The 56,389-nt window shown below is 67.9% G+C and carries 51 protein-coding genes and 1 tRNA gene (2 of these 52 running past the window's edge); 29 read left to right on the top strand and 23 right to left on the bottom strand.

Annotated elements, in window-relative coordinates:
• Positions 1-1,176: the 3' portion of an MFS transporter gene (locus E3T34_RS09005; protein WP_134342769.1), read on the top strand. It extends 114 nt beyond the left edge of the window; the window shows 1,176 of its 1,290 coding nt (coding positions 115-1,290); its start codon lies beyond the left edge, outside the window; it ends in the stop codon at positions 1,174-1,176.
• Positions 1,177-1,446: 270 nt separating this feature from the next.
• Here the strand turns inward: E3T34_RS09005 and arsA are convergent, their stop codons facing one another.
• Together arsA and arsD are read right to left on the bottom strand one after the other, a co-directional pair.
• On the bottom strand, positions 1,447-3,255 hold the full coding sequence (gene arsA, locus E3T34_RS09000) for an arsenical pump-driving ATPase (RefSeq protein ID WP_134342782.1): 1,809 nt from the start codon (positions 3,253-3,255) through the stop codon (positions 1,447-1,449).
• Positions 3,256-3,272: 17 nt separating this feature from the next.
• The gene (arsD, locus tag E3T34_RS08995) at positions 3,273-3,737 is read right to left on the bottom strand and encodes an arsenite efflux transporter metallochaperone ArsD (RefSeq protein ID WP_134342768.1); all 465 of its coding nucleotides are present in this window, start codon (positions 3,735-3,737) and stop codon (positions 3,273-3,275) included.
• A 191-nt stretch (positions 3,738-3,928) separates the two neighbouring features.
• On the opposite strand from arsD, the gene E3T34_RS08990 reads away from it, so the two are divergent.
• The gene (locus E3T34_RS08990) at positions 3,929-4,411 is read left to right on the top strand and encodes a heme-degrading domain-containing protein (RefSeq protein WP_134342767.1); all 483 of its coding nucleotides are present in this window, start codon (positions 3,929-3,931) and stop codon (positions 4,409-4,411) included.
• Between the two features lie 154 nt (positions 4,412-4,565).
• Complete coding sequence (locus E3T34_RS08985) at positions 4,566-5,570, top strand: acyl-CoA thioesterase (protein WP_241977374.1); 1,005 nt, start codon at positions 4,566-4,568, stop codon at positions 5,568-5,570.
• 133 nt (positions 5,571-5,703) lie between these two features.
• Here E3T34_RS08985 and E3T34_RS15835 read toward each other — a convergent pair whose 3' ends face one another.
• Positions 5,704-5,871 (bottom strand): hypothetical protein, encoded by a 168-nt coding sequence (locus tag E3T34_RS15835; protein WP_158250245.1) that lies wholly within the window; start codon positions 5,869-5,871, stop codon positions 5,704-5,706.
• Between the two features lie 370 nt (positions 5,872-6,241).
• On the opposite strand from E3T34_RS15835, the gene E3T34_RS08980 reads away from it, so the two are divergent.
• Complete coding sequence (locus E3T34_RS08980) at positions 6,242-8,899, top strand: excinuclease ABC subunit UvrA (RefSeq protein ID WP_166785870.1); 2,658 nt, start codon at positions 6,242-6,244, stop codon at positions 8,897-8,899.
• Between the two features lie 58 nt (positions 8,900-8,957).
• On the top strand, positions 8,958-10,244 hold the full coding sequence (locus E3T34_RS08975) for an ATP-binding protein (protein ID WP_104100586.1): 1,287 nt from the start codon (positions 8,958-8,960) through the stop codon (positions 10,242-10,244).
• Positions 10,245-10,287: 43 nt separating this feature from the next.
• Here the strand turns inward: E3T34_RS08975 and E3T34_RS08970 are convergent, their stop codons facing one another.
• Entirely contained in the window at positions 10,288-10,983 is a 696-nt protein-coding gene (locus E3T34_RS08970; RefSeq protein WP_158250247.1) for a FadR/GntR family transcriptional regulator, read from the bottom strand.
• 211 nt (positions 10,984-11,194) lie between these two features.
• On the opposite strand from E3T34_RS08970, the gene E3T34_RS08965 reads away from it, so the two are divergent.
• From E3T34_RS08965 to E3T34_RS08930, 8 genes are all read left to right on the top strand, one after another.
• A complete protein-coding gene (locus E3T34_RS08965; protein ID WP_241977373.1) occupies positions 11,195-12,598 on the top strand; it encodes a GntP family permease in 1,404 nt (467 codons plus the stop codon).
• A 1-nt stretch (position 12,599) separates the two neighbouring features.
• The gene (locus E3T34_RS08960) at positions 12,600-13,184 is read left to right on the top strand and encodes a gluconokinase (RefSeq protein ID WP_104100588.1); all 585 of its coding nucleotides are present in this window, start codon (positions 12,600-12,602) and stop codon (positions 13,182-13,184) included.
• A 79-nt stretch (positions 13,185-13,263) separates the two neighbouring features.
• The gene (locus tag E3T34_RS08955) at positions 13,264-13,539 is read left to right on the top strand and encodes a hypothetical protein (RefSeq protein ID WP_104100589.1); all 276 of its coding nucleotides are present in this window, start codon (positions 13,264-13,266) and stop codon (positions 13,537-13,539) included.
• A 334-nt stretch (positions 13,540-13,873) separates the two neighbouring features.
• Positions 13,874-14,263 carry a hypothetical protein gene (locus E3T34_RS08950; RefSeq protein ID WP_134342766.1) on the top strand — a complete coding sequence of 130 codons (390 nt, stop codon included), beginning with the start codon at positions 13,874-13,876 and terminating at the stop codon, positions 14,261-14,263.
• Between the two features lie 95 nt (positions 14,264-14,358).
• Entirely contained in the window at positions 14,359-14,952 is a 594-nt protein-coding gene (locus tag E3T34_RS08945) for a DUF305 domain-containing protein (RefSeq protein ID WP_134342765.1), read from the top strand.
• Positions 14,953-14,955: 3 nt separating this feature from the next.
• Positions 14,956-15,918, top strand: a complete 963-nt coding sequence (locus E3T34_RS08940) for a F510_1955 family glycosylhydrolase (protein WP_134342764.1) — start codon at positions 14,956-14,958, stop codon at positions 15,916-15,918.
• A gap of 107 nt (positions 15,919-16,025) precedes the next feature.
• Positions 16,026-17,255 carry an aminotransferase class V-fold PLP-dependent enzyme gene (locus E3T34_RS08935; protein WP_166785869.1) on the top strand — a complete coding sequence of 410 codons (1,230 nt, stop codon included), beginning with the start codon at positions 16,026-16,028 and terminating at the stop codon, positions 17,253-17,255.
• Positions 17,256-17,291: 36 nt separating this feature from the next.
• A complete protein-coding gene (locus tag E3T34_RS08930) occupies positions 17,292-18,317 on the top strand; it encodes a hypothetical protein (protein WP_233191368.1) in 1,026 nt (341 codons plus the stop codon).
• A gap of 20 nt (positions 18,318-18,337) precedes the next feature.
• Here the strand turns inward: E3T34_RS08930 and E3T34_RS08925 are convergent, their stop codons facing one another.
• The 10 genes from E3T34_RS08925 to E3T34_RS08885 form a co-directional block, all read right to left on the bottom strand.
• Entirely contained in the window at positions 18,338-18,787 is a 450-nt protein-coding gene (locus E3T34_RS08925) for a DUF2269 family protein (RefSeq protein ID WP_134342762.1), read from the bottom strand.
• Positions 18,788-18,860: 73 nt separating this feature from the next.
• Entirely contained in the window at positions 18,861-19,508 is a 648-nt protein-coding gene (locus E3T34_RS08920) for a hypothetical protein (protein ID WP_134342761.1), read from the bottom strand.
• Positions 19,509-19,618: 110 nt separating this feature from the next.
• Complete coding sequence (locus tag E3T34_RS08915) at positions 19,619-20,809, bottom strand: ferrochelatase (protein ID WP_241977372.1); 1,191 nt, start codon at positions 20,807-20,809, stop codon at positions 19,619-19,621.
• Between the two features lie 22 nt (positions 20,810-20,831).
• On the bottom strand, positions 20,832-22,019 hold the full coding sequence (locus E3T34_RS08910; protein ID WP_104100598.1) for a TIGR04053 family radical SAM/SPASM domain-containing protein: 1,188 nt from the start codon (positions 22,017-22,019) through the stop codon (positions 20,832-20,834).
• A complete protein-coding gene (hemG, locus tag E3T34_RS08905; protein WP_104100599.1) occupies positions 22,016-23,446 on the bottom strand; it encodes a protoporphyrinogen oxidase in 1,431 nt (476 codons plus the stop codon). The genes E3T34_RS08910 and hemG overlap by 4 nt, the downstream gene beginning before the upstream one ends.
• Positions 23,447-23,638: 192 nt before the next feature.
• A complete protein-coding gene (locus E3T34_RS08900) occupies positions 23,639-25,054 on the bottom strand; it encodes an aminotransferase class V-fold PLP-dependent enzyme (protein WP_104100600.1) in 1,416 nt (471 codons plus the stop codon).
• Between the two features lie 467 nt (positions 25,055-25,521).
• Positions 25,522-25,752: a hypothetical protein gene (locus E3T34_RS08895; RefSeq protein ID WP_134342759.1), complete on the bottom strand. Its 231-nt coding sequence runs from the start codon at positions 25,750-25,752 to the stop codon at positions 25,522-25,524.
• A gap of 12 nt (positions 25,753-25,764) precedes the next feature.
• Positions 25,765-26,004 (bottom strand): hypothetical protein, encoded by a 240-nt coding sequence (locus tag E3T34_RS08890; protein ID WP_104100602.1) that lies wholly within the window; start codon positions 26,002-26,004, stop codon positions 25,765-25,767.
• 71 nt (positions 26,005-26,075) lie between these two features.
• Positions 26,076-26,231 carry a hypothetical protein gene (locus E3T34_RS15830; RefSeq protein WP_158250249.1) on the bottom strand — a complete coding sequence of 52 codons (156 nt, stop codon included), beginning with the start codon at positions 26,229-26,231 and terminating at the stop codon, positions 26,076-26,078.
• A gap of 185 nt (positions 26,232-26,416) precedes the next feature.
• On the bottom strand, positions 26,417-27,445 hold the full coding sequence (locus tag E3T34_RS08885; RefSeq protein ID WP_104100603.1) for an NYN domain-containing protein: 1,029 nt from the start codon (positions 27,443-27,445) through the stop codon (positions 26,417-26,419).
• Positions 27,446-27,602: 157 nt separating this feature from the next.
• On the opposite strand from E3T34_RS08885, the gene E3T34_RS08880 reads away from it, so the two are divergent.
• Both E3T34_RS08880 and ppsA read left to right on the top strand, forming a co-directional pair.
• Positions 27,603-28,421, top strand: a complete 819-nt coding sequence (locus E3T34_RS08880; protein WP_104100604.1) for a pyruvate, water dikinase regulatory protein — start codon at positions 27,603-27,605, stop codon at positions 28,419-28,421.
• A 162-nt stretch (positions 28,422-28,583) separates the two neighbouring features.
• Positions 28,584-31,022: a phosphoenolpyruvate synthase gene (gene ppsA, locus E3T34_RS08875; RefSeq protein ID WP_104100605.1), complete on the top strand. Its 2,439-nt coding sequence runs from the start codon at positions 28,584-28,586 to the stop codon at positions 31,020-31,022.
• A gap of 235 nt (positions 31,023-31,257) precedes the next feature.
• Here ppsA and E3T34_RS08870 read toward each other — a convergent pair whose 3' ends face one another.
• The 3 genes from E3T34_RS08870 to E3T34_RS08860 form a co-directional block, all read right to left on the bottom strand.
• Positions 31,258-32,022 (bottom strand): TIGR03943 family protein, encoded by a 765-nt coding sequence (locus E3T34_RS08870; protein WP_134342758.1) that lies wholly within the window; start codon positions 32,020-32,022, stop codon positions 31,258-31,260.
• Complete coding sequence (locus tag E3T34_RS08865) at positions 32,012-33,034, bottom strand: permease (protein WP_134342757.1); 1,023 nt, start codon at positions 33,032-33,034, stop codon at positions 32,012-32,014. The genes E3T34_RS08870 and E3T34_RS08865 overlap by 11 nt, the downstream gene beginning before the upstream one ends.
• Before the next feature lie 81 nt (positions 33,035-33,115).
• Positions 33,116-34,579, bottom strand: coding sequence for a hypothetical protein (locus E3T34_RS08860; RefSeq protein ID WP_134342756.1), 1,464 nt, complete (start codon positions 34,577-34,579; stop codon positions 33,116-33,118).
• A 273-nt stretch (positions 34,580-34,852) separates the two neighbouring features.
• Here E3T34_RS08860 and E3T34_RS08855 point away from each other — a divergent pair, with 273 nt between their 5' ends.
• Entirely contained in the window at positions 34,853-35,632 is a 780-nt protein-coding gene (locus tag E3T34_RS08855; RefSeq protein ID WP_166785868.1) for an HAD family phosphatase, read from the top strand.
• Entirely contained in the window at positions 35,629-38,136 is a 2,508-nt protein-coding gene (locus E3T34_RS08850; protein ID WP_134342755.1) for a glycoside hydrolase family 65 protein, read from the top strand. Before E3T34_RS08855 ends, E3T34_RS08850 begins: the two co-directional genes overlap by 4 nt.
• Positions 38,137-38,215: 79 nt before the next feature.
• On the opposite strand, the gene E3T34_RS08845 is transcribed toward E3T34_RS08850, so the two are convergent.
• A complete protein-coding gene (locus E3T34_RS08845; RefSeq protein WP_134342754.1) occupies positions 38,216-39,010 on the bottom strand; it encodes an SGNH/GDSL hydrolase family protein in 795 nt (264 codons plus the stop codon).
• 259 nt (positions 39,011-39,269) lie between these two features.
• Positions 39,270-40,745 (bottom strand): hydroxymethylglutaryl-CoA synthase family protein, encoded by a 1,476-nt coding sequence (locus tag E3T34_RS08840; protein WP_104100612.1) that lies wholly within the window; start codon positions 40,743-40,745, stop codon positions 39,270-39,272.
• A 189-nt stretch (positions 40,746-40,934) separates the two neighbouring features.
• Here E3T34_RS08840 and mvaD point away from each other — a divergent pair, with 189 nt between their 5' ends.
• From mvaD to E3T34_RS16155, 3 genes are read left to right on the top strand one after another with little or no spacing between them, the layout of a single operon-like run.
• Positions 40,935-41,945, top strand: coding sequence for a diphosphomevalonate decarboxylase (gene mvaD / locus E3T34_RS08835; protein ID WP_241973086.1), 1,011 nt, complete (start codon positions 40,935-40,937; stop codon positions 41,943-41,945).
• A 2-nt stretch (positions 41,946-41,947) separates the two neighbouring features.
• Positions 41,948-43,015, top strand: a complete 1,068-nt coding sequence (locus E3T34_RS08830; RefSeq protein WP_134342753.1) for a mevalonate kinase — start codon at positions 41,948-41,950, stop codon at positions 43,013-43,015.
• Positions 43,012-45,387: a hydroxymethylglutaryl-CoA reductase, degradative gene (locus tag E3T34_RS16155; protein WP_198412276.1), complete on the top strand. Its 2,376-nt coding sequence runs from the start codon at positions 43,012-43,014 to the stop codon at positions 45,385-45,387. Before E3T34_RS08830 ends, E3T34_RS16155 begins: the two co-directional genes overlap by 4 nt.
• A 261-nt stretch (positions 45,388-45,648) precedes the next feature.
• Here E3T34_RS16155 and E3T34_RS08820 read toward each other — a convergent pair whose 3' ends face one another.
• Positions 45,649-45,930, bottom strand: coding sequence for a helix-turn-helix transcriptional regulator (locus E3T34_RS08820; RefSeq protein ID WP_134342752.1), 282 nt, complete (start codon positions 45,928-45,930; stop codon positions 45,649-45,651).
• 199 nt (positions 45,931-46,129) lie between these two features.
• Between E3T34_RS08820 and E3T34_RS08815 the strand changes: the two genes are divergently transcribed.
• Both E3T34_RS08815 and E3T34_RS08810 read left to right on the top strand, forming a co-directional pair.
• Positions 46,130-46,888, top strand: a complete 759-nt coding sequence (locus E3T34_RS08815; protein ID WP_134342751.1) for a DUF222 domain-containing protein — start codon at positions 46,130-46,132, stop codon at positions 46,886-46,888.
• The gene (locus E3T34_RS08810; protein WP_134342750.1) at positions 46,857-47,354 is read left to right on the top strand and encodes a hypothetical protein; all 498 of its coding nucleotides are present in this window, start codon (positions 46,857-46,859) and stop codon (positions 47,352-47,354) included. The genes E3T34_RS08815 and E3T34_RS08810 overlap by 32 nt, the downstream gene beginning before the upstream one ends.
• 114 nt (positions 47,355-47,468) lie before the next feature.
• Here the strand turns inward: E3T34_RS08810 and E3T34_RS16950 are convergent, their stop codons facing one another.
• A complete protein-coding gene (locus tag E3T34_RS16950; protein ID WP_370248069.1) occupies positions 47,469-47,822 on the bottom strand; it encodes a hypothetical protein in 354 nt (117 codons plus the stop codon).
• A gap of 134 nt (positions 47,823-47,956) precedes the next feature.
• Between E3T34_RS16950 and E3T34_RS15825 the strand changes: the two genes are divergently transcribed.
• Entirely contained in the window at positions 47,957-48,316 is a 360-nt protein-coding gene (locus tag E3T34_RS15825; protein WP_166785863.1) for a cytidine deaminase, read from the top strand.
• A gap of 126 nt (positions 48,317-48,442) precedes the next feature.
• On the opposite strand, the gene E3T34_RS08800 is transcribed toward E3T34_RS15825, so the two are convergent.
• Positions 48,443-48,949, bottom strand: coding sequence for a DUF4395 domain-containing protein (locus E3T34_RS08800; protein ID WP_166785867.1), 507 nt, complete (start codon positions 48,947-48,949; stop codon positions 48,443-48,445).
• A gap of 680 nt (positions 48,950-49,629) precedes the next feature.
• A tRNA-Leu gene (locus tag E3T34_RS08795) sits at positions 49,630-49,713 on the bottom strand.
• Positions 49,714-49,952: 239 nt separating this feature from the next.
• Between E3T34_RS08795 and E3T34_RS08790 the strand changes: the two genes are divergently transcribed.
• The 6 genes in view from E3T34_RS08790 to E3T34_RS08765 are tightly spaced (at most 4 nt apart) and all read left to right on the top strand, a layout consistent with a single transcriptional unit that may run on beyond the window.
• Positions 49,953-50,702 (top strand): DUF3662 and FHA domain-containing protein, encoded by a 750-nt coding sequence (locus tag E3T34_RS08790; protein WP_104100621.1) that lies wholly within the window; start codon positions 49,953-49,955, stop codon positions 50,700-50,702.
• The gene (locus E3T34_RS08785) at positions 50,699-51,265 is read left to right on the top strand and encodes an FHA domain-containing protein (protein WP_134342748.1); all 567 of its coding nucleotides are present in this window, start codon (positions 50,699-50,701) and stop codon (positions 51,263-51,265) included. Before E3T34_RS08790 ends, E3T34_RS08785 begins: the two co-directional genes overlap by 4 nt.
• A gap of 4 nt (positions 51,266-51,269) precedes the next feature.
• Positions 51,270-52,499, top strand: a complete 1,230-nt coding sequence (locus E3T34_RS08780; protein ID WP_104100623.1) for a PP2C family serine/threonine-protein phosphatase — start codon at positions 51,270-51,272, stop codon at positions 52,497-52,499.
• Entirely contained in the window at positions 52,483-53,889 is a 1,407-nt protein-coding gene (locus tag E3T34_RS08775) for an FtsW/RodA/SpoVE family cell cycle protein (RefSeq protein ID WP_134342747.1), read from the top strand. Before E3T34_RS08780 ends, E3T34_RS08775 begins: the two co-directional genes overlap by 17 nt.
• A complete protein-coding gene (locus E3T34_RS08770; protein WP_134342746.1) occupies positions 53,889-55,340 on the top strand; it encodes a penicillin-binding protein 2 in 1,452 nt (483 codons plus the stop codon). The genes E3T34_RS08775 and E3T34_RS08770 overlap by 1 nt, the downstream gene beginning before the upstream one ends.
• Positions 55,337-56,389 carry the 5' portion of a protein kinase gene (locus E3T34_RS08765; protein WP_104100626.1) on the top strand. 651 nt of this gene lie beyond the right edge of the window, so the window shows 1,053 of its 1,704 coding nt (coding positions 1-1,053); its start codon is at positions 55,337-55,339; its stop codon lies beyond the right edge, outside the window. The genes E3T34_RS08770 and E3T34_RS08765 overlap by 4 nt, the downstream gene beginning before the upstream one ends.

Below are 56,389 nucleotides of genomic sequence, written 5' to 3'. Positions count from 1 at the left end.
CAGATCCTCGGCGGCATCGGCATGGGCGCGACGCTCTCCCTCGGCGCCCTGCTGGCCGCGCAGCTCTCCGGCTCCAGCGCCTGGTCGGGCATGGCCGCCACCATGAGCACCCTCGGCGCCGCCCTCGTGGCCGTACCGCTGGCCCGCCTGGCCCAGCGCCGCGGGCGCCGCCGCTCCCTCGCGACCGGCTCGCTCATCGCCGGCTCCGGCGCTGTTCTCGCCATCACCTCGGTCACGGTCGACATCTTCCCGCTGCTCCTGCTGGCCCTGATGCTCCTCGGCGCCGGATCGGCCACGAATCTGCAGGCCCGCTTCGCCGCCACCGACCTCGCAAGCACACAATTCCGGGCGCGCGACCTGTCCATCGTGGTCTGGTCGACGACCATCGGCGCCGTGCTCGGCCCGAACCTGTTCGGCCCCGGCGAGACCGTGGGAAGGGCCCTCGGCCTGCCCCCTCTGACCGGTGCCTTCGCCTTCTCCCTGATCGCCACGGTCGGCGCGGCCGTTGTCTACACGGTCGGACTCCGCCCCGACCCGCTGCTCACCGCCCTCGCCGCACGCGAGGTCGACCCCGTCGGCGGCACGCGGCGCGGCGGCCTGGCCATCGTGCGCGTCAACCCACAGGCCCGCTTCGCAGTGGTCGTGATCGCCTGCAGCCACGCCACCATGGTCGCCCTGATGTCGATGGCCCCGGTGCACCTGCGCGACCACGGCGCCACCCTGACGCTGGTGGGGCTGACCATCAGTTTCCACGTCGCCGGCATGTACGCGCTCTCGCCCGTCTTCGGTTGGCTGGCCGACCGGCTGGGACGGATGCCCGTCATCCTCATCGGCCAGAGCCTGTTGCTGGTCTCGCTGGCGATCTTCTGGCTGGCCGGGGAGTCACAAACTGCCATGACGGTGGGGCTGATCCTGCTCGGACTGGGCTGGTCGGCATCCGTCGTCGCCGGCTCGGCGCTGATCGCCGAGGTGGTGGGCGTGCACGACCGCGCCGCCCTGCAGGGTTTCTCCGACCTATCGATGAACGGGGCCGGTGCCCTCGGCGGAGCCCTGGCCGGCCTGATCCTGAGCGCGATCGGCTACTCCGGGCTCGGGCTGGTCACCATGGTGCTCGCGGGCGTCATCGTCGTCTGGTCTGCCGTGCGCGGCACCACGGCCCGGCCGGTCGTGCGCTAACCGGGTCAGTCCTGACGATTGGTTATTTCACTGCGGCAGGTGCGAGTCGACCGCACCGCGTGGACGCTTTCCGCACAGCTGGCATCCCGCCCTCGGTGTCGAACCAATTCGACGGAGATTTTGTGCTGAGAGCGCTCTTTCCAACTGTTTGAACCCGATTTGGCCAGAATCTCCGTCGAATTCGTTCGGGCGCAGGTACTTCGGGGCCTCAGACTCGACAGACGTAGGGGCTGGAACACCGGCCGACCCCCTCGCTGGCCGACCGGCCAGCTAGCGAACGGATGCCGGCGCGGGCTGCCGCCCCGCGTCGAGCGCGAGCAGCGCCGGAATGCCCACCGGCTCCTCCGCCAGCAGCGGCACCACCGCGAGCCGCGGGGCGCGCTTCTCGTGCACGTGCTCGAGCTCGGGGAGCTCGTTCCGGGCCCGCGCGAGCAGCAGCGGGTTGGTCGGCGCCGCCGCGGCGATCGAGTTGTTCACGATCCACGCCCACGGGGTGATGCCGGCCCGCTCCAGGTCGGCCTGCAGCTCCGCGGCCTCGAGCACGGGCGTGGTCTCGGCGAGGGTGACCAGGATCACTTTCGTCTGCTCCGGGTCCTGCAGCCGCATCATCGGCGTCGTCAGACGGATGCCGCCGCCCAGCTGCCGGGTGACCTCGCGGTGGTACGACCCGGTCGCATCCAGCAGCAGCAGGGTGTGGCCCGTGGGCGCGGTATCCATCACGACGAAGGTGCCCTTCGCTTCCCGGCTCACGCGGGAGAAGGCCTGGAACACGGCGATCTCCTCCGTGCACGGCGAACGCAGGTCCTCGCGGAGCATGGCTTGGCCCTGCGCGTCGAGGTGAGCGCCCTTCGTGCGCATGACCCGCTCGGAGTAGTTGGCGATTTCGACGGCCGGGTCGATCCGGGACACGGTCAGGTTCGCCAGCCCGCCAGCCAGGGTGTCATCGAGGTGCGCGGCCGGGTCGGTCGTGGTGAGGTGCACGGGCAGCCCGCGTTCGGCGAGGCTGACGGCGATCGCCGCCGCGAGCGTGGTCTTGCCCACACCGCCCTTGCCCATCAGCATCACCAGGCCGTGGCCGCCGGCCTCGATCTCGTCGACGAGAGCCGAGAGCGGGGCCCCCGGAGCGACCGTGGCGATTCCGGTGCCCGGTGTCGGGACGACTTCAGGCTCGAACAGGCTGCGGAGCGCGGCCAAGCCGACCATGTTGGTGCTCTTCAGCCCCACGTAGTCGGTGGGCGCGGTGCGCAGCCCCGCGGGCATCGCCGCGAGCGCCTGCTGTTCGCGCACCCGGATGGCGTCGAAGAGCGGGTCGGCCTCGGCGGGCGTGCCCGCATCGGCATCAGAATCCGTTGCCGGTCCGGCCGGCAGGATGCCGTTGACCACCAGGTGCTGACGCTGCATGCCGATGGCGTCGAGTTCTGCCTGGGTGCGGGCGGCCTCCCGCAGGGCGCCGCCCTGGGCGCGCGCCACGAGCACCAGCCGGGTGCGGGCAGGGTCGGCGAGGGCGGCCACGGCGTCGGCGTAGACGGCGCGCTGCTTCTCGAGGCCGGAGAGCGGCCCGAGGCAGGACGCGTCGCCCGTGCCCTCGGTGAGGAAGTCGGTCCACGACCCGGGCAGCTGCAGCAGACGGATGGTGTGCCCGGTGGGGGCCGTGTCGAAGAGGATGTGGTCGTACGCGGCCGTCCACGCGGCATCCGTCAGCAGGTCGGTGAACTCGTTGAACGAGGCGATCTCGGTGGTGCAGGCACCCGAGAGCTGCTCCTCGATCGAGGCCATCTCGGCGGGCGGCAGCAGGCCGCGCACTGGGCCGACGATGCGTTCGCGGTACTGCGCGGCCGCCTGCTCGGGGTCGATTTCGAGGGCCGACAGGCCGGGCACCGCCGCGATCGGCGTGACCGTGTTGCCGATGGTCACCCCGAAGACCTGGCCCACATTGGAGGCCGGATCGGTGCTGACCAGCAGCACGGATGCCCCGGAATCGGCCAGACGCACCGCGCTCGCGCACGCGATGGAGGTCTTGCCGACCCCGCCCTTGCCGGTGAAGAAGAGGAAACGTGGGGCGTCGTCGAGGAAGCGCAGGGTCGTCATGATCGGCCCTAGCAGCAGCCGCCGTTGCCGCAGCAGCCGGCATCGGCACCCGCGGTATTTTCAGTGATCTCGGTGGCTGTGGCGCTACCGGACCCGGCCATGGCTAGCAGCCGCACCGTTCCCTCCGGCTGCACGGCCGCACGGTGACTAGCCGCGCCGGTGTCGACAGCCGCCACGTCGGTCCAGCTCGCGAGCTCGGCGCGGGTCGGGTAGCGGCCGGTGAGCACGGTGGCTCCCCCTACGAGCGTGACGGGCAGGCCCTCCTGGCCGACGGTGTGCAGGAACTGGCGGGCCACCTCGTTCTGCACGAAGGCGAGGGGCTCCTGGGCCAGGTTGAATCGGGCAATGTCGCCGCCGTTCGCGCGGGTGAAATCGAAGTCCGCGGAGAAGGTGACCAGCGCCTGGTCGACGTCGACTCCGCAGATGCCTGTGCCGCAGCACAGTCCCGGTTCGAAAATCTCGATGTGTGCCATGGGTGACCATCTCCTAGACCGGCATCCAGAGGGGACGACTTGTCCGTGATGACGGTCCTCCCAGTATATCGACGCTTATCGATATTTGGCGACTCGTTTGCGTTAGCACTGGCTCCCGTTGCGAGCGCGGGAGTGGAAGACTGACTGCGGGCGCCTCTGCCCTGTTCATCATTCAACCCGAAAGGCATGCGATGACCGACGCGCACGACGCCGCAGACCTTCTCCCGCTGCTTCTCGAGCAGGAACGTGTCATTCAGTTCGACTCCTTCGACGTGGGCGACGCCTGGGCCGTCGGGTCGCGGCTCGTGGAACTCGGCAATGCCCGGCGGCATCCGATCGCGGTGTCGATCATGTTCGGCGACCAGCGCGTCTTCCATGCCGCCCTGCCCGGTGCCTGCGCCGACAATGACGCCTGGCTCGAGAACAAGTTCCGGGTGGTGCGGCGCTTCGCCAACTCCTCCTACGCCGTGGGCATGCGCTTCCGAGCGAACTCCCGCGACTTCAGCACCGACTCGAACCTCGACCCGAACACACACGCCGCGCACGGCGGCGCCTTCCCCCTGCGAGTACGGGGCTCGCTCATCGGCGTCGTCGGCGTCTCCGGGCTGGCCCAGCGCGATGACCACGACCTTGTCGTCGAGGCGCTCGAGGAATACCGCCGCACCCACGGCTGACCGGCAACGGCCTGGCCCGCACCCGACTCCCCTGCCCCGGCTGCCCCGTCCCGGCTGCCCCGTCCCGCGGCCCTGTCCCGCAGCCCTGTCCCGCAGCCTGCCCGGATGTGAAAGTCTGGACCGAAGCCCCTGACCTGCTTTCGTTGGAGTATCCGTGACCGCCGCACCTGTCCGTTCGATGTCGCAATTCGACGCGGGCATGCCCGACGACCGCATCACCCTGCGGTTCATGGCCGTTCCCGCCGACGTCGCCGCTTCGGGCGCGACCGTGGCCGCTGGCAGCGTGCTCGAGTGGATTGACAAGGCCGCTTACGCCTGTGCGGTGGGCTGGAGCGCATCCGACACGGTCACCGCCTACGTCGGCAATGTGCACTTCACCCGGCCGATAAAGCCCGGCAACCTGGTCGAGGTGCACGCCCGCATCATCCACACCGGACGCACGAGCATGCACGTGCTTGTCACGGTCGAGACCACGGATGTCCGCGCCCGCGAATACAGTCCGGCGACCCACTGCATCCTCGTCTTCGTCGCCGTCGACGATGCCGGGAAGCCGCAGGAAGTTCCCTTGTGGGTGCCCCACTCCGACGTCGACCGGGAGCTGCAAGAGAACGCGACGGCCCGGCTCGAGCCGCGCAAGCGCATCCAGACTGTCATGCGCTCACAGGAATATACCGATGACAGCACCACGCCAGGCACGGTGTTCCGGTTTTTGGCCGACCCCGCCGACGCGAACTGGGGCGGCAACGCCCACGGCGGAACCGTGATGCGCTGGATCGATGAGGCCGCCTTCGCTACGGCGGCGGCCTGGAGCACCGTAGCGGCCGTTGCCGTCTACTCGGGCGGCATCCACTTCTACCGGCCGATCCACATCGGGCACATCGTCGAAGTGGATGCCCGGCTCATCCACACCGGCAAGCGCAGCATGCACATCAGCATCCGGGTGCGCTCGGGCAGTCCACGCACGCCCCACGATTTGCACCTCACGACGCAGTGCATGAGCATTTTCGTCGCACTCGGCGCGAACGGGCACGCCGAGCCGGTAGAACCACTGACGCTGATCACCCCGGAGGACAAGCGGCTCGACCAGCACGCCCGGGACCTGATGGAATTGCGCGCGCCGCTGGTCATGATGCCCGTTGACCACCTGCGCCTGCCGTGACCGGCGCGCCCTTACGGCCCGAACGAATTCGACGGAGATTTTGCGCGAATCGGACCTGAATCCTGCGAAAGAGCGCTTTCACGCCAAAATCTCCGTCGAATTGGTTCTACACCGGCTCAGGGGAACCGACGGGTCACTCCGGGGAGTCGTTCGCATGCTCGGCGGCTGCGGCCAGTGCGGCGCGCTCGCTCTTCGAGAGCCGCGCGACGTAAGCGCGCTTGAGTTCGGCCCAGCGGGGCATCGAGACCTGGTTGGCAGGTACCTGCTGGTCGGAACCGGTGGGAGTGGTGCGGTCGGCCATGGGGTACTCAGCGACGCTCGCCGATTGGGGCGGCGCTCGGCGGGGACTGGCGGGACAGGAACGCTCTCTTCAGGGACGCCCAACGCAGCAGGGAAACGTAGTGGGTAGCGGTGGATCCGGATGTATCAGCCAATGGTTCTCTCAGTCTCAAACGTGGTTTGAACGGCACGCCGCTGAGCCTGGTTCAATAGAAGAGCGATCGAGATTGTCACGGTAGAACATCGGGATCTGTCACGGTTGAGCATCGAGATGAAGACCGGCCCACCACCATCAGCGGACGGGATCGCAATTCACCAGTATACCGCGTCGCCTCTCAGGTCCACTGTCTCTAGCCCGGCATCCGCCCAGACGTTCGGGCTAGAGTCGGCGGATGCAACCGCCTCGACCTGACGCCGACACCGCCGCCTCGACCCGGAACGCTCCGTCGACCGCACTAGGGAACGCGCCATTCGCGGGCTTCGTGCAGGTGCGCGGGGCTCGGGAGAACAACCTCCGGAACGTTGATGTCGACGTTCCCCGGGACGCCATCGTCGCCTTCACCGGGGTCTCCGGCTCCGGAAAGTCGTCGCTGGCGTTCGGCACCATCTTCGCGGAGGCCCAGCGCCGGTTTCTGGAGTCCGTCGCGCCCTACGCGCGTCGGCTGATCCAGCAGGGCCACACCCCGCAGGTTGACGAAATCATGGGGCTGCCGCCGGCCGTGGCCCTGCAGCAGCGCCGAGGCGCGCCCAGCTCCCGCTCGAGCGTGGGCACCCTGACCACCCTGTCCAACTCGCTGCGCATGCTGTATTCCCGGGCCGGCATGTACCCGGCGGCTGCCCCACGCCTCGAGTCCGACTCCTTCTCCCCCAACACCGTGGCCGGCGCCTGCCCGCAGTGCCACGGCCTCGGCACGGCGCACACCGTGACCGAGGCAACCCTCGTGCCCGACCCTGCCCTGAGCATCCGTGACGGCGCCATCGCGGCCTGGCCGGGCGCCTGGCAGGGCAAGAACCTGCGGGACATCCTGATCACCCTTGGCTACGACGTGGACACCGCCTGGCAGGACCTGCCGCGCTCTGCGCGGGACTGGATCCTGTTCACTGAGGAACAGCCCGTGGTGGAGGTCACCCCGCAGCGCGACCGCATCGCCAAGCCGTACCAGGGCCGATTCTGGAGCGCGAGGAGCTACGTGCTGCACACCCTGGCCGACTCCAAGAGCCAGAGTCAGCGGGAGCGCGCGCTGCGGTTCGTCGAATCCGGCCCGTGTCCGCTGTGCGACGGCAGCGGTCTCACGCCCGCGGCCCTGGCGGTCACGGTGGCCGGCCGGTCGATCGCCCAGCTCAACCTGCTGCCGCTGACCGGGCTCGCCGAGCTGCTTCGCCCGACGCTCCGGGCGGGCGGTGCCGAGCGCACCGCCGCGCCTGGTTCCGCGGAGCCGCACACCGCGAGGCCGCACTCCGCGGAGCCCACGGAGGCCGCCGTGACCCTCACCCGGGACCTGCTCGCCCGCATCGAGGTGCTGCTCGAACTGGGCCTCGGCTACCTGAGCCTCGGGCGCGCGACGCCCACCCTCTCCCCCGGCGAGATGCAGCGCCTGCGCATCGCCACCCAGCTGCGCTCGGGCCTGTTCGGCGTGATCTACGTGCTCGACGAACCGTCGGCCGGGCTGCACCCGGCCGACGCCGAACCGCTGCTGCTCGTGCTGGAGCAGCTGAAGGCATCCGGCAACTCGGTCTTCGTCGTCGAGCACAACATGGACATCGTGCGCCGCGCCGACTGGGTCGTCGACGTGGGCCCGCTGGCCGGGGCCGGCGGCGGCGTCGTGCTCTACAGCGGACCCATCGCAGGTTTGGCCGATGTGTCGGAGTCGGTTACCCGGCAGTTCCTGTTCCCGGCCGCGCCGGAGCCGGCCGCGCCAGCCACGCTCCAGCCCGACGCGCCCCAGCCCGCGGCGCTGCGCACACCAGAACGCTGGCTGGGCCTGCACGGTGTCACCCGGCACAACCTCCGAGGCGTCGACGCCGGCTTCCCGCTCGGTGTGCTGACCGCGGTGACCGGCGTGTCCGGTTCGGGCAAATCCACCCTGGTCAGCCAGGTTCTGGCGGATGCCGTGCGGCTCGCGCTGCATCCGGAGTCCGACGCCACCGTCGCCTCTGATCCAACGGCAGCCGCAGGCGCCGTCGACGACGACGGCAACGACGGCGAACGCGGCGACCCCGAGCCGCGGGCGCGGGTCGACCGGATCACCGGCCTGGAGGCCGTGGACCGCCTGGTGCGCGTGGACCAGAAGCCGATCGGGCGCACTCCGCGCTCCAACCTGGCCACCTACACCGGGCTCTTCGACGCGGTGCGCGCGACCTTCGCGGCCACGGACGAGGCCCGGAAGCGCGGCTACGGCGCCGGGCGGTTTTCCTTCAACGTGCCCGGCGGCCGCTGCGAGACCTGTCTCGGAGAGGGCTCGGTGAGCGTCGGTCTGCTCTTCTTGCCCGGCAGCTACACGCCCTGCCCGACCTGCCTTGGCTCGCGCTACAACCCGGAGACCCTTCAGGTGACCTATCACGGCAAGTCCATCGCCGACGTGCTCGGCCTGAGCGTCGAGGAGGCCGCCGGCTTCCTGGCCGACGTGCCGGCCGCTGCCCGCAGCCTCGCCACCCTGCGGGAGGTCGGGCTCGGCTACCTGCGTCTCGGCCAGCCGGCCACCGAGCTCTCCGGCGGCGAGGCCCAACGCATCAAGCTCGCCACCGAACTGCAGCGCGCCCGCCGCGGCCACACGATGTACCTCCTCGACGAGCCGACCACCGGACTGCACCCCGCGGATGTCCGCCTTCTCCTGGCCCAGCTGGGCCGCCTCGTCGACGCCGGCAATACGGTGATCGTCGTCGAGCACAACCTCGATGTGGTGGCCGCCGCCGACTGGGTGATCGACCTGGGACCGGCCGGCGGAGATGCGGGCGGCCAGATCGTGGCGACCGGAACCCCGGATGCCGTCGCGCGGCACCCGCACAGCCGCACCGCGCCTTACCTTGCCCGCCGCTTGACTGATCGCTAGTTCGGCGACGCAAGTGCCATAGATTGGGAAGCGTACGTGTCGGCGCGAAGGAGCACTCATGACTGGTTGGCGGATCCGCGACTTTCACTCGGACGACCTCGACGGCATCCTTCGCCTCTGGGAAGAGATCACGGCCGCCAAGACGGAGCCCGTCTACGGCCTGTCCGAGGTGCTGGCCTCCTGCCAGAAGGATGACGCCGTGGTCGCCCTTGCCGGCGACGAGGTCGTCGGGGCCGCCGTGGGCCGCGCCGCCCACGCCCAGGGCTGGGTCGTCTTCCTCGCCACCGCGCAGCGCTACCAGGGCCGCGGCATCGGCACGGCCCTGCTGGCCGCCCTCGAGAAGAAGATGTCCCGGCACGCGTTGACCAAGCTGTCCGCGCTGATGCCCGAATCGGCCACGCGCGTCGACGCCTTCGTGAAGCGGGGCTTCGAGGTCAAGCAGCACCTGCGCTACTTCGAGCGCCACATCCCGGTGCAGCGCGAGGAGCTGCGATCGCTCAGCGAACTGGGCGGGCGCATCCTGCCGCGCGATCTCTGGGAGGGCGTCGGCGGCATGCGCGCCGAAAAGGAGCTGCTCGAACGAAGGCTCGTCATGCCGCTGGCCAAACCCGACATGGCCGAACAGTACGGCGTCGTGCCACCGAAGGCGGTCGTGCTCTTCGGGCCTCCCGGAACGGGCAAGACCACCTTCGCAAAGGCCATCGCGTCGCGGCTGGAATGGCCCTTTGTCGAGGTCTTCCCCTCGCGGCTCGCGGCTGACCCCAAGGGCCTTGCCGGTGCGCTTCGGGAGACCTTCCTGAAGATCTCCGAGCTGGAGCACGCGGTCGTGTTCATCGACGAGGTCGAGGAGATCGCGGCGCAACGCGGCGGCGAGCCACCCTCGGCGCTGCAGGGCGTCACCAATGAGCTGCTGAAGATCATTCCCGCCTTCCGCGAGCAGCCCGGCCGGCTCCTGGTCTGCGCCACGAACTTCATCCGCGCCCTCGATTCCGCCTTTCTCCGGCACGGACGCTTCGACTACGTCATCCCGATCGGGCTTCCGGATGTCGCCGCCCGCCAGGCCATCTGGGAGCGCTACATCCCCGAGGGCAGGAAAAGCACGGTCGATCTGAGCGCGCTCGTCACCGCAAGCGACGGGTTCTCACCAGCCGACATCGAGTACGCCGCCCGGCGCGCCTCTCAGCAGGCGCTGGAACGCGCACTGTTCGAGGGGGAGGACGAGTCGACGCCCGGCGGCCCGGGCACCGAGGACTACCTGGTCGCGATCCGGTCGACCCGCACGACCGTGTCGGCCCAGGTCGCCAGCGAATTCCTGGAGGACATCGAGCGGCTCGCCCGGCTCTGAGCACGAGGTGCCGGGCAACGGACACCGCGCCAGGCCGGCAGCCTCAGGCCCCGAGGCCCCGTTCGGCGCGGCCCGATTCCTGGATGAACTCGGTCAGGGTGGCTTCGATCGTGGCATACGACCAGCGGTACGCGGCATCCTCGTCGCGCGCGAACAGCGCCTCGGCCAGCTGGTTGTGCCGGTGGGCCGACGGCGGCGTGTACTCGGTGATGGTGAAGCGCTTCTCCTCCTCGCGCGTGCGGAGGAGCGCCGCGACCGTGCCGGCGAAGTGCCCCATCACGCTGTTGCCGGAGGCGATCAGGATCAGGGAGTGGAACTCGATGTCGGCCTCGAGGAACCCGCGACCGTCGCCGGCAAGGTCAGCCGCGACCATGCCCTCGGCTGCCGCCCGCACCGCGTCCAGCTGCTCGGCGGTCATCAGGCGCGCGCTCAGTCGGGCGGCCACAGGCTCGATGCCAAGGCGCAGTTCGAGCATCTCGCGCATCTGGGTGAGATAGTCGGTGCCGCGTCCGCGCCAGTAGATGATCTGCGGGTGCATCAGGTCCCAGGAGGTGCGAGGCAGCACCTGGGTGCCCACCCGCTGCCGCGGCTCGACCATACCCAGCGACTGCAGCACCCGCAGTGCCTCGCGCAGCACGGAGCGAGAAACCGCGAATTCCTCGCTGATCACGTCCAGGTTCAGGATGTCGCCGGTCAGGTATCCGCCGTCGACGATCTGTTGGCCCAGCGAGTTCACCACCCGCGCATGAAGCCCTCGCTCACGCCACACTCCTGCGCCCGCCCCACGGTTCATCTCAGCTTCTCCCTGCGGACTGGCCGCGCGCGTCGTCGCTACGTCGCCCATCGTGATCGTACCGGCGTTGGTCCCGGAGTCGCGATTCGTGTGCCACACTCAAATATCTGATTAATCAGATTATTGGACGATGAGGTCGCAGTGAAGCAGCCTCGGAATGGAAATTCAGATGATTCTTCCCTACGCGGCTCCGGTGGTTCCGATTGAACCGGCCGGCAGCGACCTCCAGCTCATCCTCGCCGCCCTCGTCGGCGTCGCGGTGATCATCCTGCTCATCACCTGGCTCAAGGTGCATCCGTTCCTCGCCCTCTCGATCGGCGCCGTGGGCGTCGGCGTCGGGGCCGGCCTCGCTCCCGCCGCCGCCGTCACGAGCTTCAGCGCCGGCTTCGGCGCCACCATGGCCGGCGTCGGCATCCTGGTCGGCTTCGGCGCCATGTTCGGCAAGCTGCTGGCCGACTCCGGCGGAGCCGACCGCATCGTCGACTCGCTGGTGACGCGCTCGAGCGCCCGCACCCTGCCGTGGACGATGGCCCTGATCGGCGGGCTGATCGGCCTGCCGATGTTCTTCGAAGTCGGCCTCGTGCTGCTCATCCCGGTGATCATCCTGGTGGCCCGCCGCAGCGGGCTCTCGCTCATCCGCATCGCCATCCCGGCCCTCGCCGGCCTGTCCGTCATGCACGGCCTGGTGCCGCCGCACCCCGGTCCGCTCGTGGCCGTGACCACTCTCGATGCGAACCTCGGGCTCACTCTCGCGATCGGCGTGCTCATCGCCATTCCGACCGTCATCATCGCCGGCCCGATCTTCAGCCGGTTCGCGAGCCGCTGGGTCTCCGTGCCTGTGCCGGCCCTGTTCCTCACCAACGAGGATCAGGGTCTGGGCGAGAACATGCGGCGCCCGAGCTTCCTGATCACCATCTCGGGCATCCTGCTCCCCGTCATGCTGATGCTCGCCCGATCGATCGCCGACGCGATCGACCCGGGATCCACCTCGCCTCTCAACGCCACGCTCGACTTCCTCGGCACGCCGATGATCGCCCTCGGCATCGCTGTGATCTACGCGATGATCGTCTTCGGTCGCGGTGGCGGCATGGACCGCGCCGGGGTCGCCAGGTCCCTCTCCGACTCCCTCCCGCCGATCGCGGGCATCCTGCTCATCGTGGGTGCGGGCGGCGGGTTCAAGCAGGTGCTCATCGACACCGGCATCGGCACCGTCATCGCCGACGCCGTGGCCGGCAGCAGCGTCTCGGTGCTCGTGCTGGCGTGGTTCGTCGCCGCCCTGATCCGCGTCGCTACCGGGTCGGCCACCGTCGCCACCGTGACGGCCGCCGGCATCCTCGCCCCCGTCGCGGCCAGCCTGGGCAGCACGGATGTCTCGCTGATGGTTCTCGCCATCGGCGCCGGTTCGCTCTTCCTCTCCCACGTCAACGATGCCGGGTTCTGGCTCGTCAAGGAGTATCTCGGCACGACCGTCGGGCAGAATCTGAAGACCTGGACCGTGATGGAATGTCTGATCTCCGTGGTCGGCCTTGCCGGCGTCCTCCTGCTGAATATCGTGATCTAGCATGTTCGAGACTCAGCAGCCCGTGCTCGTGATCATGGGCATCTCCGGATCCGGCAAGTCCACCGTGGCGGGGCTCCTCGCCGGCCAGCTGGGCTGGGATCTCGAGGAGGGCGACGACCTGCATCCCCAGGCGAACATCGACAAGATGTCTGCCGGTCGGCCTTTGAACGACGAGGACCGCGCGCCCTGGCTCGACACGGTCTCCTCGTGGATCATCGAGCACACCATGGCGGGGGCGCCGGGAATCATCACCTGCTCGGCGCTCAAGCGCCGTTACCGCGACGTGCTGCGCGAGCACAACGTGATCTTTGTGCACCTGACCGGGTCGACGGACCTGATCGGGCGCCGGCTTGCGACGCGCCTCGACCACTACATGCCGACCTCCCTGCTCGATTCGCAGGTGGCCACACTCGAGGCGCCTGACGCCGACGAGCGCGCGATCTCCATCGACGCCGGCCGCGCTCCGGCCGAGGAGGCCGCCGAGATCGTGCGGCGGCTCGGACTCACGCCCCGGTCCGGCTCGTCGAGCCTGGGCGCGCGAGAACCGGGCAAGTCCTCGGTGCCGGGGTCGCGAGCGATTTCCTGATCGGGTCTGGCGAGTGTCGGCGGCATGAACTACACTCACAGAATCGAATAGATGTTCGAGAAAATCAAGGGAGCCACGCATGCCTCAGATCATTGACGCAGTCGTCGACGTGGAGCTGTCCGTCGACGGCGACCCGCGGGCGTTCATCTGGAACCGGTTCGAACACACCGTCATCGGCCAGCCGCAGGCGATCTTCACCCGCACCCGCTGGTGGGAGAATGCCGGCGGCGTGCCGTCCCGCATCGACACCGAGCTCTGGCGCCTCGATGCCTCGCGCGGCGACGAGGAACAACACCGCTACGACCTGCGCCGCGACACCGACGGGTCGTGGGTGCTCGCGCTCGACTGGGGGTGAGCCCCGGCCCGGGTGTCGCCCCGGACCGAGGCTGCTCCCAGCTGACGCCGATCCGCCCGGTATACCCTGAGGGGGCATCCACGGTGAGCGACAGGCCGACGGAAGCCCAGACCACAGTTCGGACGGAGGCGGCAAGCTGCACACACGCGCTGCGATCTCGCTCCGTGGTGGACGCCGGGTCTTCCACTCCGCCCTGCTCATGATGGCCGCGCTGCTGCTCTGCCTGCTCGCGGCGCACACGGCCGGAACCGGACACGGGCCGGCGCACGGACCGGGCGGCCTGTCCTCGGCCCCGACCGCTCCCGCTCCCTCATCAACAACAGCGTCAACAACCATGACCACTGCGATGACCGCCGACGCACACTCCGCGGCCGGGCACACCGCATCATCCGCCGCGCCTCTCGCTGCATCCCTCGCTGCATCCCTCCCCGCATCCCTCACCGGCCCGCTGCTCGAGCGCGTCGCGCCCGCGACCGCGACCGTGGTCGCCCCGTCCGCCGGCGCACTCGGCAGCGCCGACACCCACGCGATGTCCGGTCTGGCCACCCTCTCGATGACGTGTTCCCTGCTGCTTGTGCTGGTCGGCCTGATTCTGCTGGCACGGCGCCCGTCGGCCTGCCGTCGCCTGCTCGAGGCCGGCAGCTTCATCGTCGGCTCCTTCCGGGAGATTCCGCTGCACCTGCATCGGCCCCGACTCACCCTGCTCTCCATCAGCCGCATTTAGGCCGAAACCCTCGCCAGCGCACCCCACCGGCCTGCGCGGCCCGGCCGCACCCCGGCCCCCGGTTTCTCACCCTTTTGTCAACGAATGGAACACCAATGCTCCGCACCATCCGCACCTCGCTGATCGCCGCCGCAGCGCTCACCACGGCGCTCACCCTTACCGCCTGCGGCGACCCGACCCCGGCCGCCGACGCCCCGGCCGCCGACGGACCCACCGCCACCGCGTCCGCCAACGCCAACGCCGCGGATGTCGACTTCGCCCAGATGATGATCCCCCACCACGAGCAGGCCGTCGCGATGAGCGACGACTTCCTCGCCAAGCACGGCACCGACCCGCGCGTCGTCGCCCTGGCGACCAAGATCAAGGCCGCGCAGGAGCCCGAGATCACCCAGCTGACCGATTGGCTGGGCGAGTGGGGCGCCGAAACGGGCGGCATGTCCGACATGAACCACGGCACCGACGGCATGATGAGCGAGGCCGACATGATGACGCTCGGCAACGCCTCGGGCGCAGACGCCGACCGGGTGTTCCTCGAGCTGATGATCGCGCACCACGAGGGCGCAATCGCCATGGCGCAGACGCACATCGACGAGGGCAGCAACGCCGCCGCCCAGACCCTCTCGGCCACCATCGTCGCGTCGCAATCCGCCGAAATCGCCGTCATGACCGACATCCTCGCCGCGTACTGACCCATGACGACGTCCAGCAGAACCCTCCGCCTCGGCGGCGCCGCCCTGATCACCGTCGGCCTCGCGGCCGCGCTGGCCGGTTGCGCGCCCACTCCGGCTGCTCCGCCAACCGGCACGTCCGCCCCCACCACGGCGGCTTTTGAACACATTCACGGCCTCGGCGCCGACCCGTCCACCGGCAAGACCTACGCCGGCACGCACCAGGGCGTGTGGCAGGTCCCGACCGACCTGCTGCCCGACAGCTACCTGGCCGGCGCGCCGGAGGCCGGGCTCACCCAGCCCACCCCGAGCGATGGCCCGGCCTTCGACGCCATGGGCTTCACGGTGGCAGCGCCGGGCCTGCTGCTGGCCTCCGGGCATCCGGGCTCCGACGAGTCCACGTTGGTGGGCCCCAACGTGGGACTGATCAGCAGCGTGGATGCGGCAGCCACGTGGTCGAACGTCTCTCTCGCCGGCAAGACCGACTTCCACGACCTCGACGCGGTGACCCTGCCGCCGGGAGCCTTGCGCGTCTACGGCTACGCCGCCGCCGCCGGCAGGGTCAGCATCAGCGACGACGATGGGGCCACCTGGTCGCCCGGAGCCGCGGTGGCGCTGCGCGACCTCGCCGCCGACCCGGCGACCCCCAACCGGGTCTTCGCGACCACCGAGAGCGGCCTCGCCGTGAGCAAGGATGCCGGGCGCACGTTCGCGCTGGTCCCCGGCGCACCGATGCTGTACCTGATCGACGTTCAGGATGCCGCGGCCGGCGGCGGTGTCGTCGGCATCGACCCGGAGGGCGTGCTCTGGCACGAGGAGGCCGGAAGCGGAACCTGGACCCGCGGAGGACAGACCGACGGCAGCCCGGAGGCCTTCGGCTTCGTCGGCGGGAGCGTGCCCTGGCTCCTCGCCGCCGACCGACGCGGGGTCGTCGCGAGCGACGACTTCGGTCTCACCTGGACCGTGCTCGTTGCGGCCCAGGCCTAGCCCGGTGCGACGGATGAAGCTATGACCACCACGCTCCCAGCCGGTTCCCAGCCGCGCCGGGCAGAACCCGCTGCTCGCCTAGAATGAGCCGGAAAGAATTGAAGGACATGAAGCACACTGGGTTGTTCCGGCGCACGCCACCGGTTGCGGTCGAAACCGGCCGTCTCGCCGATTTCGCTTACCTCGAACCCGGCGCGGTCTACCTCGACTCCGCCTGTCAGAGCCTCCGGCCGCAGCCGGTCCTCGACGCCCTGACCGAGTACTACACGGAGTACAACGCCTGCGGCGGGCGCGTGAAGTACGCCTGGGGCACCCGCGTCGACCGGGAGGTGCAGGACGCCCGCCGGGCCGTGCTCGAGCTGCTCGGCCTCTCCGGCCGGGGTCACGCGGTCTCCTTCACCCTCAACACGACCTTCGGGCTGAACCTGCTGCTGCATCAGCTGCCGCAGGGCCGGTTCGGGCAGATGGTCACGAGCCACATCGAGCACAATTCGGTCTTCCTGCCCACCATGACGGCGGCGACCCGACTGGGGGTGCCCCGCCTGGTGCTCGACCGCGCCCCCGACGGCGCCCTGGTCTACCGGCCGGCCCAGCTCGAACGCGCGATCGTGGTCGTCAACGTGGCCTCCAACATCGACGGGCGTCTGCTTACCAACCTCACCGACCTGGTGCGCGACACCCACGCCCGCGGCGGCATCGTCATTCTCGACGCCGCCCAGGCCATGGCGCACGAACGCACCCTGCTGGCCAAAACCGAGGCCGACGCGCTCTGCTTCTCCGCCCACAAGATGTACGGCGCCAGCCTCGGCGTGGTCGTCGCCACCCACGAGCTGCTCAGTTCCCTCGAGCTCACCTTCGTGGGCGGCGGCATGGTGGCGGACGTCCGCGAAGACTCCTACGACCTTCTCGCCAACGACCCGGGCGCCCTGCTCGAACCCGGGCTGCAGGCCTGGGGCGAGATCATCGCCCTGCGCCGTGCGATCGAGTGGCTGGGACAGGTGCGCCCTGGCGGTCGGCCCGCGGCCGAGCACCTTCGGGGTCTCTCGCAGCGTCTCTTCGAGGGTCTCGGCGACATCCCCGGCCTCACTCTGGTCAACACCGCGGCCAGCCCGGTGATCAGCGCCTACGCCCCGAAACAGGATTCGCACCGGCTCGCCGTGTTCCTCTCCCAGTCCCACATCATGGTGCGCAGCGGCTACTTCTGCGCCCACCACTACCTGAAAGACCAGCTCGGGCTGCCGCCGCTGCTGCGCTTCTCGCTCGGACTGCACTCAACCACGGCCGATGTCGATCAGGCCGCACAGGCCCTCGCGCGCCTGATGAAAGGCCTCTCCTAAGTGTTCTGCATTGCCGCATTCATCGTTCTCGTTCTCATGGGGGCCGTGTCGGCACGATACCGCCGCTACCTAGGCAGGGCGTGGAACTGCACCCTCCGCCGTGTCACGTTCCGCCCCTGCGACACCACCTTCAAGCAGGACATCAAGGACCACCTGCTCGCGCCGCTGGCGGTGCGCCGTCCGAAGCTCGTCGGCCCGGCATCCGTCGCCCTCGAGGTGGTCGCGCTGCTCGTGGTGCTCACCACCGTCTGGAGCGCATACGTCGTCGTCAAGAGCGGTGTGAACCTGTACGTCTACGGCACCTGCAACAAGCAGGATTCCGCATCCTGCAGCCTGGGCGCCGAGGCCTGCTCGATCCCCGACCAGACGCCCACCTTCGGCGAGTCCCTGCTCTCCGGCGACGTGATCGGCGCCTTCGGCAACGACTTCGCCAGCCTCGGCGAGACGTTCTCGGCGATCCCCTCCCGCATGCAGAACTGGGAGGCCGAGGAATACCTGCCCGCCAACGCCAGCTACCTGGGCGTCTACGACGCGAAGAAGGAAACCGCGCTCGAGGTCATCGACCCCGGCTGCACCTACTGCCTGCAGCTGTTCAACAACATCGAGGAGGCCGGGTTCGACGACCGGATGAACCTCACCTACATCGCCTACCCGATCGCCGCCGCCGACGGCTACAAGTTCCAGAACTCGCTGCTCGTCACCCAGTACCTCGAGGCGCTGCGGCTGAACCCTCTCGCCGACGCCGCCACGCCGGTCGACTGGGAGATCCTGCGCCGGATCTACACGGAAGTCGATGACAAGGGCGTTTCCTGGCAGAGCGTGATCAACGGCGCCGAGCCGGCTGTCGCCACCGCGCTGCTGCAGGACTGGTCGGCCGAATTCGGCCTGAGCCAGGAACAGGTCGCCGACGTGGCATCCGTCGCCGCCTCCGACGAGGTCGCGGACATCATCGCCGCGAACACGCGGCTGGTCGAGGAGAGCATCCACACCGTGAAGATCCCGACGATCATCTTCGATGGCCGCCGTCACGACGGCCTGGTCTCGGTGGGCGACCTGGACTAGCCCGGCGAGACTGTGAACGGCTAGACCGGCTTGACCACCATCAGCACGACCACGACCACCAGGAGCAGCGAGACGATGCCCGAGCCCATGGCCACGCGCGAGTAACCGGCGACCTTGGCGCCGGCGACCCGGGTACCGCTGGCGGACTGCTCGGCGAGGAGCTCCGAGACCGACTTCATGGTCGGAACCACCAGGAACAGGCTGAGTACGAGGGCCACCGCGTAGAGCACGATCGACAGCCAGATCCAGGTCGACGCGAGGGAGGCGTTGTCCCTGAAGCCCGCCGCGCCGAAACCGAGGAACACCACCAGCAGCGACAGCAGAGTGAAGAGATTGGTGGACTTCGCCAGTGAGGCCACCTGGCCGGCTTCCCCGGCACGCATGGAGCGCATGGCGGTCATGGGGAGGATGGCCATGGGCCCGACGATGAAGACGCCGGAGACAATGTGCAGGGTGTTGAGGGGTTCCATTTTTCCAGCGTAGGCCCCCGCCGTCCGCTCGCCGGTGCACCGACACGTTTGAGGGGTTGGCGGCCCGCACCTCTCACGGCTGTCGTCTCGAGGCCCGCACCTCGGGGTGGTCGTCGGGCAGGGCGTGCCGGGAGCCGGCGCGCAGCAGCACGAGGTTCTTCCGCTCCCAGTCGAGCACGGCCTGCCGCTGCGGATCGATCGCCCGACCTTCCGCGCAAGCCGCGGCGGCGCGCCCGCAGACGCAGGCCAGCGGCATGCCCTCCACGGCGTGGTGCAGCTGCCCGATCCGCCAGAGCACGGCCATAGCCCAGTCGAGCTGACGGTGCGCGAGCTCGGTCTTCCGCTCGGCGCGCCGCACCAGGTCACTCTCGAGGAGCGCGCGCACCCCGGCGCTCTTCGTGCGGTCGGACTCGCCGGCCACGACGCCGCGCAGCTCCACCACCTGGGCCGTGAGCCCGTCGATCACCGCCTGCTGCTCGGCATCCGCCCCCGCCGACTTCTCGGCGAACTGCCGGTGGTTCTCCTGCTGGTCGGCGTATTGCCCGACCCACAGCTTGATGTGCTCCGCGTCCCGGCGGGTGGCCTTTTCCGCCCCCAGGTGGTGCAGGCAGGATGCGCAGACCACCTGGTCGGTCGCCGAGGTGAACGTGAACGGCTGCAGCGACTGGCAGCAGAAGCACTGCGCCCGGATGGCCACATACAACGGATACGGGTGGGTCACGGTTGGTCCTTCGTTAGCCTTCTTGAGCCCTATCGCCGAGCGTACCCAATCGGTGGGAGGCCGGGGTCACCCGCGGATGGCGGCCATCCGCTCGGCCAGTTGCGCGGGCGTCAGCGGTGCGCCTCCCCCGATGAAGGACCTCCCTGGGCCGCGGGATTTTCTGCTGGGGATGAGGGTTCCGTCCCCGGCCTCCGGGCCGGCCCCTTTTCGCAGCATCCCACCGGGCACACATCCGTCCATGGTCCGAGCGCGGTGAGCGCGCAGCGTTCCGGGGTCGTTGCCGGCGTCAGTCGCTCAAGCAACAGGTCGACGAGCCCCGCCACGAACGCCGGGTGCAGGCCGGGGGTCGACACCCGGGTAAACCCCAGGTCGTGCGCGGCGGCAGTGGCCGCCGCCTCCGTGTCGAGGTCCCAGGAGACCTCCATGTGGTCGGAGATGAATCCGATCGGCACCACGACGACGGCCCGCGTGCCGGCCGCGGCGAGCACGACGATGACGTCGTTGACGTCAGGTTCGAGCCAAGGCATTTCGGGCGGCCCCGACCGCGACTGGAATGCCAGAGACCAGGCCGGGGTGGCGTCGGCCACTGTGTCGTCGTCCGCCGCCGCTGAAACGGCGGCCATCACCACCTCCGCGACGGCCCGGTGCTGCGCCTCGTAGGCCCCGCCGGCACCGAAGGATCGCTCGCGTGGGCCACTCTGCTCGGCATCCGCCATCGGGATGGAGTGGGTTGTGAAGAGCACGTGAACGTCATCCGGGGCCAGGCCCTGCCGCGCGAAGTCGGCGAGGGCGGAGCAGACGCCGAGCACGAACGGGGCGACGAAGCCGGGATGGTCGAAGTAGGGGCGAACCGCGTCGATGCGCACGGCGTCGCCGAGCCCGGCGGCGCACCGCGCCTCGGCCAGGTCTTCCCGGTACTGCCGGCAGCTCGAGTAGGAGCTGTACGCGCTCGTCGTGAGCGCGAGCAATCGGGTGTGGCCGGCGTCGACGGCCGCAGTCACGGCGTCTCGCAGGTACGGAGCCCAATTGCGGTTCCCCCAGTACACCGGCACGAAGGTGTCTCGGGCGGCCAGTTCGGTCTGGAGCGCGTCACGGAGCGCCCGGTTTTGGGCGTTGACCGGGCTCACACCACCCGAGGAGCGGTAGTGGGCGGCCACGGTTTCGAGGCGTGCCTCCGGAACTCCGCGGCCCCGGGTGACGTTCCGTAGGAACGGGATGACGTCGTCCTGGCCCTCGGGGCCTCCGAAGCCGAGGAGGACCACGGCGTCGTACCCGGCTGGCTCCGTGGGAGGCGCGGGCACGAGGCCATCCACTGGCTGGGACTCAGGCACCGACGTGGGCGCCGGCCGCGCCGGGCTGGAACGGGCAGGCCGGGTCTTCCCCCAGCGGATCGCCGCTCGACGCGAACGCGCGGGCTCGGGAGCCCCCGCACAGGTCCGCGTACTCACAGCTGCCGCAGCGGCCGGTGAACTCCGTGGCCCGGATCTGTTTGAGTAGCGGGTTGTCCCGATAGATCTCGGCCAGCGGGGTCGTGCACACGTTCCCGAGGCCGAGTGGCAGGAACCCGGCCGGGTAGACCTCGCCGTCGTAGGCCACGAAGACGATGCCCTTGCCGTCGCGGGTCGACGCGGTCTGCGCCCGCGGCAGGCCCGCGGGCGGCCCCATCAGGGCTTCCAGCCTCGCGGACAGGATGTTGTACGGTGCGCTCATCGGTGCAGGGTCACCGGCGCGTCGGCGGGCGACGATTCGCCGGAAAAAGGGTGCCTCGACCGTGCGCACGATGAAGCCGTGCTGGGAGGCGTCGAAGAGGAAGTGGCAGATGTCTTCGTGCTCCGCTGGGCTGACGGCCTCGGTCGAGACGCCGCGGCCGACCTGGACGAGGAAGAAGACCTCCCAGATAGCGGCGCCGGCGTTCTTGATCAGGGCCGCGACATCTGCGAGCTCGTCGACATTGGCGCGCATGACGGTCGTGTTGACCTGGACGGTCAACCCCGCCGTGGCGAGAGCCCGGATCGCCGCCATGGTGTCGTCGAAGTGGCCCGGGATCCCGCGCACGCCCTCATGGGTCGCGGCGACGGCGCCGTCAAGGCTGATCGACACCGCCTTGACCCCGCTCGCCACGATCCGTTCGATCATCTGCGGAGTGAGACTCGGCGTGACCGACGGGGACAGCGCCGTCGGCAGTCCAAGGCCGGTGGCGTAGTCGACGAGTTCGAACAGGTCAGGGCGCATCAGGCAGTCGCCGCCGGTGAGCACCAGGATCGGGTACGGCCGGCCGAATCCGGCCACCTGGTCAATCAGGTCTTTGCCCGCTGCCGTGGTCAGCTCGCCCGGTAGGGCTTGCATCGTGGCGCTGGCCCGGCAGTGTTTGCAGGCAAGCGGGCAGGCGCGGGTGGTTTCCCAGAACACCAGCATCGGGCGCTGCGCGTAGTCCGGGCCCTTTCCACGGCGGGCGGTCGGCAGGGTCGGCAACACGGCGGTCTCGCCGAGGGGGATGCTGAGCCCGCTCATGCGGGCACCTCGCTCGCGGGACGCGCATCGGTCAGAAGCTGCGCGAGCTTGTCGGCGGTGCGCTCGGCATCGGCCACGCAGCTGGCCAGCCCGACCCCCCGGTAGGCGGAACCGGTCAGGTAGAGCCCCGGCAGCCGACCCAGAGCCACCTCCGCGGCGGCGAGCCGGCCCTGATGGCCGACGATGTACTGCGGCATCGCCTGCAGCCAGCGCTCGATGTGCTGCTCGGTCGGGCGCCCGGTCAGACCCATGGCCTCGACGAGTTCGGCGTGCACCTGGCTGACCAGGGTGTCCTCATCGAGGTCCATCCAGCGCTGGTCGCGGCGCCTGCCCACCATGCAGCGGATGATCATGGTCGTGTCATCGGCGAGGTGCGGCCACTTGGCGCTGGACCAGGTGCAGCCGACAATGAGTTTGCCTTCCTCCGGCGGCACCAGGAAGCCCGTGCCGACGAGGTTGTGGGCGACGGCGGAGCGCGGATAGGCCAGGCAGATCGTGGCAACATCGACGTAGGGAATACCCGCCAGCGCGGCGGCCAGGTCGGGGGCTTCCTTGCGCACCATGTCCGCCGCAGCGAACGCGGGAGTGGCGAGCACCACCGCGTCGGCCTCGAGCACCGTGCCATCGCTCAGTTTCACCTCATAGCCGGCGGTGCCGCGCGACACGGAGACGACCGCCGTACCGAGGCGCACATCGTCGCCCACGACGTGGACGGCCAGTGCGTCGATCAACCGGGCGAGTCCCCCACGGAGGGTGACGAGGACCGCGCCTCCTGCTCCGGCGGGCTTGGGTGGGGCATTCCGGCGTCGGCGCCGCAGTCCGAGGTAGAGGCTGCGATTGCCGCGGGCGAGAGCGTCGATGTCAGGCGCGGTGCTCCGAGCACTGAGCTCGTCGGCCCTGCCGGCATGCACACCTCCGAGCAGCGGATCGACGAGGCGATCGAACACCTGCCCGCCCATCCTCGGGCGAACGATTTCGGCGATTGTGGGGTCGTCTGGCAATCCCGCCGGGGCCGCCTTCACGAGGTCCAGGGCCGCACGGGCAAGACCGAGCGGCGACAGCAGTCGGGATTTCATCAGGGGCAGCAGCCGATCGGGGATGCCGAAGAGGGTGCCGGCCGGGAGCCGTCGCAGCTTACCGCGCGACCAGATGCGTGCGCCGGACCCGGCGGGGGCCACGACGAGGTCGCTGACCCCGAGATCCTCGATGAGGGCTGCCACCACGGGTGCCCGCACCATCAGCGCGTCAGGTCCGACGTCAACGAGGTGCCCGCCGAATTGCTCAGTGGAGATCTTGCCTCCCAACCGCGCCCCACCCTCAACCAGAGTGAGACGCACCCCGTCGCCAAGCCGGCGGTGCAGGTAGTGTGCTGTCGCCAATCCGCTGATTCCGCCGCCGACGATGACGACCCGTGGTTGAGCGAGCATTCGACATACCTCCAGTTGCCGGTGAATCCGGGGCAACCGGCAACCTGTGGCAATCCTTGTTACTTCGATCCTACGACCGTCGTCTCCAGCGGCCTCTCGCGGGCCGTCGGTGGCGGCCGCCGATCGGAGCACGAATCGCCGCCCGGACCGGGCCCGGGCCAGCCCTGGAATCAGGCCGGACCACGGCCGTATTCACGCCTTCTCATATTCCGTCGGACGGTTGCGCGCGACCGCCGCGCAGGCCCGTTCGACGGCAGCCACGGATGCGGCGACGTCGTCCGCATCCGTCGACCAGTTGCTCACGGAGACCCGCAGCACATCCCGGTCCTGCCAACGCGAACCCGACATCCAGGCGGTTCCCTCCTTGAGTAGTTCTTCCGTCACCCGTCGGGTGCGCTCGTCGTCGCCGAAGCTGACGCAGACCTGGGTGAAGACCACGTCGTTGAGCACCTCGGCGCCGGTGATGCGACCCAGTCCGTCGGCGATGGCCCGGGCGTGATCGGCCAGCCGCTCCACCAGCATCACGGTGCCCGATCGGCCCAGGGAGCGCAGAGCCGCCCAGACCGGAACACCGCGCGCCCGGCGCGACAGCTCGGGCACCTTTTCGTAGGGGTCACCCGGACCGGTCTCATCGGCGAACAGGTAGCTCGTGTGCACCCCGAAGGTGGACCGCAGCTCGGCGGGCCTGGCCACGATGGCCATGCCACAGTCGTAGGGCACTTGGAGTGTCTTGTGCGCGTCGGTGGCCCAGGAATCGGCGGTGTCGAGGCCTGCCAGCTGCTCGCGGTAGCGCGGGCTCACTGCGGCCCAGAGGCCGAAGGCGCCGTCGACGTGCACCCAGGCACCATGCTGGTGGGCGAGGTCGGTGAGTTCACCGACCGGGTCGAAGGCGCCGGAGTGCACATTGCCGGCCTGAAGGCAGACGATCGCGGGGCCAGTGCCCTGGTTGAGCGCGGCCGCCAGGGCCTCGGGGAGCATGCGGCCCTGGTCGTCGGCCGGGACGACAATGGGGGCGCCGAGTCCCAGGTAGCGCAGGGCCAGGTCAATCACCGCATGGCGCTCATCGCCCACGTAGACGGCGACGCGGGGCGCCCCGGCCAGACCGGCGATCGCGACGTCCCAGCCGGCGTCGCCGAGCACATGATCGCGTCCGGCCGCCAAACCCACGAAGTTCGCCATGGTGGCCCCGGTGGTGAAGCCCACGTCGGCGCCGTCCGGCAGACCCAGCAGATCGAGGATCCAGCCGCCGGCGGCCTCCTCGGCGGCGGCCGTGGCCGGGGTCGCGAAGCGCATGCCGGCGTTCTGGTCCCACGCGCTGACCAGCCAGTCGGCTGCCAGGGCTGCCGGCAACGTGCCGCCGATCACCCAGCCGAAAAAGCGGCCGGACGTCATCGCCATCAGCCCCGGTTCGGCCAGCCGGGCCAGCTCGTCGATCACCTCCGCCGGGTCCGTCGGCTGCAGCGGCAGCGGCGCTGCGAAGCCCGCGGCGAGGGTGTCGGCGTCGACGCGTGGCCCCACGGGCCGGGTGGGCAGGGAGGAGAGCCAGTCCAGGGCATGGGCTTTCGCTCGCTCCAGGGCCTGACGATAGTCATCCGGGTCAGCAGACATGCCGAGATTTTATGCCCGCCGGGAGACCACCGAAAGAGCGCTGTTTTCCGGGCGCGGGTCGTCGCTGGCGAGGATGACCCATCGGAGGCGATCGCGACCCCCGTCCCGGCTCCGACGGCGATGCCCCCGTCGGCCTGCGTCGGCGAACACGCGGTCGATGCCCGGTTCCGCGGCGACCGTACGGTTTTGTTCCGACATGGGGGCTCGTCCAGCCGAAATTCAGCCCATCCGCCGTACCGTGGTCAATGGAGTTCCCCCACTCCAAACGAATCGGCCCCGGCAGATTCCTCGCCTCCCCCCGGCGCGGTGAAGCCGGGGCTTTTTCGTGGCGGTCAGCGAACTCCCTTGAACAAATCACGGCCGATCGGCTCTCGCGACCGCTCTGAGAATCAGTGTCGCACTTCCCCCGGTTGGGGCGGCTCTGGGGTGACGCGCAGACCGGCGGGTGTGTTCGAGATGCGGACGAGTTACTCCACCCTTGCCCGGTTCAGGAGAGGTTCTTTGCTGCCTTGAAAGTTGAACTGCAACGGGATGGTGGGGTGGATCCAGATGGAGCTGTGGCCGCTGCCAGCCGCCGCCGTGTACTCCCAGGAGAAAGAGAAGCTCTCCCCTCGACGCACCTTGGCGAGGATGACGATCTTGAGCTGCGAGACCCCGATCATCGAACTCGACAATGACAGAGGGATTTCCGTAGACAAATTCGCCCATGATTATTGTCCGAGTCCCACGTCGATGTCGCCCATCATGGCATCGAAGTCCTTCGCTGTTGCCTCTGCGTCCCCGTTTTTTTCCACAGTTTCCTTGATGCCCACTTCCGGCAGCTGCGGAACGGGAAAACGACGTGCCTCCTCTTCTTCACCGTCGCCGACATCGGCGATATCCCTGGCCCCGAAGCCACGGCGGGTGTTGTTCGGGACGCTCCAGCGCCCTGCACGGAGCAGAAGGCCCATTGCGCGAAGCGTAGGGGGCCTCCTGTACGGACGCCGCGTCAAGGGCAGATCCGGTCCGTGCACCGAGTCAGTTAGCGGCGGTTGTCGCGCTCGTCACGGTCGTAGTTCTCACGGCTTCCCGATTTGACCGGGCCGCGGCTAATCATGTAACCGATGGTGAGGAGCGTGGCGGACAGCCAGGCGGAGCTGGCCCCGAAACCCTGCCCGTCGTCCCCGTTATCGACCATGGCGGAAGCGATGAACGCGCGACGAGAATCAGCATTCAGGCGCTGAATTCGGTCGTCTTGAAAGCAGCCTTCGTCTCGGTCGAAACGCTCACGGGCTCAGATCACACCGCTGTCTGTGTTCGACGGAACCTGGTTCTGACACACCACGCGTTGCTCCTGCTCGGCGCCGGACCGCACGGACCGACTCAGCGTCCGGCGTTGGCCTCCGGGCGCAGACGGATGAGCCGATGCGGGCCATCTTCCTGCAGCTCGGCCACCTCGCTGCGCGAGGAGAGGAAGTCGGTGAAGGAACGGAAGCCGAGCGGTTTTTCGTTGAACGAGGGGTCCATCCGGCGCATCTGGTTCTTTACCGTGCCGGTGTTCAGCCACTCGTCATCGTCGCCCTTTGCGTGCCCGATCTGCAGGGCACGCACGAGGAGCTCCGACGCGATTGTCTGAGGGTCGATGTCCTCGGCCGGTTCCGGCTCCGGCTCGTCGAATTGCGAACTTGTGGTGTGCGAGAACATCGGGATCGTCGTCAGGGTGCGGGCTTTGACGGGCACCGTCTTGGGCGGCACGGTCGCGGGTTCTGCGGCCTTCCTGCCCGACGGGGGCTTCTGCACGAGCGCCACGGGGGCGGGCGCGGCGGCGGCGACCTTCGCTATGCCGGGGAGAGAGTCATAGTCTTCGAATTCGTCGCACGCAGCCGCGAGGGAGGTGCTGGTCGACCCGGCCACTCCAATGCCCACCACGAAGCGACCGAGACGTTTCGACTTCTGGGCGAGGGCGATGTAATCCGAGTCACCGGCGACGATGATGACGTGGGTGAGGTCGGGCAGCCGGAAGAGGTCTTCGACCACGTCGACGGCAAGACGGATGTCCGCCCCGTTCTTCGTTCCCCGCGTGGTCGTGGTGAATAGCTGGGTGAGGTCAACCGCTCGGGACATGAGCTGGCGTTGGTAGCTCGCATTCACGGGCACGGACCAGTCGGCGTACGCGCGATTGACAACCAGCGTGCCGAACGACGCGGCGAAATCAATGATCGCGTTGAAGTCGACCGTCGCGGCGTTCAGCTTCGCGGCAACCTCGGGCTCGGCATCCGCGCTCGATCTGTCGAAATTACGGATGCCATCGCGCTGGAAGGCATTTCGTCCGTGTAGTTGCTGATAGCGAGAGACGACGATGTTGTCGAAGTCGATGTAGAGGCCGACGCGTGCATCATTCGGTTCAGTCATGGTGGGTTCCTTAGCTACCGGGCGGACGAATCAGTCGCAACCCCAGACTCAAGTCTGCTGCGCACGATGCGACGACGGCAACTCGCGGAATCGACTGCGGCGCTCAGTACGCGCGCACCGATCCGCGCCGAGCCTGCCGGGAGGTACACAATGAGATATGGCCACTGACGATCCATGCCCGGTTTTCTTTCTCTCGGATAGCACCGGAATCACGGCGGAAACGCTCGGGAGCACCCTCCTGTCCCAGTTCCCCACCGTGGAGTTCGACCGCACGACGATCCCGTTCATCCTGAATGTGGACCAGGCCCAGGCCGTGGTCGACCTGATCGACGCTCTGGTGGAGCGCGGCCAGAAGCCGATCGTATTCTCCACGGCCGTGACCAGCGACATCCGCCGCACCCTCGGCACCTGCACGGCCACCCTGATCGACCTGCTCGGAACCTATCTCAGCGAGCTCGAGGAGACCCTGGCGACGCAGGCCAGCAACGAACCAGGGCGCGCCCACGGCCTCGGCAACGCCGCCCGCTATCAGTCCCGCATGACGGCCGTCGAATACGCGATGGAGCACGATGACGGCCAGAGCCTGCGAGCGCTCGAGAAGGCGCAGCTGATCCTGGTGGCCCCGTCGCGCTGCGGCAAGACCCCCACCACGATGTACCTGGCGCTGCAGCACGGCATCTTCGCGGCGAACTTTCCTCTCGTCGACGAGGACTTCGAGCGGGAGGGTCTCCCCAAGCCACTGCGACCGTTCGTGGACAAGTGCTTCGGGCTCACCACCAATCCCCTGCGCCTGAGCCAGGTGCGCACCCAGCGCCGGGAAGGTTCGCCCTACGCGTCCCTGCGGCAGTGCGGGTTCGAGCTGCGCAGTGCGGAGCGACTCTATGCCTCCCACGGAATCCCATTCCTCAACTCGGCGAGCATGTCCGTGGAGGAGATGTCGGCCATGATTCTGCAGCAAATGAACCTCAAGCGCTGACTCACATTCAAAACGCAGACAAGTGAACATGTCAATCAAGTAAACAAATTGCGCTCAGGCCGGATAGACCTGTCACTATGGGAATAGGTCGCTTATCCATGAGGTGAGCCTCCTCACCTCGTGGCCTCACCTCTGGTCGCACACTGCAAGGGAGCAGAACACATGACGACAGACATCCTCTGGTTTTCCGAAATCGGACTCACGGACCTGGACCGGGTGGGCGGCAAGAACGCTTCCCTGGGCGAAATGGTGCAGAATCTGACGTCGGCCGGCGTCAAGGTGCCCGACGGATTCGCCACCACCGCGGACTCCTACCGCCGGTTCCTGTCCGATTCCGGTTTGGACCAGCGGATCATCGAGCGCCTGCGGGGCCTCGACATCGACGACGTCACCGCGCTGGCAGCGGCCGGCAAGGAAATCCGCGGCCTGATGCGTGACACGCCCTTCCTGCCCGAGTTCGAGTCCCAGATCCGGGCCGCCTACGCGGCCCTGGTCCTGAAGCACGGCGGCTCCGACGACATTTCCTGGGCGGTGCGTTCCAGCGCCACCGCCGAGGACCTTCCGGACGCGTCCTTCGCCGGTCAGCAGGAGACGTTCCTGAATGTGCGCGGAATCGAGAACATCCTGCCGGCCATCAAAGATGTCTTCGCCTCCCTTTACAACGACCGGGCGATCGCCTACCGGGTGCACCACGATTTCGAGCACGCCGAGGTGGCGCTGTCGGCCGGGATCCAGCGCATGGTGCGCTCGGACATCGGCTCCTCCGGGGTCATGTTCACGATGGACACCGAATCCGGCTTCCGCGACGCGGTCTTCATCACCTCCTCCTACGGTCTGGGCGAGGCCGTCGTGCAGGGCGCCGTCAACCCCGACGAGTTCTACGTCTACAAGCCGGCACTCGAGGCCGGCCGTCCCGCCATCCTCAAGCGCACCCTCGGCGAGAAGGCGCTGCAGATGACCTTCACGAAGAACCGTGAAATCGGCCGCACGATCGACTTCGTTCCCGTGGACGTCGACCTGCGCGACCTGTTCAGCATCACCGATGCCGACGTGGAGGAGCTGGCCCGCCACGCCCTCTCGATCGAGGCGCACTACGGACGCCCGATGGACATCGAGTGGGGCAAAGACGGCATCGACGGCGGCATCTACATCCTGCAGGCCCGCCCGGAGACGGTTCAGTCGCGAGCGACCGCGGTGTCCCAGAGCCGGTTCAAGATGAACGAGACCGGTAAGGTGCTGGTCGAGGGCCGCGCCATCGGCCAGCGGATCGGCGCCGGAAGCGTGCGCATCCTCTCGTCCATCGACCAGATGGCGAGCTTTGCCACCGGCGACGTGCTCGTCGCGGACATGACCGACCCCGACTGGGAACCGATCATGAAGCGCGCCAGCGCCATCGTGACCAACCGCGGCGGCCGCACCTGCCATGCCGCGATCATCGCCCGCGAACTCGGCATTCCCGCGGTCGTCGGCACCGGGACCGCCACCGACATCCTCTCCGACGGCCTCGAAGTCACGGTGTCCTGCGCCGAGGGTGAGGCGGGCCTGATCTACGAAGGGCTGCTCGACTTCGGCATCGAGGAGACCGCGCTCACCACCCTGCCGCCGGCCCCGGTGAAGGTCATGATGAATGTCGGCACCCCGGAGCAGGCGTTCACGTTCGCCCAGCTGCCCAACCACGGCGTGGGTCTCGCCCGGCTCGAATTCATCATCAACCGTCAGATCGGCATCCACCCCAAGGCCTTGCTCAACCTTGCCGACCAGCCCGCCGACGTGGCCCGCGAGATCAACACCCGCATCGCCGCCTACGGCAATCCGCGCGACTACTACATCAAGCGCCTGGCCGAGGGCGTGTCCACGATCGCGGCCGCCTTCGCGCCGGAGACCGTGATCGTGCGGATGAGCGATTTCAAGTCCAACGAGTACGCCAACCTCATCGGCGGACCGGCCTACGAGCCGCACGAAGAGAACCCGATGCTCGGGTTCCGCGGGGCGTCCCGCTACCTCGAGCCCTCGTTCCGGGACTGCTTCGACCTCGAATGCGAGGCGCTCTCATTCGTGCGAAACGAGATGGGGCTGACCAACGTCAAGCTGATGATCCCCTTCGTGCGCACCCTGGACGAGGCCGCGGGCGTTATTGAACTGCTCGCCGAGAACGGGCTGCGCCGTGGGGAGAACGGCCTTGAGATCGTCATGATGTGCGAGCTGCCGGCCAACGCGCTGCTCGCCGACGAGTTCCTGGACTACTTCGACGGGTTCTCCATCGGCTCCAACGACATGACGCAGCTGGCACTCGGCCTCGACCGCGACTCGGCGATCGTCGCCGGCGGCTTCGACGAGCGCGACCCGGCCGTGAAGAAACTGCTCAGCATGGCGATCGCGGCCTGCAAGGCCCGCGGCAAGTATGTGGGCATTTGCGGTCAAGGCCCCAGTGACCACCCGGACTTTGCCGAGTGGCTCGTCGCCGAGGGCATCGACTCCGTGTCGCTGAACCCCGACACCGTGGTCGACACCTGGCTGCGGCTCGCCGGCGTGACCGCGGGCAGCAACCACTTCGGCACGGATGACGCCGCCACCGACCCCAAGGATGCCTCGGCCGCCTGATCGGAGGTCGAGCTCGCCGAGCCCCGCGGGCGGCGCCCGAATCACCCGGGAACGTGCCACGCAGCTCGGCGCACTCCGGGCCTCCGTCGTGTTGCCTAAACTCGGGGATTTTCACGACACGCCGCGAGATCAGGCTGGGGTGACCCAGCCGGCGTTACGGCAATTTCTCCGAGTTTGCGTAGCGACGGATGCAGCGGGCACCGGGCGTCAGAGCGGCCCGATCAGCTTGCCGGCGTCAGTAGACGTACGGCTGGGCGGGCTGGTCCGTGGGTGTGATCTCGCTCGGAACAAGGGCGATGGTCTCATCGCTGCGGATGCTCGGGTTGGTGTTGAAACCGCTCTCGATGGCAACCCAGCTGTCGGTCGGGAATTCGTCCTGCCAGCCGGGGTAGTAGACGGGGATGCCGACCGGCTGCGCGTCGACCGCGCAGCAGGACACGACGAAGCGGGCCACGAAGAACACGTTCTCGGGGTCGCTCGTGTCGGGCGTGACGAACCCGGTCACGGTCGCGGTCTTGTCGGCGAAGAAGTCCTCGCCGGCGCCTTGGCGCAGCAGCGAGGACCAGTCCCGCACGGTGAAGGTCGAGTAGTCGCCGCCGACGAGGTCGCTCGCCTCTTTCTGCGTGATGAGCGAGGTCGAGCCGTTCAGGTCGCGCTTGGCGACCGTGGCCGTGGTCAGGGTCGCCGGCGGCAACACCAGGAGGCCCACGGTGGCCGCGACGATGATCAGGATGCTGCCGGCCGGCCAGAGCCACGCCCAGCGTCCTCCGTCGTCCTCAGGCAGCTCGTGCTCGTGCCCGTCTTCGGCTGCGGGCAGGAGAGCGAATGCGGCCACCACCAGCGCGGCGGCGATCACGGCCATCACCATGGTGAACACGAAGTACCGGGGGTGGATGTAGAGCCCGAGCTGCCCGCTGACCCCCAGGCAGACCGTGGCCACAATGCCCACGATGCTGAGAAGCGCGCCCTGCCAGCGCCGCAGGAGCCGTCTAAACGACATAGTTGATCGCCAATCCGAGAACCGCGGAGCAGAGAGCCACAATCAGGGTGAGCTGCATCAGGGTCTTGGCCGTGAAGGTCGTGCGCAGCAGGGCCAGCATCTTGATGTCGATCATCGGGCCGAAGACCAGGAAGGCCACGATGGCACCGGGCATGAACGTCGCACCGAACGAGAGGACGAAGAAGGCGTCGACGCTGGAGCAGATCGAAACCACGAAGGCCAGGGCCATCAGCGCCAGCACGGACCAGACCGGGTGGCTGCCGAGCGTCACGAGCACCTCGCGGGAGACGGCGGTCTGGATCAGCCCGGCCAGTCCGGCGCCGATAAAGAGCGCCGGCAACATCGCGCTGGTCTCCTTCGTGAACAGGCCGGCGCTGCGCTTGATCTTCCCGTCGGCCGCGTCATGGTGGTCGCCGAGTGCACAGGCATCCTGAAACCGGGGAGCGAGCAGGGACTCGGGTTTCGGGTGCCGGCTGTAGATGTAGCCGATCAGGTTGGCGATCAGGAATCCGCCGGCGATGCGCCAGACCAGGATGCCACTGTCCCAACCGAAGGCCTGCTGGGTGGTGATGATGGTCACCGGGTTGAGGATCGGGGCCGCGAAGAGGAACGTCATCGATTCGCCGACCGTCAGCCCCTTGGCGATCAGGCCGCGCGCCAGAGGCACATTGCCGCACTCGCAAACCGGCAGCAGCATGCCCAGCAGCGAGAGTACGACCCGCCGGGCGACCGGGTTCTTCGGCAGGCGCCGCAGCAGGAACCCCTCCGGCAGCCAGGTCTGCACCACGATCGACAGCACGATGCCGAGGAAGACGAACGGCAGCGACTCGATCACCACGCTGATCGACAGGGTGACGAAGTCGCGGAAGGTGTCCGCCAGGGTGTCGGCAGGGGCCGACGGCGCAAACACGCGCAGCAGGATCACCAGCCCGATGATGACGAGGCCGACGGAGAGGCCGCGGCCGGGCCTCCGGCGCGCGGTGAAGGGCCGCGCGGCGATGGTCTGACTCATGGGTATATCTTGTCCTGTTTCGACTCGGTTGCGCTCGGGACAGGCAGCCATCGGCAGGAGGTTGGCGGGGGTATCCCTCGGTTAGCCGCACCAATCAGGGAGAAAACCGGACACGCTACGGCTGCTGGTGCCGCGGTCGAGGTCTACCAGGGTGGTCGTCATGCCCGAGAACGCGGGCAGGGTCGGGTAGTCGTCGCCGAGGCCGGTCGCCGGGATCGTCTCCACCGCGAGGTACTGGCCGTTCGGCGAGACGCAGAAGTCCCGCACGCGCGACGCGTCCGACGCGGGAGTGAACGCGACGCTCGAGTCGGCGGCGTCGGTGACGGCGATCAGGTAAGCCAGCTGGTTGCTGTCGCCGGTTTCCTGCAGAAACAGGCGGGCGTAGCGCCCCTGCTCGGTGAGGAGCACGAGCTTGCCGGGGTAGGCGCTCGCTTCGAGCAGGCTGGGCGCGAGGTCGAGTGTGGTCACGGCCCCGTCGGCGAGGTCGATCGTCGAGCCTTGGTCGGGGTCGGCGACGACGAGCGCGCGGGTGCCGGGAACGAATCCGCGCATCTCGTCGTGCTCGCCCAACGGGGTCAGCACGGCGTCGCCGAGCATGTCGATCAGGAACAGGGTCTGCCCGGCGTTCTGCACGACGAGAGAGGTGCTGTCCGGCACGAACCGCAGGTCCATCACCGTCATCGGCAGGCCGTCCACCCCGGTGACCTCGGCCGGGAGGCCCGAGTACTCGGTCAGGTCGTAGACGAAGGGGGTGCGGTCGTAGCGGCGCCCCGCCGTCTCCGGGGCGCTGGTGAAGGTGTACGCGATCAGGGTTTTCGACGGGGAGGCCGCCAGGTTCTCGATCACGCCCGCGCCCGGCACGGGCACCTGCACGTTGTCCCCGCCCCCGAACGAGACCACCTCGAGGGTGGCCGTGTCGTCTTCGGCGAGCGTGACGGCGGCGAGGTGGTTCTCCAGGGCGACATACTGCTGGATGCGCGGTGCGCTGAACACGATGTCTCCGTCGCCCCGGCCCTGCAGGGTCGTTCGGCGCACGGTGTCGGGCCGCTTCGCGCCGGCGTCATCCACCCGGCTGTCGCGCTGCAGCGCATAGATGTCGACGTCCGGGGTCGTGAACTCGTATTCCAGGGTGGCGGTGGCGTCCTGGGTGATGCTCGCGACATCCGTCACCGTCACCGTATAGACGGTGTTGTAGCGCAGGATGCTGGCGAACTCCACCGTCAGGGCGCGGTCGGCGACACGGGCGGAGACCTCTGTAGCCGGGGATACCGCCACCTGGCCGGCTTGGACCTCGGCCAGCGCCTGGTTCGCGGTGAGCAGCAGGCGCGCGTTGCCACGCGTGACGGCGGCGTCGAGGTTGATCTCGGCGGAGGCCAGGCGGGGACCCTGGCTGAAGTTGGCCATCGCGAGGCCCGCCACCAGCAGGACGAGAACCGCGACCGTGACCGAGAAGAGCTGTCGGAAACGCCGGCCCGCCAGCCGCGCGGAGCGCGATCGATTCGCGGACGCGGGTGCGGCCGAGAGCGCGCTCCGTTCGCGGTTCATCCTGCCAATAGTATCGGCCGATTTTCCGGGCGCGCCGGAGACCGGGGGATCAGGGCCGCGCAACCGGAGAAATCGGCGCAACGCCGTCGGGGGCATAGGATCGGGGGGAGTATTCAGGCGTATGCAGTCCTAGCCCTGGTCCGCAGCGTCGTCAATCGCATTCCTCGCCGCGTTGGCGCACATCACGTCGATCCCCCGATCGAGATCGTGATCATTTGACCGCTTCGATCAGACCTCCCACTGTCTCAGGACCTACCAAGCAAGGCATCAGTTATGACTTCTACGCGATTCCCCCTGTCGCGCGCGGAAACGCGCGCCCGGCTCCTGTCCATGCGCGGTGTACTCTTCGACCTCGACGGGGTGCTCACGCCCACCGCCGATGTTCACATGGCCGCCTGGTCGCGCCTGTTCACCCGCTTTCTCGAGGACCAGGGAGTGAGCCCCGCCTACAGCGACGCCGACTACTTCCAGTACATCGATGGCAAGCCCCGCTATGACGGCGTGCGGTCGCTGCTCGCCTCCCGGGGCATCCAGCTGCCCGACGGCGACCCGACGGACGCCCCGGAGCGCAACACCGTCTGCGGCCTCGGCAACCGCAAGAACGAGGCCTTCAACGAGACCCTCGCCGAAAGCGGTGTCACGCCCTACCCGGGATCGATCGAGTTCCTCGACTACGTCGTGGCCGCCGGCCTCGCCGTGGCCGTCGTCACCAGCTCGCGCAACGGGGAGAAGACCCTCGCGGCAGCCGGCATTCGCGGACGCTTCGAAATCGTCGTCGACGGCCTGCTCTCGGCCGAGCGTGGTCTGGCCGGCAAGCCGGCCCCCGACACCTATGAGCTCGGCGCGGCACTGCTCGGCCTCGATGCGGCCCAGTGCGTCGTCGTCGAAGACGCGCACTCGGGCATCCAGGCCGGTCGCGCCGGCAACTTCGGCCTCGTGCTCGGAGTGGACCGCGGCGTGGGCACGCAGACCCTGCTCGACGCCGGGGCCGACGTCGTCGTTACCGACCTGCACGAGCTGCTCCCCAACGTCGAAACGGAGGCCGGAGAATGAACCGGATCACCGACACGAACGACCCGCTCGACCGCAACCGATTTCCGATCGACGAGTGGGCCCTGGTCGAGAAGGACTTCTCGGGTGACGACATGGGACGCACCGAGACGCTGTTCGCCATCGGCAACGGGTACCTCGGCCTGCGCGGCAACGTGGACGAGGGCCGGGACGGCCACGCCCACGGCACGTTCATCAACGGGTTCCACGAGACCTGGCAGATCCGGCACGCGGAAGAGGCCTTCGGCTTCGCACGCGTCGGGCAGACGATCGTCAACGCGCCGGATGCCAAGATCATTCGCATTTACGTCGACGACGAGCCGCTCGTCCTGACCCTCGCGGATCTGCTCAGCTATGAGCGCCGCCTCGACTTCGCCGGCGGCATCCTCTCCCGATCCCTCGAATGGCGCACGCCCTCGGGCAAGCGCGTGCTGATCCAGTCGCGCCGCCTGGTGTCGTTCACGGAACGCCACCTCGCAATCCTCGAGTACGAGGTCACCATGCTGGACGCCGACGCGTCGGTCGTTATCTCCAGCCAGATCCTCAACCGCCAGGACGGCATCGGCGAGTACGACGCCCCGAAGCCCACCAACGGCAAGGACTTCGACCCGCGTAGGGCCGAGTCGTTCACCGACCGGGTGCTGCGCCCCCGCTTCAAACGGGCATCCGAGGGCCGCTACATCCTCGGCTTCCGCTGCACGAACTCGGGCATGACCATCGCCTGCGCCGCCGACCACCAGCTTGAGACGCTCAATGAGTACGACGAGGCCTCGCACATCGGCGACGACCTCGCCAAGCACGTCTACCGCATCAAGGCCAAGCAGGGCCAGTCCATCCGACTGACCAAGACCCTCAGCTACCACACCTCCACCGGCGTGCCCACGCACGAGCTCGCCGACCGGTGCGACCGCACGCTCGACCGCGCCGTCGCAGCCGGAACCGAGCAGTACGTCGCCGAGCAGCGCGACTGGCTCACCGCTTTCTGGGCGCGCACGGATGTCGAACTCGCCGGCCAGCCTGCCCTCCAGCAGGCCACCCGCTGGAACTTCTTCCAGCTCGCGCAGGCGTCCATGCGAGCCGACGGCCAGGGCGTGTCCGCGAAGGGCGTGTCCGGATCCGGCTACGGCGGTCACTATTTCTGGGACACGGAAGTGTACGTGCTCCCCTTCCTGACCTACACGTCACCGAACGCCGCGCGCAACGCGCTGCGGTTCCGGCACGCGATGCTCGAGCACGCCAGGATGCGCGCCACCGAACTGAACCAGCTGGGCGCGCTGTTCCCGTGGCGCACGATCAACGGCCTGGAGTCGTCCGCGTACTACGCCGCCGGCACCGCGCAGTATCACATCGACGCTGACATCTCCTATGCGCTGACCCAGTACGTGTCGGCCACCGGCGATGAGGACTTCCTCTCCCGCGAGGCCATCGACATCCTGGTGGAGACGGCGCGCATGTGGGCCGACCTCGGCTTCTGGCGCGGCAACGGCAACGACGTCTTCCACATTCACGGCGTTACCGGGCCCGACGAGTACACGACCGTCGTCAACGACAACCTCTACACGAACATCATGGCCCGCTCGAACCTGCGGGACGCGGTCACCAGTGTGCGCAGACTGCGCGAGGTCGACATCGCCTCCTACGACTTCATGGTCGCCCGCCTCGGACTCGGTGAGGCCGAGATCATCGAGTGGTCGTTCGCCGCGGAAGCAATGCACATCCCCTTTGACAAGACCCTGGGCATCCACCCGCAGGACGCGCAGTTCCTGGAGAAGGAACGTTGGGACCTCTCGCAGACGCCGCCCGCCAACCGCCCGCTGCTGCTGCACTACCACCCCCTCGTGATCTACCGCTTCCAGGTGCTCAAGCAGGCGGATGTCGTGCTCGCCCTCCTGCTGCAGGGTGACCAGTTCACGCCGGAGCAGAAACGTGCCGACTTCGACTACTACGACCCGATCACCACGGGTGACTCGACGCTGTCCGACGTCGTGCAGTCGATCATCGCGGCCGAGGTCGGCTACCACGAGCTGGCGCTCAAATACTTCACCTCGGGCCTGTTCGTCGACCTCGCCGATCTGCACCACAACGCGGCGGACGGCGTTCACGTGGCATCCGCCGGCGGTGTCTGGAGCGCGCTCGTCTACGGCTTCGGCGGCATGCGCGACCACGGCGGCAAGATCACCCTCGACCCGCGACTGCCTGAGACCTGGGAGGCGCTGACCTTCCGCGTCACGCTCCGGGGAACCCGGCTGCGCGTGGACGTGCGGCAGAGCGAGGTCAACCTCACGATCGAGGAGGGCGTCGACGTCTTGCTGTCCGTGCGCGGTGTTTCCGTCATCGTGCGGATGGGCCTGCCCATCACGGTCGCGCTGACCCACCAGGGCCCGCGCGACCCGGGAGCACCCTCTCGGACCTTGGTCGAGGGCGGGCGACGGGCCGACGGCACCGTCATCACGTCCTCGATCCCGACGATCGCGCACACCACCGAGTTCCTGGAGCCGAACGACTAGTTCGCTTCCGCGGGGAGGGCCACGGCACATCGTCGGCAGGCCAGTGCCCGGGGAGCCGGGAACCGGGACTGCTACCGAGTTACAGCGCCGCCTGGATGGCCGCCGCGTAGGCCTGGTAGCCGGCGGGGGTCGGGTGGAAGGCATCCGGACCGGCGAAGTAGACCCACGAGTCGACGTCTCCGATGCCGTGGCCCGCGAAAGCCGCGGACACGTCGACGTATTCGATGCTGGAGTTCGGTCGGATTGCCTGGGCCTGGGCTACGACGCCCTGGATGGTCTGGTTTAGCAGCATGGTTGCCCCGTTGAGCTGGGCGATCAGCGGGTTAGCCGAGGGGGCAAAGAGCAGCGGGTAGCCGGTGACGACCACGTGGGCATTCGGGGCGGCCGCCGCGACGCGCGCGTAGGTGTCGGCCAGACGGGCTGTAAGCTCGCCGGAATAGATCAGGGCGCCACCGGTGGAGATGGCGTTCCCGCACGCGACCGGATCCGCGGACGCGCACGCCGCCGCCACGCCGGCCACATTCAGATCGTTGCCGCCCACGGTAAGTGTCGCCAGGGTGGTCCCCCGGTTCAGGGACGACAGCTGCGTGGTGGTCACAGTCCCGGTGGTGGCCAGGCTGCAACTGACGTTGCGCAGTAGGTTCGTGCCCTTCACCGCGTCCAGAAGGGCGGGGTAGCCGTTCGGGCTCTGCAGGCAGCTGTCCACGTAGTCACCGCCGCCTTGCCCGGCCGCGTAAGAGTCGCCCAAGGCGACGTACTTGTTGGACGGGGCCGTGGGTGCGGCGGATGCCGGTAGAGCACCAGCGGCAAGCACGCCCGAGGCGGCGAGGATGGCGGCGAGGACGCTGGACAGGAGTCGGATTCGGGGTTTCATGGCCCGACTTTACTCGGATCTGCGCTCTAGGTGCAGGGTTGATTTCGGCACGACCTCAGCGACTCCCGCAAAGCGGCCTGGCGCTCAGCCAGCTCGGCTTTCTGGGCCGCCCGTGCTCACGGTGCCGACCTCACCAATTCGACGGAGATTTTGCCGGGATCACCCCGATCGGTGCGAAAAACCGGGTTCCGGAGCAAAATCTCCGCCGAATTGGTTCGCGCGCTCAGGGGATTGAATCGCGCGTCAGGCGGCAAGAACGTCAGGCGGTAAGGGGCACGTAGCGGTAATACTCGATGCCCTGGTCGTAGAAGTCGGGGCCGTTCGCGGTGCCGAGGTGGTCGACGACGAACTGGTCCTCGGCCGGGGCCGGCACGAGGTCACCGGGGCGCCCCTCGTGCAGCGCGATGTACTGCGCCTCGGTCAGGTCGACCGGGCCGTGCAGGGCGGTCTCGAAGTTGATGCGTGCGGCGGCGGCCTGCCAACCCTCGGCGACCCGCATCGGGAGAGCCTCGGCGGCGTCGCCGCTGCCGTAGCCGAGCGCCAGCCACTCCTGGCCGGCGAGCTCGAGCCCCTCCGTCAGTGCGTGCTGCAGACCGGATGCGAGCCACGCCGGCAGGGCGGCCGTGTAGAGGTTGCCCAGGTCGCGCATGGCGTCCGAGCCGAGGCCGAGCTTCTCGCTGACCAGGGTGTTCCAGACTTCGGTGCTGCGCAGGTGCTGGCGCAGGCGGCGGGACAGCGGGAAGACGTCACCGATGATCTCGCCGATGTCGGCCCCGTTTCCGTGGAACGGCGAGGGTGCGCACATCTCGGCGAGCAGGAGGTCGGCGTCGATCCCGGCATCCGCGCAGTGCGCGCGCAGCTGGTCGCGGCCCGATTCCTCGTCGGCCGCGAGCGTGAACAGGTAGGCCATCACCCAGCCGGTCGCCGGCATCTGGTGGTACGGGCGGTGCATGAACACCCGGTCGACCTCGTTGAAGTAATCGAGGGAATTGCCGGGGCGCTTTCCCAGCATGGCCGTCATCGCGTGGTGGGTCGCGTCGATGTAGCAGCTGGTCGAGTACCGGCCGTTGAACACGGGCAGGTCCTGCATCTGCCCGTCGTCGCGGGGCGGCTGCCCGCGGAAGCGCGCGAACGGCTTGCGGAAGTCGGCCACCCGGTAGTCGGAGTCGCTGCCGGACCCGGCCAGATTTACTTCCAGCAGTCGGGCCTCGCTTTCCAGGAGCACAGCGACGGCGCCTGCACCTTGGGTGGGCTCGCCGCTGCCGCCGCGAGCGTATTCGGCGATGTCGGCGGAGACGACGATGGCCTGGCGGCCCACGCCATCCGTCGCCAGGTAGCGCAGGGCGGCCTTGATGCCGTAGACGCCGGCGAGGCAGGCCTGCTTGAACTCGGGCACCTCGCAGTCGCGCGCGAGCAGCGGCATGCCATGGGCGGTGAGGGCATCGTTGACCATGCCCTTGACGATGACCGCACCGGCCGAGTTGTCGCTGCTGGATTCGGTGCCGAGGGCCAGGAGGCCGACCTGACCGGGGTCGATGTCGTAGTCGCGGATCAAACGCCACACCGCGTTCGCCGCGAGCGTGTAGACACTCTGGCCTGGGCCGCGCATGCGGAAGCTGCGTCCAACGACGTTCCGGACCTTCCCCCACGGCTGGTCGTTCCAGTCGCACCAGGCCTCGAGCTGCACCCGGTAGGGCGGCACGAACAGGGAGAATCCACTAATTCCAGGCGTCAACAGTTCCCTCTTCAGGTTTGGCGTGGTTGTTCACCCACACCGGGTCTCAAACGCACCACTCCATTATCAACGGATCGGTTGGTGAAAGTGGTGACCAGGATCAGATCGTCAGGCGGAACCGACCCGATCACGGCGGTGCGGCCCCCCGGGAAGCGACTAAAATCGAGTGAACCCGATCGGAGCACCACTGTGGACCAACCCATCGATGGTGGCGCCACCGCCGTGGCCCGCGCGCACAGCAACATCGCCCTCGTCAAATACTGGGGCAAGCGCGACGCCGCCCTGAACACGCCCGCGGTCGGCTCCATCTCGGTCACGCTCGACGCGCTCTACACCGACACCCGCGTCACCTTCACGCCCGGTCTGGTCGCCGATGAACTGTGGCTGGCCGGATGCCGCATCCAGGCCACGCGCATCAGTCACGTTCTCGACCTGGTGCGTGGGCATGCCGCCAGCATGGGCCTGTCCGCCGCCCGACTGAACGCCATCGTGACGTCGACGAACAACTTTCCGACCGGGGCCGGCCTCGCCTCGTCGGCGTCCGGCTTCGCCGCCCTCGCGGTTGCCGCGTCCGGCGCCGCCGGCCTCACCCTGGCCGACCGGGAACTGTCGATCTTGGCCCGGCACGGCTCGGGCTCGGCCGCCCGCTCGATCTTCGGCGGCTTCGCCGAGATGCACGCCGGCACCGCCGCCGACGGATCGGACGCCTACGCGGAAGAGCTGCTCGACCGGGCGGACTGGCCGCTGGCGGTCGTCGTGGCGATCACCGAGCACGGCGAGAAATCGATAAATTCCACTATCGGCATGAACGAGAGCAAGGCCTCCTCGCCGTTCTACCAGGCCTGGCTTGACTCGGCCGACGACGACCTCAACGAGATGCGCTCCGCCATCCGTGACCGCGATTTCGCCCGGCTCGGGCAGCTCTCCGAGTACAACTGCCTCAAACTGCACGCCCTGATGCTCACGACCCGACCCGCACTGATCTATTGGAACGCCGCGACCGTCGCCGCGATGCACGCCGTGGCGGGTCTTCGCGCCCAGGGCGTGCCGGCCTATTTCACCATCGACGCCGGGCCGCAAGTCAAGGTGCTCTGCCTGCCCGGCGACGCCGCCGCGGTTCAGCGGGCGATGGTGCTCGTGCCCGGGGTGCTCGAGGCGCGCATCAGCGCGCTCGGCCCGGCCGCCTGCCGGCTGGAATGACCATGGCGACGACTCTGCCGACGCCTCCGCCGAAGCCGACGATCCGGGCGTCCGCGCCCGGCAAGCTCTTCCTGCTGGGCGAGTACGCCGTGCTCGAGGGCGCGCCGGCCCTGCTCACCTCCGTCGACCGACGCGTAGAGGTGACGGTCGACGAGTCAACCACGGGCTCCTGGCAGGTCAGCGCGTCCAATTTGGGCATCCGGAACCTGGTGTTAGGCACGGATGGCGCCCTCCCGGCCGGGCTCACCGACCAGCAGCGCGACCACCTCCGCGTCTTCGACCAGGTGCGCGTCGCCGTGCAGGCCGCTGCGCTGCAGGCGCGGGTGCTGCCGCGGAGTCAGACCCCGCTTGCCATCACCATCGACAGCAGCGCGCTATCCCGGGGCGGCCACAAGCTCGGCCTCGGTTCCAGCGCCGCCACCGCCGCCGGCCTGACCGACGCCCTGGCCCGCGCCCTGGGCCTGACGCTCGACCGGGACGAGCTGTTCCGCCTGGCCCACGCCGCCCACCGCAGCGCGCAGAACGGCGCCGGCAGCGGCGGAGACGTGGCCGCGAGCGTGCACGGCGGGTTGATCCGCTATGCCCCGGGTGCCGCAGTGGTGCCTCTGCGCTGGCCGGAGGAGCTCTGCATCTCGGCCGTCGTCACCGGCGAGGGTGCGCTGACCACCCGTCTGGTGGGCCGCGTGGCCGACTACGCCGCCGAGAACCCCGCCCGGCACCGGGCCGACCTCGACCGGCTGAAACACCTCGCCGAACAGGCCGAGGCGGCGCTGGCCAGCCCGGCCGATTTTCTGAGCCTCGCCTCCGACTACTTCGCGGCGCTCACCCAACTCGACGCGCATGCCCAGGCCGGCATCGTGAGCGAGCGACACCGTGAACTGCACGCCCTCGCCCGGCGCAAGGGCGGCATCTTCAAGACCAGCGGGGCCGGCGGCGGAGACGTCGGTCTGGCCTTTAGCTACGCTGGAGAACCCACCGAGCGACTCGCCAGGGCACTCGCCCGGGCCGGGGCCGCCATCGTCCCGCTCGGCTTCTTCGCCGCCGGCCTACAGGGAGGCACCGCGTCATGAGCCGGTCCCGCATCCCCCGCTTCTACCAGTTGTCGGTCAGTGAACGCATCGCGCTCCTCCGGCAACGTGGTGTCCTGTCGACGGATGCCGCCGCGCACCTCGCAGACGGAACGTCCGCCCTCGACGTGGAGGCCGCCGACCGGTTGATCGAGAACGTGATCGGCGTCTTCTCAATGCCGATGGGACTCGGCCTGAACTTTCAGATCAACGGCCGGGACCACCTGGTGCCGATGGTGGTCGAAGAGCCCTCGATCGTCGCCGCGGTCAGCTCCGCGGCCCGGCTGGTGCGCCAGGCCGGCGGGTTCACGAGCGTCGCCGACGAGCCGCTGCTGATCGGCCAGATCCAGGTCGTCGACCTTATCGACCCCGAGCGCGCCCGGGCTGACCTGCTCGCGCGCGGCGACGAGCTCGTGGCGTTGGCCGACAGCGGGCATCCGAAAATGGTGGCGCGCGGCGGCGGCGCCCGCGGCATCGAGGTCTTCCTGCGCGGTGCGACGGCGCAGAACGGCGAACTGCTCGTCGTGCACCTGCTGGTCGACACCCGCGATGCGATGGGCGCCAATCTCGTCAACTCGATGTGCGAACGGCTCGCCCCACTGGTCGAGGAGATCAGCGGCGGCCGCGTGTTCCTGCGCATCCTCTCCAACCTCACCGACCGGGCCCTGGTGCGCGCCCGTGCCGTGATCCCGCACGCGCTGCTCGAGACCGCCGACTTCCCCGGCGAACGCGTGCGCGACGGTATCGTGCTCGCAAACGAGTTCGCGGCCATGGATCCCTACCGGGCCACCACGCACAACAAGGGCATCATGAACGGCATCGACGCCGTCGCCCTCGCCACCGGCAACGACTGGCGGGCGATCGAGGCGGCGGCCCACGCCTACGCCGGCCGCGGCGACGGCTACGGCCCGCTCACCACCTGGAGCGTGAACGACGCCGGCGATCTCGTCGGCGAACTGACCATCCCGTTGAAGGTCGGCACGGTCGGCGGCCAGGTGGAGTCGAACCCGGCCGTACGGCTCGCCCACACGATCCTCGGGGTGTCTTCAGCGCCCGAGCTGGCCGAGGTGATGGCCGCCGTGGGGCTGGCCCAAAATCTAGCCGCCCTCAAGGCCCTGTCGACCAACGGCATCCAGCACGGCCATATGCGCCTGCACGCGCGGGCCGTGGCGGCTGCCGCCGGCGCCAGTGGAGCCCGGTTCGAGGAGGTCGTCGAGAGGCTCATTGCCGACGGCGAGATCAAGGTGTGGAAGGCGCGCCAGATCATGCAGGCCCTCGAAGAGAGCAGCGACGGCGACCGGGCCATTGAGCCGGCCGCGCCGGACGCCGGGTACGGCACCGCCGCCGCCGTCACCTTGCCCGCGGCTCACCCCGCACCCGCGGCCACCCTTACGCCCAGCGCTTCCGCCACGTGCGCTGCTGCCCTCACCCCCGGCGCCCCCGGCCCGGATGCCCACCTCGGCTACGGTAAAATCATTCTGATGGGCGAGCATTCCGTCGTCTACGGCTACCACGCGATCGCCGCGCCGATCGGTCTGTCGGTGCGCGCGCAGGTCACCCGCCAGGCGTCGCTCCGCGAACCGGTCATCGCCGACCGGGACGTCGACGGCTCGGTGCGCGAACCGATCCGAGCAGACCTCTCGCACCGGGTGGCGGCGCTGATCGTCACCCGGCTCGGCGTGCCCGACGCCGGCCTTCGGGTCGACGTGTTCTCTCACCTGCCGCGCGCCAGCGGCCTGGGTGCCTCCGCCGCGTTCGCGGTGGCATTGATCCGCGCCGTCGCCGACAGCTTCCAGCTCACGATCAGCGACGCCGAGGTCTCGAGCCTCGCCTTCGAGTGCGAACAGATCGTGCATGGCACCCCGTCGGGCATCGACAACACCGTCGCCACCTTCGGCCGGTCGGTTCTTTTCCAGAGATCGGATGCCCCGGGCGGCCACACGATCCGCGACATCTTCACTCCCCACCCGATCCCCATCGTCATCGGGCTGTCCGGGGTGGAGTCGCTGACGAAGCAGACCGTGGGCCTCGTGCGCAGCGCCTGGCAGCGCAACCCCGCGCGCTACGACGCGATCTTCAGCCAGATCGACGGGCTGGTGTTGGCCGGGGTAGACGCGCTCCGCCGCGGCGACATCGCCGAGCTCGGCGAACTGATGAACATCAATCAGGGACTGCTCAACGCGCTACAGGTGTCGAGCCCGGAGATCGAGTCACTCGTGGCAATCGCCCGCCGCGCCGGCGCCCTCGGAGCGAAGCTGACCGGTGGCGGGGGCGGCGGCGCCATGATCGCTATCGCCGAACCTGGCGGCACCGAACCGATCATCACCGCGATGCGCAGCGCCGGCTACACGACTTACCTCACCGAGATTCGCTGAGCACCCGAAATTCGAACCTGTATTTGAGGTATTCGGAGCTGGGCATCTTGCCATTCCCGACAGCGATAAAAGGCGATTATGGCAGTCGTCCACAGGTTTCACGCGTAGTTATCCACACCGGGCGTTCCAGTAATTATGCGGGCAAAAGCCACATTTCACTCGGCTGTCCACAGGGTTATCCACAAGGCTGTGGATAGACGTATCTTCGACGTCTGCCAGGCCGGCCTGCCCGCCTCGCGGCGCAGGTCTCAATCGGCGGCCCTACGGCGGGCCCACGCGCCCCGGCCACAGGTCGACACCCAAACCGTTCTCCAGACGGGCCACGGTCGCCAGGTCCGGCCAGGACCGCCCGTGCAGCACCGAGAGCAGTGTCGTGTGGTCGAGCCCGGCATCGCGCGCCGCGGCGCGCACGCTCCGCTCGCCGATTGCGGCCTGCACGTTCACCGCGAACTGACGGGCCACCTCGCCGACGGCGCCCGCCGACGGCACGTCGGGCCACCCCACCACGAGGTCACGGGGAGCAGGTCGCGCCGGTCTGGACATAGCCCGAGCGTAGACGACGGATGTCCCCCTCGGATCGCCCACCCCAACCCGTCAGTCGAATCCACGGTGGTCGGGCTGGTCGAGACCCGGTGAGCCGCTCTCTGAACTTGTGAACAAACCTTCGAGATAAACTCTGAATCGAGTCTCTAAATACTGACAGACTCTCGACTCTGTGTTCGCTTTGAGGTATCCTCGTATCATGATCAATCTCGCGGATGACCTCAGGCAAGCGGCCGAGGCCGTCGCCCTGCTGGGTTCCTCGAGTGCCGATTATGAGGCGCTGGCTGATGCCGCAGTATTGTCCGGTCAGAAGCAGATCGCGGCGGCTCGCCGCCTGCTCGACACCCGCGCCGCGTGGATGGCCGGCACCATCGCCCGGCGGTCCCGGCCGGAGTTGGGCCACTCCGGGTTGGCGGCGCAGCAGGGGTTTCTCTCGCCGGAGGCCCTCATCCAGAAGTGGACCGGCTCCTCGAAGGGCGACGCCTACAAAATGGTCGCCGTCGGCACCATGATGGCTGATGCCGAAGCAGCCGAGAAGCAGGTCGAGGCGGCGCTCTCCTCGCCCGACGCGGATGCCGCCGAGGTCGCCGAGTTCGAGGCGAAGGTGCCGTGGCAGGCTCCGATCGCCCGGGCCGTCACCGCCGGAACCCTCTCCGTCGACGCGGCCGAGTCGATCCGCTCAGGGCTCGGCCAGATCGACGCCGCGGTCACCGCAGAGAAGCTCGGTGCGGCACTCGAAGCGCTACTCACCGAGGCGTCGTCACTGAATGCCGATCAGGTGTTCAAACGGGCGAGACGGATGCGCGACCGGCTCGATGAGGCCGGCATCGCCGCCCGCGAAAAGCAGGCCGACGACGACCGCTACCTGCGGGTCTACCGGCTGGGCAACGGCAACGTACGACTCAGCGGGCTGTTCGCGCCCGAAGATGGCGAGTTCGTGCTCTCCACCTTCGACTGAGCAGGTCAACGAACACGGGCCGGCCGAACCGGCCGCTCACGGGCAGATCGAGGGCAACCCTTTCCCCATCTCCCAGGAAACCATCGACCGGCTGCTCTGCGACGCCGGCACCCGCGGCATCAAATTCGACGACAACGGCCAGATCATCAACGTCGGCCGCGACGAACGGCTCTTCACCGAGAAACAGCGCGCCGCGATGGCCGTGCGTGACGGCGGATGCCTCTGGATCGACTGCGACAGATCACCGGCCTGGAGCGAAGCCCACCACATCAACGAGTGGTTGAAAGGCAACGGCAACACCGACCTCGCCGACGGGGTACTCCTCTGTCATCCCCACCATCTGCTGCTGCACAACCAGCATTGGACGATCAGCCGCACCGGAACTCAGCATTGGTTGCGGCCACCGGTGGAGGTTGACCCGAAGCGGACACTGATCGCTCTGCCGAGCAAGCGGGCGAACCTGTAGGGCGGGACGGGTCGCCGGGTCTCGACGGGCTCGACCACCGGGGCTGAAACTACCGGAACGACACAAGGCCCCCAATCTCTCGGGGGCCTTTCTGTTCGACTGGGTGGACGGCAATCAACCCATCGTGTTCGCTGTGGGTTGATTGCAAAACTCAAAACTTCGGCCTGACCCCGTGTGCTGGTTGCGTAGTTCCTCGCGATTCTTCTGAATGATCTTGCCGATGCTCTGGCGTTCGACGAAAATCTTCTGAAAATTCATGGAATCGAGGGACACGCCTCCGCTGGCTCCACCGCGCTGTAGCGCCCGCGAGCGCCACGAAAGCTGGAACGCCTTCCTGAACCGCCTACACCCGTGTGTGGTGTGGTGCAGTTTCTGGTCATCGACGAAGTCTTTCGCGTCGCGCAGTGACCGGGCGAGGCGGTCGAGCTTGGTGGCCACAAGCGTGTCCCCGGCCCGGCATGCAGCCAGCGCTTCTCGTAGTCCTGGCCGCGCCCGGTTCGTGCCGGTGACCCTTGATCGGTGAACGTCCGGCTATCGGGCACCAGGTAGATATAGATCCAGCACATACGTCGGCGACGGGCGTCCCAACAGCGAATGCTGGAATGGATGTGCGCCAACTCACCGGTGACGACCTGGAACTCATTGCGAAAGCGAAAGCGAAAGCGGAAGAGGCAATTGGCGCCAACACGGACGTTGAACGCGGGGTACACACAGTCGGGGCTGCCGTTTGTGATGCCACGGGACATATCCACGTCGGCGTCAACGTTTATCATTTCACGGGTGGCCCCTGCGCTGAGCTCGTCGCGTTGGGATCAGCACGAACCTCCGGAGCGCGCGAGCTAACGGCGATTGTCGCCGTGGGCGACAGTGAGCGTGGCGCGAAAACCCCGTGCGGCCGCGATCGCCAAGTTCTTGCCGAAGAGAAAGCGACCGCTGATGCGGCGAGCTCGGTTGCTGGCTAGTTCGACCATGAGTTGTCACGGGACGGCCGGGTGCCTCACGAACGGAAAGCTTCCCATAACGCCGTTGACAGTTCCTGATGAGGCAACCCGACCGAGCTGTGGTTCTGCGGCGTGGACCCGACCTTTTCACCTTGCTGTTGCGTGAGGAAGAATTAGTCTGTACAACCACGATCCGAGACACCAATGGGTCGTGGTGAGAATTGTGCCGCCGAGAGCTACCATTCCTCCCAGCACGATTCCCAGCGCTGATAATCCGAAATAGAAGGACAAGGCCGCACCTGCAAGTAGCACGGTGGACAGCAGGTAGGAAAACCGTCGAGGACTCGGCGTGGGGGGAAGCGCCGGAGCGCGAAACATATGGCGAACGACCAAGTTATAGACCAGATCGAGAATCATGCCACGGGGAAATAGTGCCCCTGTGAGAGGAACGATTGCACCCAATCCAAGAATGATAGACGACTGCAAAATCAATCCGAGAACGATCAAGACAGTGCCCACTGCCGGTGTGAATCGTAGGGGCCATGCGTAACAAGACTTGGCTTCATCATCGAGGCCTCCGAATCCCTGCTTATCCAGATTGGTCTTCGTTAGTTCTCTCAGTGCCGCCACCTTCGATTCCTTGATGCTGGCCATAGGCAACCCCATTTCGCAGACAGGGGCTATTCGTCTTTTCTTAAGACATCTCAATGTTCCTAGGATATCGAACCCATGCCTCCGGCCCGGCGATGAGTGTTCACTCCTGCTCCCGGCACCTACATGGCAATCGACCGTGCCAGTGGCAAGCGCGTCACCAGACCCGTCACACCAGTGACCGTCACCATCCCGATGGATGCCGGAGCCCCAGCCGAACGGAATCAGGACCCCCGGTTGGCCGTGAACACCTCCAGAAGTTCGCCTTCAATTACCTCGCTGCGACCCTCGCCGCGGTGTCATCGAACCTGCGGAAGATTTTCGACTTCTTCGTGAAGACCGCGGAACGGGACAGCGGCGAGAGTCTCTCCCGAGAACGCCGCCGAAAAGAAGCCACCGGAACACCGCTGAATAAGCACAGCGCGCTTCCCGCCCTGGCACCGCCGCAGTAGCGGGAACTCCGCCAATTCCGAACGTCACCCCGCGCACCGAACGCTTCAGCCTGCCTACCGGCAGGCTGATTGGCGTTTAAACCGCAAACCCCCGAGCGGCGAGTGGTGAACCGGCCACGGAACGTGCACTGAGTCGTTAAAAGATGAAGGCCGGCTGAGCATTTCTGCTCAGCCGGCCTGTTCGCTTGGATTTCATGAAAACCATTCCTGGATTTCCTGAAACACCCACTGTGCGCGAGGGGGGACTTGAACCCCCACGTCCTTTCGAACACTGGCACCTGAAGCCAGCGCGTCTGCCAATTCCGCCACTCGCGCGAACTTAGGCAGATTAGCACTTTCCGAGGGCACAACGCCATTCGAGACAGGCAGGCCGCGCGAACACAGGTCTGCGCGGCGTGCCGAACATCCTGAACACGCGCCCGATATGCGCCCGACATGGTGACCCGGACTGGCTCCCGTAGGATGACAACCCTCACCGGGTATTGCCCGGCGGGTGAGTTAACACTTGAGACAAGTAACATGCTCATAGCCGAAAGGATCGGATCGGGAGACCTGTGGGCATTCTGGATAGTTTTGAAAAGGGTCTCGAACGCGCCGTCAACGGTGCGTTCGCCAAGACCTTCAGGTCGGGGCTGCAACCGGTTGAAATCACCTCAGCACTGCGTCGCGAACTCGACACAAAAGCAGCGGTCGTGTCCCGCGATCGCATCCTCGCGCCCAATCGCTTCACGGTGCGAATGAGCCATGCCGACTTCCAGCGCATGTCCGCCCTTGGCCAGACCCTCCTCGACGAACTCACCGAACTCGTGCAGCTGCACGGCCGCGAGCAGCGTTACCAGTTCGCCGGCGGCGTCTCGATCACCCTGTCCGCGGATCGCGGCCTCAGTGAGGGCATGGTCCAGATCGACTCCAGCACGATCAAGGGCAGCGTCGCCTGGATCCCCGTGGTCGAGGTCAACGGCAAGCGCTATCCCCTGACGCAGTCGCACACCGTCATCGGCCGCGGGAGCGACGCCGACATCACCATCGACGACTCCGGCACCTCTCGCCGGCATGTCGAGATCCTCTGGGACGGCTCCCGTGCCCAGGTGCGCGACCTCGGCTCGACAAACGGCTCCCAGCTCAACGGTTCACCGGTCACGCAGGCCATCCTCGAGCCCGATTCAGTCGTCACCATCGGCCGCACCCGCATCGTCTTCCGGGTCATCGCGCAGGCATCCTCTTCCGAGCCGGTGACCGAGCGTCACCGCGACGGCGGCCGCGAACGTCACGACATGGACGGATTCTGGGGACCCACCGCATGAGCGTCAGTGAGCTCACCCTGCTGGTGCTGCGCCTCGGCTTCCTGCTGGTGCTCTGGCTCTTCATCTTCGGCATCGTCTATGCCCTGCGCAGCGACCTGTTCGGCCAGCGCGCCCGCAAGATGCAGGCGGATGTCGCTGGCTCGGCCGGCGCGCCCGCCGCGTTCCCGAGCGCCACCCAGCCTCCCGCCGCCGCGGCCTCCGCGCCGACGGAGCAGTTCACGGCTCGGCCTGGCCCGGCGTTCACCGCCGTGGACGACAAGGCCACCAGCCAGAACGCGACCCGCCTCGTGATCACCTCCGGCCCGAAGTCCGGCACTGAGTTCCCGCTCACCGGCGACTCGATCACGATCGGGCGGTCGGGCGACTCGAGCCTCGTCATCCGTGACGACTACACGTCCACCCACCACGCGCGTCTGATGCTCTGGCATGACAAGTGGATGATCCAAGATCTCGATTCGACCAACGGCACCTTCCTGGATGGCAACCGTTTGGCCGTGCCGACCCCGGTCCCCCTGAACACCACCGTCAAGATCGGCGCAACCAGCTTCGAGCTTCGGCGGTAGCTGCATGGCGACAGTCAGTCACAGCGCGGCCGCGTCCCACGTTGGAAAGATTCGGTCCAACAACCAGGACTCCGGCTATTCCGGGCGCCATCTCTTCCTGGTTGCCGACGGCATGGGCGGGCACGCCGGCGGCGACGTCGCTTCGGCGATCGCCACCAAACGCATCATGGATGCTGACCGGGACTTCCAGTCCCCGCAAGACGCCGAGTTCGCCCTGCAGGCGGCGCTGATCGCCGCGAATTCGCAGCTCGCCGAGACCGTGTTCGAGCACGCCGAACTCACCGGCATGGGCACCACCGTCAGCGCGCTGATCGTGCTGGAAGACGAGGTGGCGATCGCGCACATCGGTGACTCGCGCATCTACCTGCTCCGCGAGGGCGAACTCTCCCAGATCACCATCGACCACACCTTCGTACAGCGGCTCGTCGACAGTGGCCGCATCACCGAGGCGGAAGCCATGGTGCATCCGCGCCGCTCGGTGCTCATGCGCGTGCTGGGCGACGTCGAATCGGCGCCGGAGATCGACACCTCCATCCTTGCGACCTTCCCCGGTGACCGCTGGCTGATCTGCTCCGACGGGCTCAGCGGCGTGGTCTCTAATTCGGGCATCGCCGCGGCCCTGCTCAGCCCACTTGACGCCCAGGGCGTGGCCGATCGCCTGGTCAAGGAAAGCCTCGACGGCGGAGCCCCTGACAACGTCACCATCGTCGTCGTCGACATCGGCTCACCCGCCGAACGCATCGACATGCCCACCGTGGTCGGGTCGGCATCCGCTCCCCTCGCCTTCGGCGAGGAGCCCACCCGCGGCCGGGCGCTGCGCATGTCGAGCTTGCGCCTGCACCCCGTGCGTGAAACGCACTTCGAGCCTGACTCCCAGGACTATCTCTCGGAGCTGATCGAGGAAGACAATCGCCGGGCCCGCCGCCGCAAGATCACCTGGCTGGTCGGCATCATCCTGCTGATTCTGGCCATCGTCGGCGCCGGCTTCCTCGGCTACCGGTGGACCCAGTCCCGTTACTACGTGGGAGTGGAAGGCAGCACGGTCGCCATCTTCCAGGGCGTGCAGCAGGACCTCGGCCCCCTCTCCCTGTCCTCCGTCTTCGAGGACACCGACCTGGAGCTGTCCGAACTGCGGGTCTACGACCGGCAGCAGGTCGAAAAAACCATCAGCGCAACCTCCCTCGCGGATGCGTTGCTCATCGTCGAACGGCTCCAAGATGCCAGCGTCCAGTAACCGGTCCACGACGACGGATGCGCCTGCGCGCCCGCCCCGCGCAGGTCGCGTGCGCCGACTGCACCTGCCCCAGAAGCTGCGCAACCTCGAGTTGGTCCTGCTGCTCATCGCCTGCGGCATCAACGCGGCCACCGTTGTGCTCGTGCAGCTCGGCGCGCTCGGCCGAATCGACACGACACTGGTGCTGCTCGGCGCCGGCCTGTCGGTGCTGGTTCTGGCCATGCACGTGGTGCTGCGCGTCGTGGCCCGCGAGGCCGACCCGTTCATCCTGCCCATCGCCACCCTGCTCAACGGCCTCGGCATCGCCATGATCTACCGCATCGACCTGGCCAACGAAGAGTCCGGCTGGGCCAGCGCCTCCGTACGCCAGACCGTGTGGAGCGCCCTGGCCATCGGCTGCGCGATCGCGGTCATCCTGATCATCCGCAACCACCGGGTGCTGTTCCGCTACACCTACATCGCCGGGTTCGTCGGTGTGGCACTGTTGCTGCTCCCGCTCGTTCCCGGCCTCGGTCGCGAGGTCAGCGGGGCGCGCGTCTGGATCGGCGTCGGATCCTTCGCCACCTTCCAGCCGGGCGAGATCGCGAAGATCGCCCTGGCCGTCTTCTTCGCCGGCTACCTCGTGCGCAACCGCGACAGCCTCTCCATGGTGGGCAAGAAATTTCTTGGCATGCGTTTCCCGCGCCTGCGCGACCTCGGCCCGATCCTTGTCGTCTGGGCGCTGTCCATGTCCGTGATCATCTTCCAGCGCGACCTCGGAACCGCCCTGCTCTACTTCGGTCTATTCCTGGTCATGCTCTACCTGGCCACCGGCCGCCTCAGCTGGGTGCTGTTGGGCATGTCCCTCTTCCTCGGCGGTGCCCTCATCGCCAGCCAGACCCTGGACTACGTCAACGGCCGGTTCCAGAACTGGCTCGACGCCCTCAACCCGGATGTCTACGGGGCCGACGGCGGCAGCTACCAGCTGGTGCAGGGGCTCTTCGGTCTCGCCAAAGGCGGGCTCATCGGCACGGGCCTGGGCCAGGGGCGTCCAGAGATCACCCCCGTCCCCCAAAGCGACTACATCATCGCCAGCCTCGGCGAGGAACTCGGCCTGGCCGGCATCTTTGCGATCCTCGCGCTCTACCTGCTCCTCGTCGCGCGCGGCTTCCGCATCGGCTTCGCCGGCAATGACGACTTCGGCAAGCTGCTCGGCGTGGGTCTCTCCTTCGTCATCGCCCTGCAGTGCTTCATCGTGATCGGCGGCGTCACCCGTGTGATTCCCCTCACCGGTCTGACCACACCCTTCCTCGCCGCCGGCGGGTCCTCCCTCGTCGCGAACTGGATCATCGTGGCCCTGCTCCTGCGCCTGTCCGACACGGTGCGCAACCAACCCAGGCTGGTGGTCTGATGAATCGTGAACTCAAACGAGTGAGCATCGTGGTCATGCTCATATTCGTGGCCCTGCTCGTCTCCACGACAATCGTGCAGGTCTTCCAGGCAGACAGCCTGTCCGCGGATGCCCGCAACACCCGCACGCTCTACGACAGCTACTCCGTCGAACGCGGTCCGATCCTCGTCGCGGGCGAGCCGATCGCCCAGTCGATGCCCGCCGACGATGAATACAAGTTTCAGCGCACCTACAGCAACGGGCCGCTCTACGCCCCGATCACCGGGTTCATTCCGCTCAACGGTGCCCCCACCGGGCTGGAGCATTCCCTTAACGGCGAACTCAGCGGAACGTCCGACGCCCAGTTCTTCGACAAGATGAACGCCCTGATCACCGGCCAGAACCCCAAGGGGGCTTCTGTGGAGGTCACGATCGACCCGGTCGCGCAGCAGGCCGCCTGGGATGCCCTCGGCGACCTCACCGGCTCCGTCGTCGTCTCCGAGCCGGCGACCGGTCGCATCCTCGCCCTGGTCTCCAAGCCCAGCTACGACCCGAACCTGCTCACCGTGCACGACAACCAGCAGGTCACCGACAACTATCAGTCGCTGCTGAACGACGACGGTAACCCGCTGCTCAGCCGCGCCACCAAAACCCTCAACCCACCCGGCTCGGTGTTCAAGCTGGTCGTGATGACGGCCGCCTTGGAATCGGGCAAGTTCACCCCGGAGAGCACCTTCCCGAACCCGCCCACGTACCAGCTGCCCGGCTCGTCGGCGGTCGTCATCAACTCCGGCGGCGGCACCTGCGGCGGAGGGGACACCGTCACTCTCGCCACCGCCCTGCGTCTCTCCTGCAACATTCCACTGGCCGAACTAGGTCTGCAGCTGGGCAACAAGGCCATTCGCGACACGGCCGAGAAGTTCGGCTTCAACAGCGACTATTCGATCCCCCTCGACGTGTCTCAAAGCGTGTACCCCACGGTTCTCGACGACGCCCAGACCGCACTCTCGGCCTTCGGCCAGACGGATGTCCGTGCGACGGCCCTGCAGATGGCGATGGTTTCAGCCGCGATCGCCAACGGCGGCCAGCTGATGACGCCCAACCTCGTCGACAAGGTGACCGCACCGGACCTGAGTCCGATTCAGGTCTTCGAGCCGGAAGCAATGAAACGGGTGATGAGCGCCGAAACGGCGGCAACACTGAACCAAATGATGGTCAACGGAGTCCAGGATGGCGCCGCCAGCAATGCAAGAATAGACGGGGTCAAGGTGGCAGGTAAAACGGGCACGGCGGAGAACGCCGAGGACGAGCCTTACACCCTGTGGTTCACCGGATTCGCTCCTGCGGAGGATCCGAAATATGCGATCACCGTTCTCGTTGAAAATGGCGGGGGACTTGGCCAGACAGGGTACGGCAATCTGCTTGCCGCACCTATTGCAAAGGAAGTACTAGAGGCGGTGCTGAACAAATGAGACCCACATCAGGGCTCACCTTCGGGGGACGATACGAGCTGCAGTCCCGGATCGCCATTGGCGGGATGGGCGAGGTTTGGAAGTCGATCGACCTCGTAATCGGTCGCACGGTCGCCATCAAGATTCTCAAGGACGAGTACCTCGGTGACCCTGGGTTCCTCGAGCGGTTCCGCGCCGAGGCCCGTCACGCCGCGCTCGTCAACCACGAAGGCATCGCCAACGTGTTCGACTACGGCGAAGAAGACGGCAGCGCCTTCCTCGTGATGGAACTCGTACCCGGTGAAGCACTGTCCACCATCCTCGAGCGCGAGCATGTCCTCCCCGCGGACAAGGTGCTGGACATCGTCTCCCAGACGGCCGCCGCACTTCACGCCGCGCACGCCGCCGGACTCGTGCACCGCGACATCAAGCCGGGCAACCTGTTGATCACGCCCGAAGGCCGCGTCAAGATCACCGACTTCGGCATTGCCCGCATCGCCGACCAGGTGCCGCTTACCGCGACTGGCCAGGTCATGGGCACAGTGCAGTACCTCTCACCCGAGCAGGCCAGCGGCCGCTCCGCCTCGCCGACCACCGACATCTACTCGCTCGGCATCGTCGCTTACGAAAGCCTCGCCGGCCGCAGGCCGTTCACGGGCGAGTCCCAGGTCGCGATCGCCATGGCGCAGATCAATGAGACCGCCCCCGACCTGCCCGACACGGTGTCGGAGCCGGTGCGCAACCTGGTGATCTCCTGCCTGGCCAAGAACCCCGCGGACCGTCCGGCCTCGGCCGCGCACCTGTCCCGTGCCGCCGCAGCCCTCCGCCGCGGCGACATCGCGGCCGCTGCGGCATCCGTGCCTGCCATCATGAACGGCGTCACGCCCACCTCCGCGACCATGTTGATGCCCGGCGCCGGCGGAATGCAGGCCACGACCGTGCTGCCCACCGGAGCGCCCGCGACGCGTGCCTCCGCGACGGCGGAACCCGAGGAAAAGAAGCGCAGCCCGTGGACCTGGCCGCTGATCGGCCTGATCGGCCTGCTCGCGCTCGTACTCACCGGCACCCTG

It is taken from the genome of Cryobacterium sp. TMT1-62 (assembly GCF_004403145.1).
Lineage (GTDB): Bacteria > Actinomycetota > Actinomycetes > Actinomycetales > Microbacteriaceae > Cryobacterium > Cryobacterium sandaracinum.
Note: the sequence above shows the minus strand (reverse complement) of the source record. Positions and strands in the feature narration are given on the sequence as shown.

What these genes read in the sequence shown, in the direction of transcription:
- E3T34_RS15830 (WP_158250249.1), bottom strand. Translation starts at nt 26,231, where the DNA reads ATGGTCGATAACGGGGACGACGGGCAGGGTTTCGGGGCCAGCTCCGCC.
- arsD (WP_134342768.1), bottom strand. Translation starts at nt 3,737, where the DNA reads ATGGCACACATCGAGATTTTCGAACCGGGACTGTGCTGCGGCACAGGC.
- ppsA (WP_104100605.1), top strand. Translation starts at nt 28,584, where the DNA reads ATGACGACAGACATCCTCTGGTTTTCCGAAATCGGACTCACGGACCTG.
- E3T34_RS08830 (WP_134342753.1), top strand. Translation starts at nt 41,948, where the DNA reads ATGGCGACGACTCTGCCGACGCCTCCGCCGAAGCCGACGATCCGGGCG.
- E3T34_RS08935 (WP_166785869.1), top strand. Translation starts at nt 16,026, where the DNA reads ATGAAGCACACTGGGTTGTTCCGGCGCACGCCACCGGTTGCGGTCGAA.
- hemG (WP_104100599.1), bottom strand. Translation starts at nt 23,446, where the DNA reads ATGCTCGCTCAACCACGGGTCGTCATCGTCGGCGGCGGAATCAGCGGA.
- E3T34_RS08855 (WP_166785868.1), top strand. Translation starts at nt 34,853, where the DNA reads ATGACTTCTACGCGATTCCCCCTGTCGCGCGCGGAAACGCGCGCCCGG.
- E3T34_RS16155 (WP_198412276.1), top strand. Translation starts at nt 43,012, where the DNA reads ATGAGCCGGTCCCGCATCCCCCGCTTCTACCAGTTGTCGGTCAGTGAA.
- E3T34_RS08810 (WP_134342750.1), top strand. Translation starts at nt 46,857, where the DNA reads ATGGCGAGTTCGTGCTCTCCACCTTCGACTGAGCAGGTCAACGAACAC.
- E3T34_RS08780 (WP_104100623.1), top strand. Translation starts at nt 51,270, where the DNA reads ATGGCGACAGTCAGTCACAGCGCGGCCGCGTCCCACGTTGGAAAGATT.
- E3T34_RS08955 (WP_104100589.1), top strand. Translation starts at nt 13,264, where the DNA reads ATGCCTCAGATCATTGACGCAGTCGTCGACGTGGAGCTGTCCGTCGAC.
- E3T34_RS08860 (WP_134342756.1), bottom strand. Translation starts at nt 34,579, where the DNA reads ATGAACCGCGAACGGAGCGCGCTCTCGGCCGCACCCGCGTCCGCGAAT.
- E3T34_RS08770 (WP_134342746.1), top strand. Translation starts at nt 53,889, where the DNA reads ATGAATCGTGAACTCAAACGAGTGAGCATCGTGGTCATGCTCATATTC.
- E3T34_RS08940 (WP_134342764.1), top strand. Translation starts at nt 14,956, where the DNA reads ATGACGACGTCCAGCAGAACCCTCCGCCTCGGCGGCGCCGCCCTGATC.
- E3T34_RS15825 (WP_166785863.1), top strand. Translation starts at nt 47,957, where the DNA reads ATGGATGTGCGCCAACTCACCGGTGACGACCTGGAACTCATTGCGAAA.
- E3T34_RS08890 (WP_104100602.1), bottom strand. Translation starts at nt 26,004, where the DNA reads ATGGGCCTTCTGCTCCGTGCAGGGCGCTGGAGCGTCCCGAACAACACC.
- E3T34_RS08815 (WP_134342751.1), top strand. Translation starts at nt 46,130, where the DNA reads ATGATCAATCTCGCGGATGACCTCAGGCAAGCGGCCGAGGCCGTCGCC.
- E3T34_RS08870 (WP_134342758.1), bottom strand. Translation starts at nt 32,022, where the DNA reads ATGTCGTTTAGACGGCTCCTGCGGCGCTGGCAGGGCGCGCTTCTCAGC.
- E3T34_RS08800 (WP_166785867.1), bottom strand. Translation starts at nt 48,949, where the DNA reads ATGGCCAGCATCAAGGAATCGAAGGTGGCGGCACTGAGAGAACTAACG.
- E3T34_RS08775 (WP_134342747.1), top strand. Translation starts at nt 52,483, where the DNA reads ATGCCAGCGTCCAGTAACCGGTCCACGACGACGGATGCGCCTGCGCGC.
- E3T34_RS08965 (WP_241977373.1), top strand. Translation starts at nt 11,195, where the DNA reads ATGGAAATTCAGATGATTCTTCCCTACGCGGCTCCGGTGGTTCCGATT.
- E3T34_RS08945 (WP_134342765.1), top strand. Translation starts at nt 14,359, where the DNA reads ATGCTCCGCACCATCCGCACCTCGCTGATCGCCGCCGCAGCGCTCACC.
- E3T34_RS15835 (WP_158250245.1), bottom strand. Translation starts at nt 5,871, where the DNA reads ATGGCCGACCGCACCACTCCCACCGGTTCCGACCAGCAGGTACCTGCC.
- E3T34_RS08865 (WP_134342757.1), bottom strand. Translation starts at nt 33,034, where the DNA reads ATGAGTCAGACCATCGCCGCGCGGCCCTTCACCGCGCGCCGGAGGCCC.
- E3T34_RS08930 (WP_233191368.1), top strand. Translation starts at nt 17,292, where the DNA reads ATGGGGGCCGTGTCGGCACGATACCGCCGCTACCTAGGCAGGGCGTGG.
- E3T34_RS08850 (WP_134342755.1), top strand. Translation starts at nt 35,629, where the DNA reads ATGAACCGGATCACCGACACGAACGACCCGCTCGACCGCAACCGATTT.
- E3T34_RS08910 (WP_104100598.1), bottom strand. Translation starts at nt 22,019, where the DNA reads ATGAGCGGGCTCAGCATCCCCCTCGGCGAGACCGCCGTGTTGCCGACC.
- E3T34_RS08845 (WP_134342754.1), bottom strand. Translation starts at nt 39,010, where the DNA reads ATGAAACCCCGAATCCGACTCCTGTCCAGCGTCCTCGCCGCCATCCTC.
- E3T34_RS08975 (WP_104100586.1), top strand. Translation starts at nt 8,958, where the DNA reads ATGACTGGTTGGCGGATCCGCGACTTTCACTCGGACGACCTCGACGGC.
- E3T34_RS08990 (WP_134342767.1), top strand. Translation starts at nt 3,929, where the DNA reads ATGACCGACGCGCACGACGCCGCAGACCTTCTCCCGCTGCTTCTCGAG.
- E3T34_RS08880 (WP_104100604.1), top strand. Translation starts at nt 27,603, where the DNA reads ATGGCCACTGACGATCCATGCCCGGTTTTCTTTCTCTCGGATAGCACC.
- E3T34_RS08925 (WP_134342762.1), bottom strand. Translation starts at nt 18,787, where the DNA reads ATGGAACCCCTCAACACCCTGCACATTGTCTCCGGCGTCTTCATCGTC.
- E3T34_RS08980 (WP_166785870.1), top strand. Translation starts at nt 6,242, where the DNA reads ATGCAACCGCCTCGACCTGACGCCGACACCGCCGCCTCGACCCGGAAC.
- E3T34_RS08900 (WP_104100600.1), bottom strand. Translation starts at nt 25,054, where the DNA reads ATGTCTGCTGACCCGGATGACTATCGTCAGGCCCTGGAGCGAGCGAAA.
- E3T34_RS08950 (WP_134342766.1), top strand. Translation starts at nt 13,874, where the DNA reads ATGACCACTGCGATGACCGCCGACGCACACTCCGCGGCCGGGCACACC.
- E3T34_RS08820 (WP_134342752.1), bottom strand. Translation starts at nt 45,930, where the DNA reads ATGTCCAGACCGGCGCGACCTGCTCCCCGTGACCTCGTGGTGGGGTGG.
- E3T34_RS08785 (WP_134342748.1), top strand. Translation starts at nt 50,699, where the DNA reads ATGAGCGTCAGTGAGCTCACCCTGCTGGTGCTGCGCCTCGGCTTCCTG.
- E3T34_RS08960 (WP_104100588.1), top strand. Translation starts at nt 12,600, where the DNA reads ATGTTCGAGACTCAGCAGCCCGTGCTCGTGATCATGGGCATCTCCGGA.
- E3T34_RS08885 (WP_104100603.1), bottom strand. Translation starts at nt 27,445, where the DNA reads ATGACTGAACCGAATGATGCACGCGTCGGCCTCTACATCGACTTCGAC.